General features: G+C 39.4%; 53 protein-coding genes, 1 other RNA gene and 1 riboswitch (1 of these 55 running past the window's edge). Of the genes, 35 read left to right on the top strand and 19 right to left on the bottom strand.

Annotation, left to right across the window (positions count from 1 at the left end):
* Positions 1 to 465 precede the first annotated feature (465 nt).
* From CD33_RS07285 to CD33_RS07295, 3 genes are read left to right on the top strand one after another with little or no spacing between them, the layout of a single operon-like run.
* Positions 466 to 2,007, top strand: a complete 1,542-nt coding sequence (locus CD33_RS07285; protein ID WP_258516686.1) for a spore germination protein — start codon at positions 466 to 468, stop codon at positions 2,005 to 2,007.
* Between the two features lie 2 nt (positions 2,008 to 2,009).
* Entirely contained in the window at positions 2,010 to 3,098 is a 1,089-nt protein-coding gene (locus tag CD33_RS07290) for a GerAB/ArcD/ProY family transporter (RefSeq protein ID WP_036199609.1), read from the top strand.
* The gene (locus tag CD33_RS07295; protein WP_052130088.1) at positions 3,095 to 4,159 is read left to right on the top strand and encodes a Ger(x)C family spore germination protein; all 1,065 of its coding nucleotides are present in this window, start codon (positions 3,095 to 3,097) and stop codon (positions 4,157 to 4,159) included. The genes CD33_RS07290 and CD33_RS07295 overlap by 4 nt, the downstream gene beginning before the upstream one ends.
* A gap of 451 nt (positions 4,160 to 4,610) precedes the next feature.
* On the opposite strand, the gene ssrS is transcribed toward CD33_RS07295, so the two are convergent.
* Positions 4,611 to 4,802: non-coding RNA, 6S RNA (ssrS, locus tag CD33_RS19795), on the bottom strand.
* A gap of 203 nt (positions 4,803 to 5,005) precedes the next feature.
* Positions 5,006 to 5,647, bottom strand: coding sequence for a YfbR-like 5'-deoxynucleotidase (locus CD33_RS07300; RefSeq protein WP_176400100.1), 642 nt, complete (start codon positions 5,645 to 5,647; stop codon positions 5,006 to 5,008).
* 265 nt (positions 5,648 to 5,912) lie between these two features.
* Here CD33_RS07300 and CD33_RS07305 point away from each other — a divergent pair, with 265 nt between their 5' ends.
* Positions 5,913 to 6,350, top strand: coding sequence for a hypothetical protein (locus CD33_RS07305; protein WP_036199612.1), 438 nt, complete (start codon positions 5,913 to 5,915; stop codon positions 6,348 to 6,350).
* Between the two features lie 106 nt (positions 6,351 to 6,456).
* Here the strand turns inward: CD33_RS07305 and CD33_RS07310 are convergent, their stop codons facing one another.
* Positions 6,457 to 6,642, bottom strand: a complete 186-nt coding sequence (locus tag CD33_RS07310) for a putative motility protein (RefSeq protein ID WP_036199614.1) — start codon at positions 6,640 to 6,642, stop codon at positions 6,457 to 6,459.
* A gap of 148 nt (positions 6,643 to 6,790) precedes the next feature.
* Here CD33_RS07310 and CD33_RS07315 point away from each other — a divergent pair, with 148 nt between their 5' ends.
* The 7 genes from CD33_RS07315 to CD33_RS07340 all read left to right on the top strand — a co-directional run bounded on the left by CD33_RS07315 (position 6,791) and on the right by CD33_RS07340 (position 12,567).
* A complete protein-coding gene (locus tag CD33_RS07315) occupies positions 6,791 to 7,357 on the top strand; it encodes a superoxide dismutase family protein (protein ID WP_036199615.1) in 567 nt (188 codons plus the stop codon).
* Positions 7,358 to 7,788: 431 nt separating this feature from the next.
* The gene (locus CD33_RS07320) at positions 7,789 to 8,334 is read left to right on the top strand and encodes a 5' nucleotidase, NT5C type (protein WP_036199617.1); all 546 of its coding nucleotides are present in this window, start codon (positions 7,789 to 7,791) and stop codon (positions 8,332 to 8,334) included.
* Positions 8,335 to 8,552: 218 nt separating this feature from the next.
* A complete protein-coding gene (locus CD33_RS20480) occupies positions 8,553 to 8,699 on the top strand; it encodes a hypothetical protein (RefSeq protein WP_176400101.1) in 147 nt (48 codons plus the stop codon).
* A 260-nt stretch (positions 8,700 to 8,959) separates the two neighbouring features.
* Positions 8,960 to 10,075 carry an amidohydrolase gene (locus CD33_RS07325; protein WP_036199619.1) on the top strand — a complete coding sequence of 372 codons (1,116 nt, stop codon included), beginning with the start codon at positions 8,960 to 8,962 and terminating at the stop codon, positions 10,073 to 10,075.
* Between the two features lie 34 nt (positions 10,076 to 10,109).
* On the top strand, positions 10,110 to 11,225 hold the full coding sequence (locus tag CD33_RS07330) for a mandelate racemase/muconate lactonizing enzyme family protein (protein ID WP_036199621.1): 1,116 nt from the start codon (positions 10,110 to 10,112) through the stop codon (positions 11,223 to 11,225).
* Positions 11,226 to 11,236: 11 nt separating this feature from the next.
* The gene (locus CD33_RS07335) at positions 11,237 to 11,926 is read left to right on the top strand and encodes an N-acetyltransferase (protein WP_036199622.1); all 690 of its coding nucleotides are present in this window, start codon (positions 11,237 to 11,239) and stop codon (positions 11,924 to 11,926) included.
* A 113-nt stretch (positions 11,927 to 12,039) separates the two neighbouring features.
* Complete coding sequence (locus CD33_RS07340; RefSeq protein ID WP_036199624.1) at positions 12,040 to 12,567, top strand: HPP family protein; 528 nt, start codon at positions 12,040 to 12,042, stop codon at positions 12,565 to 12,567.
* A gap of 148 nt (positions 12,568 to 12,715) precedes the next feature.
* Here CD33_RS07340 and CD33_RS07345 read toward each other — a convergent pair whose 3' ends face one another.
* The gene (locus CD33_RS07345; protein WP_036199626.1) at positions 12,716 to 13,426 is read right to left on the bottom strand and encodes a Fe-S oxidoreductase; all 711 of its coding nucleotides are present in this window, start codon (positions 13,424 to 13,426) and stop codon (positions 12,716 to 12,718) included.
* A 132-nt stretch (positions 13,427 to 13,558) separates the two neighbouring features.
* Between CD33_RS07345 and CD33_RS07350 the strand changes: the two genes are divergently transcribed.
* The gene (locus CD33_RS07350) at positions 13,559 to 13,984 is read left to right on the top strand and encodes a DUF4395 domain-containing protein (protein WP_036199628.1); all 426 of its coding nucleotides are present in this window, start codon (positions 13,559 to 13,561) and stop codon (positions 13,982 to 13,984) included.
* 189 nt (positions 13,985 to 14,173) lie between these two features.
* Here the strand turns inward: CD33_RS07350 and CD33_RS07355 are convergent, their stop codons facing one another.
* Together CD33_RS07355 and pepT are read right to left on the bottom strand one after the other, a co-directional pair.
* The gene (locus tag CD33_RS07355; protein WP_036199630.1) at positions 14,174 to 15,145 is read right to left on the bottom strand and encodes a DMT family transporter; all 972 of its coding nucleotides are present in this window, start codon (positions 15,143 to 15,145) and stop codon (positions 14,174 to 14,176) included.
* Between the two features lie 138 nt (positions 15,146 to 15,283).
* Entirely contained in the window at positions 15,284 to 16,513 is a 1,230-nt protein-coding gene (gene pepT / locus CD33_RS07360; protein ID WP_036199632.1) for a peptidase T, read from the bottom strand.
* 147 nt (positions 16,514 to 16,660) lie between these two features.
* Here pepT and CD33_RS07365 point away from each other — a divergent pair, with 147 nt between their 5' ends.
* Positions 16,661 to 18,346: a membrane protein gene (locus CD33_RS07365; RefSeq protein ID WP_036199634.1), complete on the top strand. Its 1,686-nt coding sequence runs from the start codon at positions 16,661 to 16,663 to the stop codon at positions 18,344 to 18,346.
* A gap of 428 nt (positions 18,347 to 18,774) precedes the next feature.
* On the opposite strand, the gene nfsA is transcribed toward CD33_RS07365, so the two are convergent.
* Entirely contained in the window at positions 18,775 to 19,509 is a 735-nt protein-coding gene (gene nfsA / locus CD33_RS07370) for an oxygen-insensitive NADPH nitroreductase (RefSeq protein ID WP_036199636.1), read from the bottom strand.
* Positions 19,510 to 19,637: 128 nt separating this feature from the next.
* A complete protein-coding gene (locus CD33_RS07375) occupies positions 19,638 to 20,270 on the bottom strand; it encodes a glycerol-3-phosphate acyltransferase (protein WP_036199638.1) in 633 nt (210 codons plus the stop codon).
* 153 nt (positions 20,271 to 20,423) lie between these two features.
* Positions 20,424 to 20,532: riboswitch (SAM riboswitch) on the top strand.
* Positions 20,533 to 20,645: 113 nt separating this feature from the next.
* Between CD33_RS07375 and CD33_RS07380 the strand changes: the two genes are divergently transcribed.
* The 3 genes from CD33_RS07380 to CD33_RS07390 all read left to right on the top strand — a co-directional run bounded on the left by CD33_RS07380 (position 20,646) and on the right by CD33_RS07390 (position 24,010).
* Positions 20,646 to 21,947, top strand: coding sequence for an O-acetylhomoserine aminocarboxypropyltransferase/cysteine synthase family protein (locus CD33_RS07380; protein ID WP_036199640.1), 1,302 nt, complete (start codon positions 20,646 to 20,648; stop codon positions 21,945 to 21,947).
* 245 nt (positions 21,948 to 22,192) lie between these two features.
* The gene (locus CD33_RS07385) at positions 22,193 to 22,582 is read left to right on the top strand and encodes a hypothetical protein (RefSeq protein ID WP_036199642.1); all 390 of its coding nucleotides are present in this window, start codon (positions 22,193 to 22,195) and stop codon (positions 22,580 to 22,582) included.
* 441 nt (positions 22,583 to 23,023) lie between these two features.
* Positions 23,024 to 24,010, top strand: coding sequence for a homoserine dehydrogenase (locus CD33_RS07390; RefSeq protein WP_036199644.1), 987 nt, complete (start codon positions 23,024 to 23,026; stop codon positions 24,008 to 24,010).
* Positions 24,011 to 24,073: 63 nt separating this feature from the next.
* Here the strand turns inward: CD33_RS07390 and CD33_RS07395 are convergent, their stop codons facing one another.
* From CD33_RS07395 to exaC, 3 genes are all read right to left on the bottom strand, one after another.
* Positions 24,074 to 24,304, bottom strand: a complete 231-nt coding sequence (locus CD33_RS07395) for an excisionase (protein WP_036199646.1) — start codon at positions 24,302 to 24,304, stop codon at positions 24,074 to 24,076.
* A gap of 149 nt (positions 24,305 to 24,453) precedes the next feature.
* Entirely contained in the window at positions 24,454 to 24,813 is a 360-nt protein-coding gene (locus CD33_RS07400; protein WP_036199648.1) for a DUF779 domain-containing protein, read from the bottom strand.
* Between the two features lie 20 nt (positions 24,814 to 24,833).
* Positions 24,834 to 26,354: an acetaldehyde dehydrogenase ExaC gene (exaC, locus tag CD33_RS07405; protein ID WP_036199649.1), complete on the bottom strand. Its 1,521-nt coding sequence runs from the start codon at positions 26,352 to 26,354 to the stop codon at positions 24,834 to 24,836.
* Positions 26,355 to 26,801: 447 nt separating this feature from the next.
* Here exaC and CD33_RS07410 point away from each other — a divergent pair, with 447 nt between their 5' ends.
* The 3 genes from CD33_RS07410 to CD33_RS07420 all read left to right on the top strand — a co-directional run bounded on the left by CD33_RS07410 (position 26,802) and on the right by CD33_RS07420 (position 29,488).
* The gene (locus tag CD33_RS07410; RefSeq protein ID WP_036199652.1) at positions 26,802 to 27,680 is read left to right on the top strand and encodes a DMT family transporter; all 879 of its coding nucleotides are present in this window, start codon (positions 26,802 to 26,804) and stop codon (positions 27,678 to 27,680) included.
* 420 nt (positions 27,681 to 28,100) lie between these two features.
* On the top strand, positions 28,101 to 28,505 hold the full coding sequence (locus tag CD33_RS07415; protein WP_036199654.1) for an RrF2 family transcriptional regulator: 405 nt from the start codon (positions 28,101 to 28,103) through the stop codon (positions 28,503 to 28,505).
* 74 nt (positions 28,506 to 28,579) lie between these two features.
* Positions 28,580 to 29,488, top strand: a complete 909-nt coding sequence (locus CD33_RS07420; protein ID WP_052130089.1) for an NAD(P)/FAD-dependent oxidoreductase — start codon at positions 28,580 to 28,582, stop codon at positions 29,486 to 29,488.
* Positions 29,489 to 29,632: 144 nt separating this feature from the next.
* Here the strand turns inward: CD33_RS07420 and CD33_RS07425 are convergent, their stop codons facing one another.
* Positions 29,633 to 29,818, bottom strand: coding sequence for a hypothetical protein (locus CD33_RS07425; RefSeq protein WP_036199656.1), 186 nt, complete (start codon positions 29,816 to 29,818; stop codon positions 29,633 to 29,635).
* 294 nt (positions 29,819 to 30,112) lie between these two features.
* Here CD33_RS07425 and CD33_RS07430 point away from each other — a divergent pair, with 294 nt between their 5' ends.
* The gene (locus CD33_RS07430) at positions 30,113 to 30,628 is read left to right on the top strand and encodes a nucleoside-diphosphate sugar epimerase (RefSeq protein ID WP_235863349.1); all 516 of its coding nucleotides are present in this window, start codon (positions 30,113 to 30,115) and stop codon (positions 30,626 to 30,628) included.
* Positions 30,629 to 31,061: 433 nt separating this feature from the next.
* Here the strand turns inward: CD33_RS07430 and CD33_RS07435 are convergent, their stop codons facing one another.
* Positions 31,062 to 31,256 carry a DUF6366 family protein gene (locus tag CD33_RS07435; RefSeq protein WP_036199660.1) on the bottom strand — a complete coding sequence of 65 codons (195 nt, stop codon included), beginning with the start codon at positions 31,254 to 31,256 and terminating at the stop codon, positions 31,062 to 31,064.
* Between the two features lie 368 nt (positions 31,257 to 31,624).
* Here CD33_RS07435 and CD33_RS07440 point away from each other — a divergent pair, with 368 nt between their 5' ends.
* Positions 31,625 to 32,248, top strand: a complete 624-nt coding sequence (locus CD33_RS07440) for a hypothetical protein (RefSeq protein WP_036199662.1) — start codon at positions 31,625 to 31,627, stop codon at positions 32,246 to 32,248.
* 159 nt (positions 32,249 to 32,407) lie between these two features.
* Here CD33_RS07440 and CD33_RS07445 read toward each other — a convergent pair whose 3' ends face one another.
* Positions 32,408 to 33,091 (bottom strand): tyrosine-type recombinase/integrase, encoded by a 684-nt coding sequence (locus CD33_RS07445; protein ID WP_036199664.1) that lies wholly within the window; start codon positions 33,089 to 33,091, stop codon positions 32,408 to 32,410.
* An 810-nt stretch (positions 33,092 to 33,901) separates the two neighbouring features.
* Between CD33_RS07445 and CD33_RS07450 the strand changes: the two genes are divergently transcribed.
* The 6 genes from CD33_RS07450 to CD33_RS07475 all read left to right on the top strand — a co-directional run bounded on the left by CD33_RS07450 (position 33,902) and on the right by CD33_RS07475 (position 39,890).
* Positions 33,902 to 34,603, top strand: coding sequence for a response regulator transcription factor (locus CD33_RS07450; RefSeq protein WP_036199666.1), 702 nt, complete (start codon positions 33,902 to 33,904; stop codon positions 34,601 to 34,603).
* On the top strand, positions 34,593 to 34,736 hold the full coding sequence (locus CD33_RS20160; RefSeq protein WP_156967304.1) for a hypothetical protein: 144 nt from the start codon (positions 34,593 to 34,595) through the stop codon (positions 34,734 to 34,736). The genes CD33_RS07450 and CD33_RS20160 overlap by 11 nt, the downstream gene beginning before the upstream one ends.
* An 18-nt stretch (positions 34,737 to 34,754) precedes the next feature.
* Positions 34,755 to 36,956, top strand: a complete 2,202-nt coding sequence (locus CD33_RS07455; RefSeq protein WP_052130090.1) for a sensor histidine kinase — start codon at positions 34,755 to 34,757, stop codon at positions 36,954 to 36,956.
* A 305-nt stretch (positions 36,957 to 37,261) separates the two neighbouring features.
* Positions 37,262 to 38,341, top strand: a complete 1,080-nt coding sequence (locus tag CD33_RS07465) for a metallophosphoesterase (RefSeq protein ID WP_036199670.1) — start codon at positions 37,262 to 37,264, stop codon at positions 38,339 to 38,341.
* 126 nt (positions 38,342 to 38,467) lie between these two features.
* Positions 38,468 to 39,295 (top strand): undecaprenyl-diphosphate phosphatase, encoded by an 828-nt coding sequence (locus tag CD33_RS07470; RefSeq protein WP_036199672.1) that lies wholly within the window; start codon positions 38,468 to 38,470, stop codon positions 39,293 to 39,295.
* Between the two features lie 157 nt (positions 39,296 to 39,452).
* A complete protein-coding gene (locus CD33_RS07475; protein ID WP_036199675.1) occupies positions 39,453 to 39,890 on the top strand; it encodes a cell wall hydrolase in 438 nt (145 codons plus the stop codon).
* Between the two features lie 312 nt (positions 39,891 to 40,202).
* Here the strand turns inward: CD33_RS07475 and CD33_RS07480 are convergent, their stop codons facing one another.
* Complete coding sequence (locus CD33_RS07480) at positions 40,203 to 41,003, bottom strand: TIGR00266 family protein (RefSeq protein ID WP_036199678.1); 801 nt, start codon at positions 41,001 to 41,003, stop codon at positions 40,203 to 40,205.
* A 184-nt stretch (positions 41,004 to 41,187) separates the two neighbouring features.
* Here CD33_RS07480 and CD33_RS07485 point away from each other — a divergent pair, with 184 nt between their 5' ends.
* From CD33_RS07485 to CD33_RS07495, 3 genes are all read left to right on the top strand, one after another.
* A complete protein-coding gene (locus CD33_RS07485; RefSeq protein ID WP_036199903.1) occupies positions 41,188 to 42,669 on the top strand; it encodes an aldehyde dehydrogenase family protein in 1,482 nt (493 codons plus the stop codon).
* A gap of 22 nt (positions 42,670 to 42,691) precedes the next feature.
* The gene (locus CD33_RS07490) at positions 42,692 to 43,861 is read left to right on the top strand and encodes a saccharopine dehydrogenase family protein (protein WP_036199681.1); all 1,170 of its coding nucleotides are present in this window, start codon (positions 42,692 to 42,694) and stop codon (positions 43,859 to 43,861) included.
* Between the two features lie 138 nt (positions 43,862 to 43,999).
* Positions 44,000 to 46,162, top strand: a complete 2,163-nt coding sequence (locus CD33_RS07495; RefSeq protein WP_036199684.1) for a beta-propeller domain-containing protein — start codon at positions 44,000 to 44,002, stop codon at positions 46,160 to 46,162.
* A gap of 71 nt (positions 46,163 to 46,233) precedes the next feature.
* Here CD33_RS07495 and CD33_RS20685 read toward each other — a convergent pair whose 3' ends face one another.
* Positions 46,234 to 47,676: a polysaccharide deacetylase family protein gene (locus CD33_RS20685; protein WP_036199687.1), complete on the bottom strand. Its 1,443-nt coding sequence runs from the start codon at positions 47,674 to 47,676 to the stop codon at positions 46,234 to 46,236.
* A gap of 133 nt (positions 47,677 to 47,809) precedes the next feature.
* Here CD33_RS20685 and CD33_RS07505 point away from each other — a divergent pair, with 133 nt between their 5' ends.
* A complete protein-coding gene (locus tag CD33_RS07505; protein WP_084591291.1) occupies positions 47,810 to 48,559 on the top strand; it encodes a threonine/serine exporter family protein in 750 nt (249 codons plus the stop codon).
* Between the two features lie 18 nt (positions 48,560 to 48,577).
* A complete protein-coding gene (locus tag CD33_RS07510) occupies positions 48,578 to 49,060 on the top strand; it encodes a threonine/serine exporter family protein (protein WP_036199904.1) in 483 nt (160 codons plus the stop codon).
* A 287-nt stretch (positions 49,061 to 49,347) separates the two neighbouring features.
* Here the strand turns inward: CD33_RS07510 and CD33_RS07520 are convergent, their stop codons facing one another.
* A complete protein-coding gene (locus CD33_RS07520) occupies positions 49,348 to 51,375 on the bottom strand; it encodes a sensor domain-containing protein (protein WP_036199695.1) in 2,028 nt (675 codons plus the stop codon).
* A gap of 445 nt (positions 51,376 to 51,820) precedes the next feature.
* Between CD33_RS07520 and CD33_RS07525 the strand changes: the two genes are divergently transcribed.
* The 3 genes from CD33_RS07525 (at position 51,821) to CD33_RS07535 (ending at position 56,361) form a co-directional block, all read left to right on the top strand.
* Positions 51,821 to 53,554, top strand: coding sequence for an ABC transporter ATP-binding protein (locus tag CD33_RS07525; RefSeq protein WP_036199698.1), 1,734 nt, complete (start codon positions 51,821 to 51,823; stop codon positions 53,552 to 53,554).
* Positions 53,554 to 55,380: an ABC transporter ATP-binding protein gene (locus tag CD33_RS07530; protein WP_036199701.1), complete on the top strand. Its 1,827-nt coding sequence runs from the start codon at positions 53,554 to 53,556 to the stop codon at positions 55,378 to 55,380. Before CD33_RS07525 ends, CD33_RS07530 begins: the two co-directional genes overlap by 1 nt.
* Positions 55,381 to 55,482: 102 nt before the next feature.
* On the top strand, positions 55,483 to 56,361 hold the full coding sequence (locus CD33_RS07535) for a GNAT family N-acetyltransferase (RefSeq protein WP_036199704.1): 879 nt from the start codon (positions 55,483 to 55,485) through the stop codon (positions 56,359 to 56,361).
* Between the two features lie 188 nt (positions 56,362 to 56,549).
* On the opposite strand, the gene CD33_RS07540 is transcribed toward CD33_RS07535, so the two are convergent.
* Complete coding sequence (locus CD33_RS07540) at positions 56,550 to 56,732, bottom strand: hypothetical protein (protein WP_036199707.1); 183 nt, start codon at positions 56,730 to 56,732, stop codon at positions 56,550 to 56,552.
* An 836-nt stretch (positions 56,733 to 57,568) separates the two neighbouring features.
* On the bottom strand, positions 57,569 to 57,671 hold the 3' end of the coding sequence (locus CD33_RS07545) for a hypothetical protein (RefSeq protein WP_036199710.1). The gene runs 209 nt beyond the window's last position; the window shows 103 of its 312 coding nt (coding positions 210-312); the start codon falls outside the window, past its right edge; the stop codon is at positions 57,569 to 57,571.

A 57,671-nucleotide genomic window follows, 5' to 3' on the forward strand; every position in this document is an offset into this window, starting at 1 on the left:
CGCCCTTTCACGGCGGTAACACGGGTTCGAATCCCGTACGGGTCATATCGAGAAAAGCCTTAAAGTTAGCACATAACTTTAAGGCTTTTTTTAGTTAACAAAGGGTACATTTAGTATCTACTTTGAAAGTCTATATAATTCTTTCACTGAAGATCCAATTGCTTTATCTGGAATTCAATCTTATCATGAGCAGAACCGGTAAATTGCGATTTTCATAGTTGAAACTTGAATTATGTAGTGAAAGATTTGAACTTCATATCCACTTTTAACTGCGTAAAAATAAGTCCATAAACTTCATAAGATACCAGAAACTAGGGATATTCTGGCTTTGTACAACTATTAGAGTTTCCATTCTAATAGTTTTTTTTATACAAAGGTTCGTCAATTATGGGTAATATTAATACTTTATACATAAATAGCACTCTCATGCGCAAACTAAAGTAAAAACGCCTGGAGTTGCTAATATTGAAGTTCTTTAAAGTGAAAAACCCTAAGGGAGAGCAGGAGAAAACCGAACCACGGTTAGAAGAGGAAACTTCGATTAAAAAAACACAAATAGGTAGAAGCTTGGAATCTAATTTAAATACCATCGAAATTCTTTATACAATACCAAAAAACTCCGATATCAAGATTCGAAAGTTTTCATATGGTGAAATGAAAAGAGAGGCATTTGTTGTTTATATAAGCTCCATTACAGATGGCCAAAAAATTGACGAGCATATTATTCGTCCTTTGCTTAATAATACGACCTCAACTGATGACGACGATGTTGATATTGAAAATGTAATTACTGCCGAGACGATCACGACTGTAAACGTTGTCGGGGAAGCGGTTAAAGGGGTCAATAGTGGAAATGCAGTAGTGTTCATTGAAGGAAAAGATTGTGCCTACATTATTTCTACTAGCAAGTTTGAAGGAAGGGGCATTGAAAAGGCCGAGAATGAAGTTGTTATTAAGGGCTCAAAGGAAGCTTTTAATGAAATGGCAAATTCAAATATTTCATTGCTGCGAAAGAGAATAAAAAATGAAAGCTTGATTGTTGAATCATCTATCATATCTAAGCGATCAAATAATGAAGTATATCTACTTTATATTAAGGATTTGGCTAACGAGGAAATTCTAAAAGATGTCAGAGAAAGAATAGGCTCATTGGATGTGGATGCGATACAAAATGCCGCCGTGTTGGAGCAATATATAGAGGAAAGGCAAAAGTCGCTATTACCGACCGTTTTATATACAGAGCGACCTGATCGAACTGCTTCTTTCTTGGAAAATGGATTTATCGTTTTAGTAATGGATAATTCTCCTGAAGCATTAATTGTTCCGGCAACATTCTGGTCATTTTTCCATAACGCCGAAGATCATTACCTTCGATTTGTTTTTGGCAATTTTATAAGAGCACTACGTCTTCTTGCCCTATTTATCACATTATTTATTTCAGCAATTTATATTTCTGTAACGAATTACCATGTAGAGATGGTGCCAGCAGATTTACTATTAGCAATCTCCGCGACCCGAGAGATAGTACCATTTCCCGCCATAGTTGAAATTTTGCTCATGGAAATTGCCTTTGAGTTAATAAGAGAAGCTGGTCTTCGTGTCCCCAGCCCAATTGGGCCAACTATTGGCATCGTAGGGGCATTGATATTGGGGCAAGCCGCCGTACAAGCGAACATTGTAAGTCCCCTTGTTGTCATTATCGTCGCTTTGGGGGGATTAAGTTCCTTTGCAATCGGAGATATTAGCATGAATTTTTCAATCCGCTTAATAAGGTTTCTTTTCATATTCTCAGCGGCTTTTTTCGGCTTTTACGGGATGACTGCATTGTTTACAGTTGGCATTGTCTATTTGGTGTCAATGAAATCATTTGGAGTACCCTATTTAGCACCCATGACGCCCACTTATGTTTCATCCAAAGATACTATCTTTAGAAGAATGCTTAAAAATGAAATCTTGAGACCAGGCTACTTGAAACCTAAAGATTTAGAAAAGAAATCAGGAGAGTAAGGATGTACAAATCAGAAGGCAAAATAGGGACCAAAGAGTTATTTTCCATTATTATTCTTGTGATAGGAACAAAATTAACGGATAATACACCACTAATCTTTTTTGATGATTTAAGTAACGGGGCATGGATGGCGATTCTATTCATCTTTCTATTTTCACTTTTGCCGATTTACTTTATGACAAGGGTTATGGCACTTTATCCAGAGATGAATCTAATAGAAGTAACAAATCATTTATTAGGAAAGCATTTAGGTCCATTTGTTTTATTTGGTTTGTGGCTTTTATTGACTTATTCCATTGTCTCCACATCGGCAGTTTATACAGATATTATTGGAACGATGTATTTTACGAAAACCCCCACAATGATTATTTATTTCCTATTGATGGGAGTATCTGTATATATAGCCAAAAAAGGTTTGGAGAATATTGGGTCCGCATCATGGATGACGATTACAAGCATTAAAATTTCCCTCTTGGTCGTGTTGATTCTTGCGTACTTTAAAGGAGAGACAGCGTTTCTTTTTCCCTTGTTTGGAGAGGGAGAATTGAGGATCATAAAGGAGAGTGCACTGACTACTTCAATATACGCCGAATTTTTATTCTTTGCTCTAATTGCCACAAATGTTAAAAATATATCCAGCTATAAAAAAGGAATATGGTTTGCGTTAGTAATAGTTACCGTTGAAATTACACTCGCTCTGATCGCATATGTTTTGTTGTTTGATTATAAGGGTGTGCATTTGTTGAATTACCCTTTTCATGAGACAATCCGTTTGATAGAACTTGGCTTTATTACAAATGTGGAGTCCATGTTTTTCCCTTTCTGGCTGATTGCAACATTTCTTCGATTTGCTTTTTTATTATATTTAGCTGCCTTTTTATTTGGGGGTATATTTAAAATTAAGAAGTTTGAATATATTATTCCAACGTTAGGTACCATAATTTTATTTTTGGGGTTAATCCCGGAGACGCCTGTTTTTAAGTTTACCTCTAATCGGGAAATATTTTTAAATATATCTACCCCGATTTTTATATTTCTACCTTTTCTATTATGGATATCCGCGAAAATAAAAGGGGATTATAAGAAATGATGAAAAATGAGATGTATCCTTTTCCCTTCCTAATTTTCTCTATGCTTTTGTTAAGTGGATGCTGGGACCAGACAAATATTGATAAAAGAGCTTATGTTGTGGCAATTGGCTTGGATAAAGCGGAAGAGGAGCAACAGTATAAAGTTACGTATCTAATTTCGAATCCTGAATTATCCAAGCAGCAAGCTGGCACAAACGAGCCCGGTAAAGAAACAATAACCTTCAATACCAATGATTTATTGACAGCAAAAAAAATCGCAAATACCGTAATAGCCAAGGAAATTTCCTACAATTTGCTCACGGTTTTGGTGGTGTCAGAAGAATTGGCGAAGGATAAATACTTTTTGCGGCTCATATATGATTCCATAAAAGCCAGAGATATAACACGCGATACGCCCCTAATTGTCTCTAAAGAAAATGCGAGCAAGTTTTTGAGTGACAATAATCCAAGATTAGAAACCAGAATTCATAAATATTTTGAACTGATTATGGAATCGGGGAGTGAATCGGGTTTTATTCCCAATTCAACGCTCCATTCATTTTTCAAAATTACAGAAGGAGATGCGGATCTATTTTTGGCAGCTTATGGTACGACAGAAGTAAGTGGTAAAGATAATAATAATAATAACGATATACTAAATGATGACTTCTTAGCAGGGGAATTCGAGGTAGAAGGAGAAACCAATAAAACACAGTTGATAGGCTCGGCCCTGTTTAAGGAAGGCAAAATGATTGCAAAATTAACAGCAAAAGAAACAAGAATCGCCGTCCTTTTAAATGATACGCTGGATATGGGTGAATTATTGACTACCTATCCTGATCCAGATAATGAGCAATACCGAATTGGCGTAAGGGTAATGAAAAAGGAAGACAACAAGGTCAATATGCAACTTACAGGGAATTTACCGTCCATTGATGTAGAAATCCCGATACGTGTAGATATTCTGGCAAATCATAGTATGAAAAATTATTCCAAGGATACAAAGGAAAGAGAAGAATTAAAAAAGTATCTCGAGGAACAGATGACCAAGGAGATTGAGGCTCTTGTCAAAAAGACCTAGGAAGAGTATAAAGGGGAGCCATTCGGATGGTCATTGGCAGCTAGAAAAAAGTTCAAAACGATCCCTGAATATGAGTCATTTGACTTTATGAAGACTTATCCAAATATGAGAGTGAAAGTAAAAGTTAGTATAGAGTTTGGAAACTTTGGCAGGCAAAGTGAGGTGCCTAGTATAGAAGAGATGAGGGATTAGCTTGAATCTATTTGTGTGGGCGCTCATAATCGGGGTTTTTCTCTATACGCTAGGATTTTCCCGGATATTGTGGAAAGAGAAAAATAAATTGGGTTCATTTGCTGTACTTCTTCTGGCCGTATGCATCATTATCGCACCATTCTTTTCCGTCCTAAGTTGATGGAATAAGAAAACGATAAGTTATATTTTTTCGAAAACTAATTAAAAATCCCCTACTATTCAAGTAGGGGATTTTTTAGCCTTGCGATACATTATGTATGGCAAAGCCGCCTTGCCGTAATAATTATAGAAAGTTTTAAACCACCACTCCTCAAAGTGGGTGTTCGCAAAAGATCTCCTGTATATCGTCATTCACCGTAGTGTGACGCTCGCCATTCCATCTTCTATATAAAACTCCCTTTTACAGTTCAAAGGTTAAAACTTAATATGTGTACGAACAACGCAGCTTTAATGATATATTATACGATTGTGGAGAGTTGTGCAAGTAAGTACTATCAAATAAAAAAGTCAAATATTTATCATGAGTATTTATAAGTTAAATGATGATTTTATCGTTTTATCGTCTGCACTAGGGATAGATAATCGCGAGTGGTATTAAAGGAGTAATTTTTTGATATAATAAAAAGCTTTCCGTTATTGGAAAACTTTGGGGTATCATTCGGATTTATTTAACACTTCATTCGTCAGTGCTGCGATATTGATTTGTGTTTCCTCGTGCATGACATCATTTAATATTTCGTTGCGGAAGTACCTGACACTCACCGTCAGCGGCATTTTCAAAAGTTTCTGGAGGGCCTGCTGATACATGATAACAAATTCTATATCTGTATTCCCGCGTTTTAACTCTGCAAAGGACTCATAAAATTGATCTAGCTTATCTGCGAATTCGAGAAGGCGACCTTCGATTGTTTCATCCTTCCCTTCTTTCATTCGCTCGAAGAAGACATCCTGAAAATCCTGTGGTATTTCCTGCTTAATAAATTGTTCCATCATTTTTTCTTCAACGTGGGCCAGCATTTGTTTCAACTCTACACTGGCGTGCTTTACCGGTGTTTTAATGTCACCAATGAATACTTCGGCAAAGTCATGGTTGATTGTTTTTTCATAAAGGGATTTCCAATTAATGGTTGCCCCATTCATTTCTTCAAGTGTGGCGAAAAACATGGCATACTGTGAAACCTTCCACGAATGAGCAGCAACATTATGCTCTTCAAACTTGAAGCGGCCTGGCGCACGGAAAATACGCTCCAGATCATTTAAACTTGTAAAAAATTTATGGATACCGATAAAAATCACTCCTTAGTTAGTCTATTAGCGTAGGTTTAATGACTATAATTGCATCATATAATTATTCATACCCCGATAGTGGGGAATTTCAATCATTTAATAAATAATTAATTTAGCATTTACAAAGAAAGAATAAGATAGGGTTAATTTATAAGGTATGCAATTATTAGAAAAAAAGTGCATGACTTTTAGAAATTTGTCATATTCCTCAAAAGTTGTACTATTCGCGTGATGGTATACTGAGCTTAACAAAAGTAAATGGAAGTGAAACAAGTTGTTCCATACATTATTTTTATACATTCATATTGTGAGCGCGGTCGGATCAATTGGACCATTATTTTCACTTATCCCGATAACAAAGAAAATGGAATTGGCGGATGAAGAGCATCTGGCTGGTTTGATCCAGTCGTTTCAATCTGCTATTACCGTTGTGAAACATGCAGGGCATGTGCTTGTTTTTTCAGGTATAGTTCTTATCATCATTAGCGGTTGGACGTGGACAACACCATGGATTATGTTGACAATCGCGATTATGATTGGTTCGATTGTATTTCTGGCGCGTGCCTTTAAGCCAACGTTAAAAACATATGGTACGCACAAATTCCATAAAGAACTTTTTATCAAAAAGCTCAAAAAAGCGACTTGGCAATATATACTCATACTGCTGGTTATGCTATGGCTTATGGTTGCTAAACCGGTTTTATGGCAGTAGAAGGGACTATGTTTAGCCTGATGCTTGATATTAAAAGAAGAAACGTGTAGATTAAGCGATTGTCGCCTTGATCTACACGTTTTTTGCCCATTATACTGATTCTGATTTATACAGAAACGTCAATTATCGATCCTTTATGTGGATGCTGGGCAGCGGGTTGTTGCTCTGGAAGCTGCTCCAGCATCTGAATGCTGCTGGCTGCACCCATGTTAAGCGATTTATTCATAATGCTCATTTGCACAGTTTGCTGCAATTGTGCCACTTGTGCAGACATGTAGGAACTCAATTCCATTCAATCATCCCTCCTTTTTTTCTATATCGGCTTAATTTAGTAGTAGATTAAAGTTTTCCAATAAAATAGACCAATTGGCATCTCCCGGTAAGGGTGGAATATTTCATCAGTAAAATGGCAATACTTTGGCCATAGGAGGGTTTGATAAATGTGGAAAAAGTTAATTGCATTAAGTAGTATGACTTTTCTGTTAAGTGGATGTGGTTTATTTGGGATGTTTGAAGAAGAGCAACAAATACCTGTAGCAGCTCCGGAGGCTTTGAAGGCATCCGCGAACATTATGGATACTGAAGGAAATGAGATCGGCCATATGGAGCTTACTGAAGGCACAGATGGTATCTTGATCTCCCTTGGGCTGACAAAGCTTTCTGAAGGTGAGCATGGTATTCATATACATGAAGTTGGAAAGTGTGAAAAGCCAACTTTCGAATCGGCAGGTGCCCATTTCAATCCGCTGGAAAAACAGCATGGATTCGATAATCCGAAAGGACCTCATCTGGGTGATTTGCCAAATATCGAACCGGAAGAAGATGGAACGGTTCAGTTGGAGTTTGTCGCGAAGAATATAACATTAGAACCTGGTATGGAAAATTCCGTATTGGATGGGGATGGCAGTGCAATCATCATTCATGAGGGACCTGATGACTACAAAACGGATCCTGCAGGAAACTCGGGAGCACGTATTGCATGCGGAGTTATCACATCAGCTAAATAATATGGGTTCTGCATGATTCCGGGTTTATTTAAGTATGGAAGTTGAGTAGTAAAGAGGTGTGCTGGGAATATCGTATCCGAATCATCGCTTATTCTCAACTTGTTTCAAAAAACAAAGGTAATAAACCAAAACAATATAAAGTTAAATACAGCTATAAACTAGTAGTTTAAGGAGCTTGCATATTAAGTTGTGCAGGCTCTTTTTCTACAAATAAAAGAATAAAAATGTTAAGGATTTATTTTTTTCGTAAATAGTTCGCATTGCAATTGTTTTTCGTGGCTACCTTTCTTACACTAAATAAAGGTGTGGCATTTGGGCTGTTTAGTAAGAAGTAAAAAACCACGCTAATCGGGATGGCATTGGCCAGATGGTTTGAAAACACAATGAAAGAATAGACTAGGGATTTAACACTAAACTTATGGAGGTTACAAATGAAAAGTATAGCAGTGGATATGGACCAGGTATTGGCAGATTTCTTGGGCAAAGCTTCTAAAGCTTGTGAGGAGCGTTTCAATATAGCAATTTCGAAAGAAGAATTTGATGTGGCAAAATTGGAAGCACAACACCCAGAGCTTGTTAAGAAATTCTTTTTAATGATTAATGAACCTGACTTCTTCCGGGACTTTGAATTATTGGATCCAGATGCAGTACCGGTCTTAAAAGAGTTGAGCGAACACTATGAAATTTACATTGCAACAGCAGCCATGGATGTGCCGGGTTGCTTTGCAGCAAAATACGAATGGCTTTTAGAACATTTTCCATTCTTGAATCCCGAGCACTTTATTTTCTGCGGAGATAAAAAGGTAGTGAAAGCGGATTTCCTCATTGATGATAATGTAAAACAGCTTCATTCCTTCACGGGGGAAGGTATACTATATTCGCAACCCTACAATGAGAAGTGCACTGATTTCAAACGAGTGCATAATTGGCAAGAAATTCGGAATTTGTTTTTACCGGTGAAAGAATCTTCAGTGTGATGGCGCAAAGAAGAATGATCGCTCAGAAATGTCCCTCTAGCAGGGGCTTTTTTGATTGTTGGAAGAAAGCAAAATTTCGACAATGGTGAATGAATTATCACAAATTGCGATAGTTTTAATACTTTTTTTGCATGGTTAACATAAATGTGTTGTATTGCACTAAGGAAGTGTGTATGATATAAAATATCAGAAAATTCTAAATAAGAGGTGTTTGAAAAATGACAAACCTATTATTATCGAAGTTTGAAACTTATTTATTAGATGAAGAACTTGAATTAGAAAAACAACAGGAAGAGCTTGAATTTGGATACACAGAACCTTCAATTTATGAAGAATACCCACCTGGCTTCTTTTCAGGTTTATAAGGCTGAACTGTTCTCTCTCTTCTATATGCTAGAAAATTATTCTCGTAAAATGATTCCTGAAATGCTTCTTCTACTTGTTGATAGGAAGATAATTAGATGCTCGAAAACGGTGACGGCAACCCCATGTGGGAGATTGCCGTTTTTCAATTTATAAACGGGAACACCATTTTTCTAAATTTTGCTTAATAGGCAGAAGCGGTTAATAAATAATGCATACTTATGTATAATAGAGAAAGAAATATTAATTCGAGGTGTGAAAAATGGGTCAAGTAAAAACTTACGAAGATGTGATTTATGGATGGTTTGATCATTTTCATGCTCATCCAGAAACCAGCTGGAAAGAAATAGAAACGACAAAAAAGATAGCGGCAATATTAGAAGAAATGAATATTAATTATAAATTTTTTTCAGACATCACAGGCCTCGTCGCTGAAATCGGTGAAGGCGATGAAGTCATTGCGGTACGTGCGGATATAGATGCTTTATGGCAAGAAGTAGATGGAACAATGCGAGCAAACCATTCCTGTGGCCATGATGCCAATATCTCGATGGTATTAGGGGCACTCCTCCAACTAAAGGACGAATCATTAAAAAAACGAGTGCGATTCATCTTCCAGCCCGCTGAGGAAACTGGCGGTGGAGCCATTGAAATGGTAAAGCATGGCGCAATCGATGATGTAACCTATTTGTTTGGCGTCCATTTGCGTCCAATTGAGGAATTGCCTCTAGGGAAAGTAACACCAGCAATTCATCACGGAGCAGCATTGTTCTTGAACGGGTCGATTACAGGCGTGGATGCACATGGTGCTAGACCACACCAAGGAAAAAATGCAATTGACGTCGTCTTGGCCATTCAGCAAATGCTTAAAAATATTTACATTAACCCATTTGATGTTTATAGTGCGAAATTAACCAAAATCATTGCTGATGGTGGAAGCACTAACATTATTCCTGGAAACGCGACATTTTCAATAGATGTCCGGGCACAAAAAAACGCTGTCTTAGAAGAGCTTCAAAACCGAATTGATGCAGGATTTGAGGCCATCGGAAAGATGTTCGGAGTGGAGTTGATATGGGACTGGTTGGACAAAACACCCGGCGCCGAAGTATCGGAAGAGGCGGCTCGGATTGCCAATGCATCCATCATCGAGGCATTGGGGACAGAACATTTAGAAAAACCTATCTTTACACCCGGGAGTGATGATTTTCATCACTATACGGTATTGAGACCGAACTTAAAAGCAGCAATGATCGGTATTGGAGCAGATTTAACACCTGGCCTCCACCACCCAAAAATGACCTTTGATAAAGGGGCATTAATTACAGGTGCAAAGGTGTTAACTACTACTTTGCGTAATGCGGCAAAGACTAAATAATAGACTAGTATAGGCTAAAAAGGAAGTAAGAATAATGAAAATTACGCAAGTTGAAATTTTTGCAGTAGATCTGCCATTAATTAAACCATTTATTATTAGTTATGCAACTTACCCAAACATTCAATCGATCATTGTAAAAGTGATGACCGACTGCGGATTGGTTGGCTGGGGGGAAAGTGTTCCGGATGAACATATTACGGGGGAAACTCCACATTCAACGTATGCAATGTTAAAAAATACATTGGCTCCTTTAATGATTGGACAAAACCCCATGGAATTTGAAAGAATCCATGAACTAATGGATAAAACTGTACACAGAGCGCCGGCAGCAAAAGCGGCTATTGATATCGCTTGTTTTGATGTAGCAGGGAAAAAGTTAGACGTTCCTGTTTATCAACTGTTAGGTGGACGCTACCATGAGAAATTCCCGGTAACACACGTTCTTAGTATCGGTGAGCCCGAAGACATGGCAAACGAAGCTGCTCAAAAAGTGACAGAAGGATATACATCTTTCAAAATGAAAGTGGGCCAGGATGTAATGGCTGATGTCAAACGCATCAAGGCGGTACGCGAACAGGTTGGTGAGGAAATCGCAATTCGGGTAGATGTCAACCAAGGATGGGGAAACAGTGCCAATACACTACAGGCAATCCGTCACCTAGAGTCTCTGGGGATTGATTGGTTGGAACAACCTGTTGAGCAGGACGACATCGATGCGATGGTTGAAATTAAATCAAAATCGACTATCCCACTCATGATCGATGAAGGTATACGAGATATGAACAATATGCGCGAGATTATTGCAAAACGGGCCGCGGATAAAGTGAACATTAAGCTAATGAAGTGTGGAGGAATCTATCCGGCTATGAAACTTGCGAATATGGCTGAAATGGCCGGGATTGAATGCCAAATCGGTTCAATGGTTGAGTCTTCCATCGGATCTGCTGCTGGTTTTCACGTTGCCTTTTCGAAAAAAATCATTAAAAGTGTGGAGCTGACTGGACCGGTCAAATTTTCAAAAGATCTCGGAGATTTGAAGGCAAGCTATCGTATACCAAACATCCAATTAACTGAACGCCCCGGGTTAGGTGTTACTGTAGATGAAGCCATACTTGCAGAGCTTACTCGACAGTCGGATTTAATAGAGTAGGTGGTGGGAGTTTGAGTGCAATATATAGAGGGATATTAGGGGATCGCCCATATGAAGTAAAGGTGCTGGATAGCAATGATCTATCTAAACTGCTTGCTTTACAAGAAATTGTTTATGATGCCTTGCCGAATAAGGATATTTTACAACCATTATCTGAAGACGAGTTTTTGTATATATTGGAAGGGCAAGGGCTGTTGATCGGGGCATTTATGGCAGGGGAGCTTATAGCTTTTCGGGCGGTTTTGGAACCTGAGCTTGATGCCGAACATTTAGGCTATGCAATTGGACTGGTAGAAGACTCGGATTTACAGCGTGTCCTTTACCAAGAAATCTCAACTGTGCATCCGGAATTTCGCGGGCATGGCCTGCAAAAGACATTAGCTGCTATTATTATGCAGCAAATTGATACAACAAAATACGACTATATTGCGGCAACCGTAATGCCATACAACATTGCCAGCCTAAAAGATAAGTTTTCACAAGGTTTCTATATTACCGATTTGAAATATGCGTATGGTGCGAAACTACGCTATGTTTTCGCTTTGGACTTACATAATGAACCGATGTTTAGTAAAGAGAAAATTACGCTTTCAATGGGTGATATCGAGGCTCAGCAAAACTTGTTAAAAAAAGGTTTTGTTGGGGTTTCAATGAAGCCGATCGAGGAAGAGTGGGTAATACAATACCAAAAGCGTGTATAGATGAAAGCGGGGCTATCTTTATGTCTTTTGGACAAGCAGGCAGGTAGCCTTTTCGTTAAAGAAAACTAGGAATCAAAGTTTACAAGTTTAGAGAGATTAGTGGAGATAAGCTAATGATAAATAACCAAGATATAAAACCGATGTTCCAGAAAATAAGAGGACATCATACATCCAATAATCGCACCACATTTTCAGATGCCGCCATTGCCTCGGTTGGGGTATTTATATGTATGTTCACCATATTTGAATTAACCAAATATACGGATTCATTATGGTTTATCGCATCATTTGGTGCCAGCAGCATGCTTGTGATGACCGCATGGAATGCTCCTGTAGGACAACCTCGTAATGTAATTGGGAGCCATTTGATTGCATCGTTTATCGCAATCGCTGTTTTGAATTTATTTGGTTCATCGCCCGTCATGATGAGCTTGGCTCTTTGCTGTACAATATTCTGTATGCTGATGACGGGAACATTTCATCCTCCAGCATGCGGCAACCCGATTATTATTATGATGGGTGGATACAGCTGGGAATTTATGTTCCAGCCAATATTGATTGGTGCAATTACGATAGTTGTTTTTGGGCTTGTTATTAATAATCTTCATCCAAAAAGAAAGTACCCTTTATATTGGTGGTAAAAAAACAGGCCATAGATTTCTAATGAGGTGGCCTGTTTTAAAATACCTCCATTATGACTTGCAAAGTATACGGAAAGTAAAAATGGAACTAGATAGATTCCATTTTTCTACTTACCCAGTCAAGAACTAATCTAGACAGCCGACAATTCTATTTTTTCGTTGGACAAAATTCGCATTGCATTAAGCCCGGAATGTCCTTGGAAAAACAGCAGCTTTTTCTAATCGGTTGATTTACAATTTGGGCGGGATTTTTTCCTCCAGTGTATTGATAGAACCAAGATTTGTTGGAGAACAGTTGCCATACCTTTGTACCTTCCAGGATTTCTAAATCTTCAAAGGCACGATCAGCAAGCAGCGGGTTTTCCAGCTGTTCGTAATAATTCCAAAGCATATAGCCGAAAAGGTTCTCCCATAAGGTAAGGGGAGAGATGGAAGTGGTTTTTCGTAATTGCTGAAAAACTTCATGGCATTGATATAGAAGCTTGCTGATTACATATTCCCGTTCACTGTCCTCCACATAACGATAATCATTTGGCGTAATAAACGTACCAAGTGTATTTACTCCAAACTCATTAATGATACTATAGCGAACATCTACTTTTTTGCCATCCCATATTTCATCATACATAGAAAGCATATAAAATTGCATCGCCATGAACATCCCATATCGTCTGCCGAAGTGGGATATAGCCGCTGCTTCCGTACTTGCCTGAGTAATCCCCATCATTAAAGTTCGAAAATCCGTTAAGTAGAAATCCTTGTGCAGATTTTCCAATGTAAACAATGGACGTTCGGGGTTTTCAATAAAAACGCCATATGAATTTAAAACACGCAGTTGGTCATAAGTGAGAGCAGGCATTTATTTCACCTTCATTTTTTACATTTACTATAACACTTTCTTGAAAATTGATGTAGATTATCGTTTTAACTATACAAAAATCATGCTTCATATTAAAATTAATAAAACTAATAAGAAAAGTAGGTTTTATAGATGGAACAAGTGCTTTCAATTCCTAGACCGTTAGTAAGAACAAACCAATGGTCAATCTTCTTATCTGTAGTATTGTCATGGATTACAGGAAACGTTTGGATTTTGATTATTCCTCTTATAGCGAATCTAATGGGAATATTATTTGACTATAATCCTATTATGAAGGTCGCAAGAGTGTTCCTCATACAAAAGGGGAAGAAATATATTCCTGAAGATGTGACACAGCAGAAATTTAATGCCTGTATTGCGATTGTTTGTTTATTTGGAGGACTTGTTAGTTTTCTTGCCGGTTGGACGATTGCTGGATATGTATTTACAATCATGGTTGCTGTCGCTTCATTTATAGCGATACTAGGTTTTTGTGTAGGTTGTTTTATCTTCTACCAAATAAAACAATTTCAATATCGGCGAAGTTTAAAAAAATAGTAAAGAATAGGAAATAAGTTTTCCGAAAATTAATGCAAATAGTTGACATTTTAATTGATAACGATTATCATTATCATATAAATAAAAAAGTCTTATGGCAAGACTATTGTGATAAGCTTTTCTCCATGATTCAAGCCGAAACGTTCTTCCCCCCTATTTAGAACGTTTTGGTATAGAAAAGGCCAAGCTTCAATGCTGAAGTTCGGCCTCTTTTTCTTTTGCTTGAGCGTTTTTTGAAAGGTGCATCGTATGATAACTATGCAGTAACATTCCAATAACGATGACACCAATACCAATCAGTGCAACTGACTCCGGCAGGGGAACGTTCAGTAAAATCATTTCACCGATAATTACAAATAAAACCTCCGTCGACTGCGTAGCCTCAACTGCGGCAAGTTTACCCTGATCATCCCGCACGCGATCTGTTGCGATGAAAAATAATACGGTTGCGATGACACCTGAGCTTACACCAACGATCAAGGATTGAAACACTTGAGTTGAAGAGGGAAGTCCTGCAGTAAACAATGCATAAACAGCCAAGAGTATCCATGCAGGTAAAGAGGCGATGGTCATCCCGAGAACACGTTGGTATGTATCCAATCTTCCATTACAAACTTCCATCATTTTGCGATTTCCTAATGGATAGGCAAAGGCGGCAATGATTACAGGCAAAATACCGAGTATCAACGTATCAAAAGGGACGGATTGTGCTTGGGGAACTTGGATCAGTAATATGCCAATCAAAATAACCGATGAAATCAGCAAAGAAATAACGGGAATTTTTTGGCGAATGCTTTTATCTCCAACAACAGTTATAAACAATGGAGCCAATAAAACACCCGCAACAATTGTGAATTGCCAAGTACCGGAAACAAGCCATCCCGGACCAAAGGAAGCTGCATATGTCAGCGGTGCATAAAAGAGAACAAACCCTACGAAACTCCAAAGCAACCATCTTGCTGGTTGAGATTTCATTTCATTAGCCAGTGGTTTCATACCCTTGCGAGACAGGACAATAACAAGAAGAAAAGGGAGCATAAAGAAGAAACGCAACGATGCACTCCATAACCAACTGCCACCATCTAGTTCCATTGAGTGGTTTAAGATAAAAGTTACGGCAAAAAACATGCTCGCGAGTATTCCTAAAGCAATTTCTTTCAATCTAATAACCTTCTTTCATACCAAATTTCACTTGGCACAAGTGTGATAAACTCTTGCTCTTAGGTGACTTAATATTCTGAATTCAATACCCCCAAAAAGTGCGAAGTAAGGATTATTTTCTTACTTCGCAGCAATTCATTACTTGCCTTGTGCTTCAAATAATTGGACGATTTCTAAAATAACTTTCGTAGCTTTCTCCATTGTTTCACCTGATACAAATTCAAATTTGCCATGCATGTTTTCCCCGCCGGCAAAAATATTAGGTGTAGGTAACCCCATGTACGATAGTTGGGAACCGTCAGTACCACCACGGACTGGTTCAACGATTGGAGAGATATCTAAATTTTCCATCGCCTTGTAAGCAATGTCAACGATTTCCTTTACCGGCTCTATTTTTTCACGCATGTTATAATACTGATCTTCGATTTCTACAGTAATCGCATTATCACCATATTTTTCTTTCACCATTTTTTCTACTTCAAGGAAATGCGCTTTTTTGGCTTCGAATTTTTCACGATCATGATCACGAATGATATAGGAAAGCTTTGCTTCCTCAATATGCCCATTAAAGCTCATTAAGTGTATAAAGCCTTCATAACCTTCTGTTTTTTCGGGCACGGCATCCGAGGGCATGGAATTCTGGAATTTGATCGCGAGTGTAATGGCGTTGACCATTTTCCCCTTTGCAGAACCTGGATGGACACTTGTTCCTCGCGTTGTCACTTTAACGCCTGCTGCATTGAAACTCTCATATTGCAGTTCCCCTAATGGACCACCATCCATTGTATAAGCGTAGTCGGCACCAAAAGCTTTTACATCGAACTTATGTGGGCCACGGCCAATTTCTTCATCTGGTGTGAAAGCTACACGAAGTTTTCCGTGCTTGATTTCCGGATGTTGAACTAAATACTCCATTGCTGTCACGATTTCAGCAATTCCGGCTTTATCGTCTGCACCTAAAAGGGTTGTGCCATCTGTTGTAATTAGCGTTTGCCCAACATAGTTTTTCAAGTTGGGGAAGTAGCTTGGAGACATGATCAGTTCATTATTCAACTGAATATCCCCTCCATCATAATTGTCGATGCGCTGAGGATTTACATTTTTCCCTGAAAAGTCAGGTGATGTATCTACGTGCGCCAAAAAACCGATTGTCGGAATTTCTTTATCCGTGTTTGCAGGCAAAGTAGCAAATAAATAGCCGTTTTCATCCAATGTAATTTCAGTTAGCCCGATTTCTTCGAGCTCGGCTTTTAGCACATTTAGTAAATCGAATTGCTTCTCTGTTGATGGGGTAGTTGAGCTTTCAGGATTTGATTCAGTATCGATTTTGGCATAGCGTATTAATCGTTCAATTACTTGTTCTTTCATCTATAAATCCTCCTTACAAATTAGTGTTTATATTGTATCACTTTGCTTCGTATTGCGGAATATTTTGGGAAACTTAATTTGGATAATATTTATGAAACTATCTGTCTGGTTATTCCGTAGAAAGATATAAGAGAAAGGGTGGTTCTAGTGACTCAAACTTTAATGATGGCCTTGATGGCCTCAGCCATTGCAACACTCCTCATTGTCCCTCTTACAAAGAAGGTGCCAAAAGGAGAACTTACGAATAAACAACTTTTGAACTCAATTATTTCGGTTCTTATTGCAAGTTTTATCATTGGATTTGCGATAATTTATATTACTAAAATTGACTTGCATTGGACGATTTTCGCATATGCATTACCGGTTGTAGCCTTACTTGGCGCGCTGCTCTCTAAAGGGGTGGAACAGACGTTTAAAGGATTTCTATTCTTGGCGAGTTTGCTCCTGCTCGCTTATATGCTGTGTGCACCATTCTTTAACGCGGACGAAAAATATGATTCCGCCCAAATGGAGGAAAAGGTGGAAATTGAACCGTTCGATGAAACACAAACACCGGCTAGTGTCCCTCCGCGTTTTGCACAAAACAAGATGAAAAAAGCCTTTGGTCAAGTTCCCAATACAAGCTACTATGAACTTGGGAGTTTGCAAATCCAAAAAGTGAATGGTGAGTATGTTTACATTGCACCGGTTGAATTTTCCGGATTATTCAAGTGGTTTAACGGAAAAACAACGCCCGGATATTTCACTATGAGTGCAACAGATTCAACAGACAACCCAAAATTTGTTGAAACGGAAATGACCTATGTCCCATCAGCCTTTTTCAATAAAAATTTGGAACGCCATATCCGTTTAGAGTATCCTACGTTGATCTTCTACGGTGATCCGCAGCTTGAGGTGGACGATGAAGGAAAACCATTCTATATTCGTTCATACGGCGAGTTTATATCGGCTCGGAATGGTTTTGATGTAAAAGGAATCGTGATGGTGGATGCAGGATCAGGAGATTCCGAAGTGCTTAAGCTGGAGGAAATTCCTGAATTTATCGACGGAGCGGTTTCTCCTGAATCGGTCAGTCTTCAAAATAGCTACTTTGGAAAGTATATACATGGATTTTGGAATAGCTTGTTTGGCAAAAAAGATGTGAAGATTCCTTCAGATGAAGGAACGGAGGCAAATGTTAGCCCAATCTTCAACGAAAATGGAGAAATGTATTACTTTACGGACTTTACAAGTCCCAAAGAAGGTGTCGATTCTATGCTGGGGTATTCATTAACAGATGCCCGTACAGGTGAATCAACCTACTATACTGGCAATCTTGAGGAATCGTATATGGACTCCCAAGGTGCGTTGGATATTATTGAAAAGAAATTTATTGAAAAAGAATGGCAAGGAGAAATGCCGATTCTTTATAACTTCTATGGAGAGGCAAGTTGGCTTGCACCGGTATTAGATTCGAATGGATTTTTGCAAAATTACTTTATCGTTTCGGCAGCCAATCCTGAGATATCGGCATATGGTACAACACCAAACGAAGCTCTGAAGCAATATAAAACAGCGTTAAATCGTGGCGGCGGAACGGTTGACGGTACATCGAACTCGGAGGAGGCCACAATTTCCGGAGATGTCGTGCGTGTCTACAAAGAGCGCGTCGGTGATTACACAGTCGTTTCATTCTTGCTGAATACCGGACAAAACTTTGTGGTCAGCTCACAAAATGCACCATTAGCAATTTATTTGCAAGAAGGAGATCGTGTAGCAATCACGTATTATGCAACGGAAGAGTTATTCCTGCCAATCAAGGAAATTAGGATTGAAGGCATAGTAAACCCATAAATAAAGGCGCAAACCAAGTTGTCGGATTGTTCTAAAGAGTGTAGACAAAGTTGATATTCGACTTTGTCTGCACTCTTTTTTAGGGTAATTCCTTAAATGAAGGATAATGCAGACTGTATTGAAAACGCTTGGCAGACAAGGGGGGCAGTCGAGTGAAGACCCGAGTAGAACTAAAGGTTCGTGAAGGGACGAACGAGACAACCATCGCAGGCTGAAAGCGTTTGTCAACAATCCGAGCCCAAACCAAGTTGGTGGTTTGGGTTTTTTGATGTGCAAAAAAGTAAAAGAGATAAGAGTGGCAGGTAGCCAAGTTTCCGTTCGAAGCATTCTATATCACAATCCCCAGAAATATTGCGTATCGCAATTCTTATAAGAAAAAAGTGATACTAAGCAATCTCTTCTTTGCTTTGGTATCACTAAGTTCAATATTATTTCCAATTAAACCCTTTTGCAGCCAGGAATTCCTTGATATGTGGTCTTCGTTGTTCAACTAGGAAATCTGCCATTTGCTTAGTCCAGTTGGCCATTTTCTGATTGGAGCTACGGCTTGCGTAGTATGCTTCCATCGTCGCATCATACTCATCAAGTAATGTATCGTATTTTTCCTCGTCATAACCATTTTCGTGCAAAACGGCTTCAACCGGAAGTCTCGGTTTTGTCTCATTGCGTTTTGTAGGAGTCCCAATCGTCATCGCAAATAGCGGGAACACGTACTCAGGCAAATTGAATAATTCGCTAATCTCGTCTGGATTGTTGCGGGCTCCGCCGATATAGCAAATCCCGTAGCCGGCATCTTCGGCAGCAATCACAAAGTTTTGTGCAAAAATGCCAACGTCCGCTACCCCGACAAGCACATTCTCTGCACTATCCGCAATAATGTCCACACCATGTTTTTGCCCTGCTACTTGGAGACGTTTAAAGTCGACACAGAAAAGAAAAGAGGCACCAGCTGTTGTAAATTGGAAGTCATTTTTCGAAAGCTCACCTAATTTTCGCTTTTTCTCTTCATCAGTTACCCAAATCACACTATAAGCTTGTACAAAGTGAGAGCTGGCAGCCATCTGTGCTGTTTGGATTAAATCCACAACTTTTTCTTTTGGAATGACTTCCCCTGTATATTTTCTTACAGAAGTGTGACTACGTAATAAATCTTTTGCTGACATTTCATTTCCTCCCCTAAAAGTGCATTATGAAAGCCTTACAGAGCTAAACGCTTCATAAGGCTATATTAGTATATTTTGTTATTTTTTCAAAGAAGAAGCGTTTCATAAAATAATTGCGACGCTGCGGATCATCCCTTTTTCTTGAAAGCAGATGTAACTTTCGGTTCGGTTCCAATGCGTATGCGATAGATATTTTCGAGATGAAGATAAAGTGCAATCAAGAATAACGCCAAGATAATAATAAACGGCCATATTGCCGGTTCTGTCAAAAGTGCAGTTGCCCCGAAAATAATATACAAAAAGGCTACACCGATCAGCAGATAATTCGTTAAAAGTGAAACAACCACAAAGACAATTACAGCAATCAATCCAAATTTCCAATCAAGTGCCATAAAAATACCGATTAGTGAAGCAGTGCCTTTTCCACCACGAAACTTCATATGAATCGGGAAGTTATGGCCAATGATGACGGAGGCGCCGATTAAGTATAATAAAAGGGAAGTCTGTTCAGCGGTAAAGGAGCTGAAATTTACTAAATAAAGACGTAGTAAAACGATAGCCACGGCCCCTTTACCAATATCAATCAAAGCAACGAGAACACCATATTTCCAGCCTAGGGACAAGGTGGCGTTGGATGCTCCTGCATTGCCATGGCCAACTTCCTTTAAATTCACACCCGACATAAGCCTGGCAATATTTGAACCGTGGATACAGCCAATCAAGTAACCTGCTAAAAGTATAAGAATAATGGCGGTAAGCAAAGTGAGAACTCCTTTCAAAAACACGCTTTTTACAATATACTCTATGATTATATAAGATGTTTCAAATATTATCGAAATATTTTAAAAATAAAGTTGACAGAGTTGATTACTATGAATTATAGTAAGTTTTAACGATGGAACATGAATCAAATACCTTTATCCAGAGAGGCGGAGGGACTAGGCCCTACGATGCCCAGCAACCGGCGTATTTACGCAAAGGTGCTAATTCCTACAGATTTTGATTAGATCTGAGAGATAAGGGGAGGAAAAATTGCAACTTTGCAGCCCTCTTCTTAGAAGAGGGCTTTTGTTTTTCCATAAGGTCCTCCTCACAAATCCGATCGGCCCATCGATTTTAATTTAGGAGGAAGAAACATGTCACAACAACGACCAGAAACACAATTGCTTCATGGCGGGCAAACACCTGATCCAGTGACAGGAGCAATCGCAGTACCTATTTACAGAACAACGGCGTATGCTTTCGAAAATACGGAGCATGCCCGGAAGCTTTTTGCACTCGAACAATCGGGTAATATTTATTCACGTATTATGAACCCGACAGTCGACGTTTTTGAGAAACGTGTTGCTTTGCTGGAAGGTGGGACGGCTGCTGTCGCCTTATCATCCGGTGCTGCGGCAATCGCTTTTTCTATCTTGAATATTGCTGGTACCGGGGATGAGATTGTTTCTGCAGGTTCGTTATATGGAGGTACGTATAACTTATTTGCAAATACTCTACCACGTTATGGCATTACAACTGTATTTGTAGATGAGAGCAATCCAGAGAACTTTGAAGCAGCTATTACGGATAAAACAAAAGCAATCTATGCAGAGACAGTTGGAAATCCGAGCTTAAACATTCTGGACATTGAACGAGTAGCGGAAATTGCTCATGCGCATGGACTTCCGTTAATTATTGATAATACTTTCCCATCCCCATACGGATCGAACCCAATTGAATTTGGAGCAGATGTCGTTGTACATTCCGCAACAAAATGGATCGGGGGGCATGGTACGACTATTGGAGGTATTGTGGTAGATGCCGGTAAATTCGATTGGACAAGTGGACGCTTCCCGGGCTTCACTGAACCGGATGAGTCATATCATGGTCTGCGTTATGGCATTGATGCACCAGGAGCTGCCTTTGCCACAAAATTGCGTGTCCAATTATTGCGTGATTTCGGTCCGACGCTAAGTGCAGACAGCGCATTTAATTTCCTGCAAGGTTTAGAAACGCTTCATTTGCGTTATACAAAACATGGGGAAAATGCACTGAAGGTTGCCGAATATCTTGACCACCACTCATTTGTGGAATATGTCAATTATCCAGGTAAAGAAAACTTCCCATCGCATTCATTAGCGAAAAAATACTTGAAAAATGGTTACGGCTCAATGCTTACATTCGGCATCAAAGGTGGCCGTGAAGCAGGAAGTAAAGTAATTGACAATGTTCATCTATTCTCCCATGTAGCGAATGTAGGAGATGCCAAATCACTCATTATCCATCCAGCTTCCACAACGCATCAACAGCTATCTCCGGAAGAGCTGAAAGTAGCGGGTGTATCCGAAGAGCTCATTCGCTTATCGGTAGGGCTAGAAGCTGTAGAGGATATTATAGCGGATTTGGATCAGGCGTTAACAAAAGCTATTGAAGCTGTCTCTCAGGCAAACGTATAATTTAAGGGCTTAATCGGTGAAAAAGACGTTTCATTCCATTCGTGAAACTAATTTTTCATCGGTTCTTCCAAGTGCCATTCATTCGGCTATTGATATATTTAATTCCGAGTAAATCTATTAGTTTTGTTGACGTATAAATGTCTGATTTGTATAATTATTAATATAAAGTAAATTTGTCGGAATTAAAATCCGCAATTGGAAGATTTAATTAGCTCGTTGCAAGGATGAAAAAGGAGTGTTGTTTGATGGGGAATATTTATAGTGCGCAAAATGTTGCGGCATATTTGATATATGAACTAAATGGGAAAAATTCATTTATTAATTCGTATTCACTTCAAGACCTATTAGCTGAGATAGATAAACTTTGGTATAAAAATTTTGGACATACAGCCTTTAAAGAGGAAACTGGATCCACTTCAGAAGGTGGCTATTATGTGAAGGAAGTTTTCGATGCATATAAGGAGTTCGAGAATCGGCATCTGTTTTTACCTGCCAAGGAGTGGCATTTGGAATATGGCCAATTTCAGCTTGTTCTTCGCCCATATGCAGTGCCTCTCTTTACAGCGATGGAACTGCTTCTCATTAATGATGTCTTAAGTGAATTTCACAAGTATGCGGCAAAAAGAGCGTCCTGATCATCTCCCATTTAACGATAGTCCCATATTCATTAAAGACTTTCTAACTGATTGGTAAAAAATATTATGATATAATAATCAATTAAGTATCTCGATTCTCAGAGATGCTTTTTTGATTTAGTATAAGGAAGATATAGGTAAAGGTACATTATTGGAAAAGGCTTGTAGAATATAGTATTTTATAAAATATTCGTGAACCTTTTGACCTTCTTAAAAAAACAATTGTCCACCTTAGGAAGAATGTTCTTGAGTTCCTTCCAGATTTAAGATAAAATTCTCTTAAGTTAAATTTTTCGAATTATTTGTTTTTATTCTGATAATTACTATTATCAGTTCGGCGTAGGATTGTAAGGAATCGTATAGCACCTTCCTTAATCATGAAGATTCGTAGATGCCTAAAAATATGTAGGGTTTAGAGTGAAGATGGAGGCGAGTATAGGAATGGCAACAATCAAGGCGGCCATCTTGGGTTTTGGCACGGTAGGTCAGGGAATATATCACATTTTGAACGAAAAACGCGAAGAGCTACGAGATAAACTAGGCCTGGAATTGGAAGTAGCAAAAATTTTAGTACGGGATACAACCAAAGAGCGTGTACCTGGTACGGCACATTTATTGACAGACAGCATTGATGATTGTCTTTCAGTAAAGGGAATCCAAGTGGTGTTTGAAGCGATTGTCAACGAGGAGCCGGCTTATGGCTACTTAAAGAAGGCTGTGGAAAATAAGTGCCATGTCATAACCGCCAACAAAGTGATGTTTGCAAAATGGGGTCTGGAGTTACAGGAATTGGCTAGACAAAATGGTGTGTTTGTTGGATATGAAGCCACTACTGCTGGTGGTGTACCGGTAATTAAGACCATGAAAAATATCCTTCTGGTAAATAATGTATCAAGAATTCAAGGTGTTTTAAATGGAACAACCAATTATATCTTAACAAAAATGCGTGCAGAAGGCTGGTCTTTTGAAGAAGCCTTAAAAGAGGCGCAAATTCTAGGATATGCAGAAGCTGATCCTTATAATGACATTTCGGGTCAAGATGCATTTAAGAAGCTGATGATCCTGTCATCCCTTGCGTTTGGGGATCAGCCGAACTGGGCGGATGTTGAAGTGGTTGGAATAGACAGCATTTCTGCCCAACAAGTTGAACAATCCATAAAAAATGGGCTACGTTATCGCCACGTGGCTGAAGTCGAAAAGCATCAGGATGGCACACTTTTCGCAAAAGTCGCTCCGATGCTGGTCGATAAAGAGCATCCACTCTATCCAATCGATGATGTATTCAATGCGGTTACGATGGAGACGAATTATATTGGTACACTCACACTGGTTGGTCCGGGAGCTGGAATGTATCCCACTGCAAGTGTCATGGTGGAGGATTATGCAGAAATAATCGGCAAACGTGCGGGTTTCGTCGTAACGATTTAAACATCTTGAGGCGTGAAAAGTGAATTCACGCTTCAAGATGTTTTTTTCGGTCATTACAAAAATTCAGTCCTCGTCCTTAATATCTGGATCTTCCGGGATCGGGGTGTTGCGCCAAATTTCAATTTCTTCTTTAATACGTTCCAATTGTTCATGATACGTATCAAATTGGGAACTGTTTACGAGGTACTCTGTTCCATCATGCACAGCCTTGATTCGGCCAGTGTAAATATAACGAAGTACTTGTTCCTCTGGCATTGAAATGTCCTTGGCAGTTTCGGCAACTGTTTTATACATGCATGGTGACCTCCATCTTTAGTTTTGTTCGCTCAAGACGTTTATGCTTGCTCATCATATTTATTATAAGTGATTATCGCAAAAATGCTACGAAACTAAACAAAACAGCCTAATTGAACTTGCATTCAATCAGGCTGCCGCTATTTTTATTACAACTGTTTTACTGCTGTATACTCTTCCTCGGTAAAAACCCTGGAACGTGTAATGAAGTGTTTGTCTTCAATGCTATCTAATGAGAATTCCGCCCCGCTGCCATCCAGTACATCGATAATCAGCTGTGTATGTTTCCAATATTCGTATTGGCTTCGATGCATATAAAAGGGGGCGTCACCGATTGAGCCAAGATAAATATCAGAATCCGCTATACGAAAGTCTCCCTCTCTGTAGCACATAGGAACAGAGCCATCACAGCACCCACCAGACTGATAAAACAGGATGGATTCATGTTTTTCTGTCAGCTGTTCTATGAATTGAAGTGCCTCTTCTGTCGCAACTACACGATCGATCATGGGTTTAATCTCCCTTCGATTTAGAAAAATCCTTGGGGTTTTCTATCGTAGCTGACTAATAAGCATTTTGTTTGTTGGTAGTGATCTAGCATCATGGCATGGTTCTCGCGTCCGATACCTGACATTTTGTATCCACCGAATGCAGCACCGGCTGGATATTTGTGATAAGTGTTTGTCCAAACGCGGCCTGCCTGGATTGCACGGCCGGCACGGTAAGCGATATCACCGCTGCGGGACCAAACACCTGCACCAAGACCATAAAGTGTATCGTTGGCAATTTCGATTGCTTCATCGAAATCTTTGAATGTCGTTACAGCAAGAACAGGACCAAAAATTTCTTCTTGGAAGATACGCATTTTGTTGTTTCCTTTGAATACTGTCGGTTTGATGTAGTTGCCATTTTCAAGGTCGCCGCCCAAGTGATTTTCTTCACCACCAAGCAGTAATTCTGCTCCTTCTTCCAGGCCAAGTTGGATATAGGATAGAATTTTTTCTTTTTGTTGAGTGGAAGCTTGTGCACCCATCATCACTTCCGTATCGAGTGGGTTCCCGACTTTAATGGCTTTGACGCGCTCCAGCGCACGTTCCATAAACTTATCGTAAATCGATTCTTGGATCAATGCGCGGGAAGGGCATGTACATACTTCGCCGTTGTTTAATGCAAACATGACCAAACCTTCGATTGCTTTATCGAGGAACTCGTCATCTTGATCCATAATATCTTCAAAGAATACGTTAGGAGATTTGCCGCCAAGCTCCAAAGTAACAGGGATTATGTTTTCTGTTGCATATTGCATAATTTGGCGTCCAACTGCAGTTGAGCCAGTAAATGCAATTTTTGCGATTCTTGGATTCGTAGCTAATGGTTTTCCAACTTCAATTCCGTAACCGTTTACAATATTTAATACACCTGCAGGCAATAGGTCTTGAATTAATTCCATTAGTACCATAATCGATACAGGAGTTTGTTCAGCCGGTTTTAAAACGATACAGTTTCCTGCAGCCAGGGCAGGTGCGATTTTCCATGCGGCCATAAGGATTGGGAAGTTCCAAGGGATAATTTGTCCTACAACTCCCAGTGGCTCTTGGAAATGGTATGCTACCGTATCGTTATCCAATTGAGTAGTGCGACCTTCCTGTGAACGAATTGTACTTGCAAAGTAACGGAAATGGTCGATAGCCAATGGAATATCCGCATTCAAAGTTTCGCGGACAGCTTTCCCATTTTCCCAAGTTTCTGCTACTGCAAGGTATTCCAAATTTTCCTCCAAGCGGTCAGCAATTTTATTTAAAAGAATGGCACGTTCTGTTGTCGATGATTTTCCCCAAGATTCTTTTGCAGCATGTGCGGCATCTAATGCTAATTCGATATCTTCAACTGTCGAACGGGCAGCTTTCGTAAAAACTTCACCAGTAACCGGTGTGCGGTTTTCGAAATATTGGCCTTTTACTGGTGCAACCCATTCGCCACCGATAAAGTTATCGTATTTTTCTTTAAAGCTAACAATTGCCCCTGCTGTATTAGGATTTGCATAGATCATTATGAATTCCCCCTTAGGAAGTATATACAGTGAAAACATATAAAATATTGAAAATATAGAAATGTTTGCGCTTACATTTGTGCTGAAAAAAATATGTTTAATAAAAAGTTGTAACTAGTTTTCTACTGCTATATTCATATAATGAACCTTTCGCTTGAAATTATCAAGCAATAAATCGTTTTTTGTCGAAAAGAAATATATTCCTATAGTACGAAAAAGGGTTATATCCAAGAGAATATTGCATTTTCTATATTTGCACTTCAGCAATTGAGCCTTTTATTCTTCTTTTTGCGATAATATTTTACTAGAAAGGTTAGTGCGCTCTCAAAGTTGTTTGGTATAATTTAACAAGAGTATTTTGGAGTATAACGAAATTAGATGTTTAATTAGTTAGCAAGTCAACAGTGAACTTGCAGTGGGTATTTACAAGCATAAGGGGTGTAGTGGATGAATTTAGTTGCATACATATTTGTTCTTCTGGCGGCAATGCTCTGGGGGACGGTTGGCACCACCCAAACGTTCTTGCAAGCAGATGTCTCTTCCATTGCTGTTGCGGCAGTACGGTCGGCAATTGGGGGAGGGGTGCTGTTCTTCGTTGCTCTTTCTATGGGCAAAATTAATTTTAAAACGTGGTCGTGGAAGTGGACAATTCTCGCAGCTTTAACGATTGCCTTGTTCCAATCCCTTTTTTTTACCTCCGTACGATTTACAGGTGTTGCACTAGGGACGGTCATAACAATCGGCAGCTCGCCTGTATTTTCAGGTTTGGTGGAGTGGGCCATTTGGAAACGGAAGCCGAACCGTGTTTGGGCCATTGCAACAGCTCTCGCCATTATTGGGTGCGTATTATTATTTGTAAATAAAGGGGAAACGTCTGTAAATCCGTTCGGAATTCTTTTGGCGCTTTGTGCGGGTCTCGTGTTCGCGTTATATACGAACTGCAGCAAGCAATTAACAGAGAAAGAAGAAACGCTTCCCGCTGTGGCCATGACTTTTACTTTATGTGCCTTGCTGCTTTTGCCGTTTTCGGGTGATGGGGTGATGTGGGCATTTGAAGGCCAAAATCTTCTCCCCATGATTTTTATGGGCTTGGCTGCGACGAGTATTGCTTATCTTTTATTCTTGGGGGGATTGGAAAGAATTCCTTCCTCCTCCGCGGTTACCCTTTCTTTGGCTGAGCCGTTAACGGCCGCCTTGCTCGGCGTCTTTTTGGTCGGCGAATATTTGAGCCCCACTTCATGGGTAGGGGTCGTGTTGTTATTGGGTGGAATTGTCGTGCTGACATTGGGGAGTCGAAAAGTAGGCGAGAATAATTCAATTAAATGACACTCTGATCAGGAACAGTTGAAGTTATTTCTATATTTGCTAGCCAATTGATTTAAAAGGGGTACTGAATGCCGGTACCCCGATTTGCATGAATAACTATAACAGTTATCCTCTTATTGCAATAGCTCGCCAGATTCTCAAAGACTCATTTAGTTAACGTTACTATCTTCGATTATCGTGCCGATTAAGGTTTAACTTACTGCGAAACAGCTCGACTATAAACTTTTTCTATCAACCTTTTCCTCAATTTTGTTAAATGCGTTCGGGAACAAATTTTGTATACTGCAGCATTGTTCATCAAATATCACTCAATCCTTACGCGAATCAAGAACCTGGCCTTTGTTGAATCGATGTAATGTTTGACATTTAAAACTTATACGGATATTATGGATATATTAAGTCTACAATAGAGGTAAGAGTATGAAGTTAACAAAAGCAACGAATTATGCACTCCACACTATGCTATTTTTGGCGGTGAATCCACCGAATGAGCATATTGGCGTGGCAAAATTAGCTGAACGCCAAGAAGTTTCGACGACATATCTATCGAAAATCCTAACAAAGTTAGTCAAGGCGGGGATGATTGAATCTGTCTCAGGTGCAAATGGCGGCTATAAGTTAAAACCGGGGTGGGAAGAAATTTCATTTCTTGATGTAATTAAAGCAATTGAAGGATTGACGCCGATTTTTGAATATTGTCATAGCCATAACCCTGATTGTTTAATTCAGAAAGCAATCGAATCTGCCGAGGAAAAGCTTTTGAATGAACTAAATCAAACGCGTATAGTTGATTTGGCTAACAAAATGAATGAGAAATCTGTATAAATCAGATTTCTTTCGTTCTAATCATAGATATTATAACTCTATAATATACATTAATTATAAGGAGGAATATTAAATTGGAAAATCTGTATGATTGTATAGTAATTGGTGGGGGTCCAGCCGGATTAAGTGCAACTTTATTATTAGGGAGATCGCGTAGAAAGGTGGCCATGTTTGATAACGGAACAAATCGAAACCGTGTAACGCAAGAATCGCATGGTTTTTTGACAAGAGATGGAATCAAACCGCAGGAATTTAAAAATATAGCAATCGATGAAGTGAAATCTTATCCTTCGGTTTCAATTTTGGATGAGACAGTTATTGGGATAAATAAAGATGTTCAGAAAAATTTATTTTTAGTCAATACATCGAACAATAAAACGTATATAACTGAAAAAATACTGTTGGCCACCGGTATACAAGAAGAATTCCCGATTTCACAAATTAGGCAATATTACGGTAAGAGTCTTTTCAACTGCCCATATTGCGATGGATGGGAGCTAAGAGACACGCCATTAGCTTTAATTGCAGAAAATCCAGAGCACCTTATTCACATGGCTAAATTAATTTTCAATTGGTCTAACGATTTAATCGCTTTTACGAATGGTCACCAGCTGCCCGAGAACATACGGGATAGTTTTGAAAGTAAAAAAATTAGGGTCTCTACAGAAGTGATTAAGCAACTACATGGAGAGAATGGCATGTTAGAAAGTATTGAACTGGAATCGGGTGAAATCATTAAGAGAACTGGAGGTTTCGTAGCTCCAAGTTTTTATCGTCCAAACAAATTTGCTGAACAACTAAATTGTGAAGTTGATGATATTGGCAAAATGATTACAGACGGTGATGGAAGAACAACGGTAAATGGGATATATATTGCAGGGGAAGCTGAAAAGGCGGGACCTTCTTCTCTGATACTTGCAGCAGCTGACGGCTTTCGGGCTGCCGCAAGCATCAACATGGATATAACATTGGAACGATTTTAAAGAAAAGCTGATGAGTTAGAGGTGCTTACTCATCAGCTTTTTCAAGATGGGTTTTATCTACCTAAAAGGCAAGTTTCCTAAAATACACATCTCACTTCATATAGATTGACCTTATATAATTAAGGGGATTTTTGCGCCCCCAAATTACCTTTCAACCTCTCTTTTTCTATCATGGTTTACCCAAAACCAAAAGGTTGTTACTGCAATAATGGGAATAAATGCTACTATCTTATCAAGGATGTCTGAGTTTTGCGTTAATAGTAGCCATAATAATATCCCAAAAGGAATAAATACAATAAGAAACTTTTGCATCCCGTTTTTTGTAGTCATCTTGTCTCCCCTATACTGTTAGTCTTTCCTCTATGTTAATTGTATAACGGTCGTTTATGACAGCCCCCACGATCGGTGCCATCAGTCATATAGCCTAGAATTTTTTCTATTTTAACATATTTTTTATCCAACTAAAGCTTGCGCAGTCTTACTTGAAAAATAAAACCTATGGAGTTCATTAGTGCAAAATTGGGGTATGAAATGTAGAAGAGCGGTTGCACAGGGGAGCATGACGAAATAACTTTTACTGCCCCTGTAATTTCTCTTTGTTGTCGATTTCAATCGTTGGAAGGAGTGTTTGGATTGGGTAAAAAGAAAGAAATCAAGAAATTAAAAGATCATGCCATTGCCGATCTTTGTTTAATTGAAAAGGAATTTCAACAAATTGTTAAAAATACTTCAAATAAATCAGGAACGTTCAAATGGGTGGAGCTACTAAGCGATTATGAATTGGAAGAATTCTATGGGCGGCGCAAAGATAGGAAATATGCAACGCTGACTGTTGAATTGTATGCACTCATTGAACAGCTATTAAAAGATATCTATAAAGTTATTTTTGAAAGTAAGTATAGAAATAAATCCGATGTCAATGTAATACTTGATCTTGAGGAGAAACTTGGTGAATTCTTAGGTTTCAAAAATAATACGAAAGTATTGGCAGATATCAGAAGTTATATCGTTCACGAAGAATTTTCTTTAAAGACTGCAAGGAAAAGTGAAAGAATAAATATTAAAAAGAAGAACAGAGTATTATTCAAGCAATTAATGAAAGATGTCGAGTTGTATATTGAAAATATAGAGCCGAAATAATAGCGAGCATGATTATGTGAGGATTGCTTTTTTAGATATTAATACCCCCGGTCACTTTTCAAGTAGCCGGGGGTATTAGTGCAACTAAATCGATATCTCAGTACTTCCATTTTTTCTCCTCCCATAAATAATACTAGTATCATATTTAAAATAGAGTAAAATGGAATAGTAATTTAATGGAAATTAGTGGATATGAAAGTTTTAAATAAATGTACATATAAATGACGATAATCTTAAGAATTTCATAAGCTTTATAACCTATAACAATAGCTATATATCAGCATTTAAAAGGGGTACAAATTGTTTGTACCCCAATTTGTACCCCAAAAATTACAGGTTTTTGTATCTGTAAAATATTGTTGATTATTATTAGACTTCTTGCTCCACAATTGCGCCCGATTTTTGAATGCCGGATGATTTTCTTTTAACTGTTTTAATTAAAGAAAGCTAAATAGATAATAATACCAACTATAATTAAAATAATGAGAATTCCTGTTCCTTTCCATCCTAAATCCCCTATTAAATCTTGTAATCCTCCACCGTGAATACTTCCTGCTGGGTTTCTTTTTAATTCTTCTTGTCTTAATCTTTCTCTTCTTGCTTCGGGGGTTTCTTTCTCTTTATTCAATCAATACACCTCCACTAATAGTTCTCCTAAAACCTTAACATAATTATCCATATTATATATTTATTAATTTCACAATAAATCTGAAACTGAATGAAACACCATATTAAATTGGTACTTTTTTCTTAGATACAGCTGTTTTTACTGATATTAATCAGAATTTTCATCATATTAGGCGGGATTATAATAAAGAGGTGATTATATGAGTTGGAAAGGTAAAAGATTTACAATTTTTTCAAGTTAATTAATGGATATATTGTATACAGTTTACTATTTTTGTCAGTTAGTTGGTAGTGTTTTTACATAAATGGTATTTTTTAGAATTATGTTATGCTAGTATTGTATACAACTTACTAGAAAGGGTGAATTAAATGAAAAATTTTATTAAAGTATTAAGTTTTCTATCTGTTTTCTTTGTTTTTGCGGTTCTATCTACAGAAAAAGGATTTGCAGCAAGCGATGACTCCCAGACAAGTGTAAGTGCAGTAAAAGTTACAATTACTAACGATTTAACTGGAGAACAAACAGTTATAACTCCGGAAGAAGTTTCAAGTGAATCAAATGGAGATACATTGATCAAAGGTTATGAAGTGTTAATTCCATTAGAAGAAGAAAAGTCTTCTGGCTTAATTCAACCTATGGATAGTGGTGGCGGTACTAAAACTAGCAATGGTGTAAAAGCTGAATTATATGTAGACTATACTGTAAATGCAGCAAAAGAAGAAATTAAATTAAATCGAGTATGGGGTAAATGGACTCCAACTGCATCTTATTATTATTTATCTAACAGAACTGTTGATGCACATTCCGGTTCTATTTGGGGTAGTGTTTTATCTAAAACTCCAACATCAAACAGTTTCGACTATACAACTGGATTCGGATATAACTACTTTGCCGGTGGTCAAGCATCACCAAGAGCATGGAGTAGTGCTAAGGTTCATATTAGTGGAATGACAGCAACTTCAACTATCAATTTAGAGATTACTTATCCTTAATAACAATTATTTAACAAAAAAAGAGTAGCCAATTGCTACTCTTTTCTTATTTTCCCTTTACTATATTATATTAATTGATATCAATCAGTTCATTAATAACTCTAACAGCTTCTTGCTCTTTCTGGCGCAATGAATGGGCGTATACTTTCAGAACCATCTCTACGGAATCTCCAATGAGTTTCGCCACTGTTGTACAGGAATTCCCTTTGCAATCAATAAAGAAGCATATGTGTGGCGTAATGCATGTGGTGTGACACGTTTAATAACTCCCTTTTCAAAAACTCTTTCCATTAGTTGGTTTGGAAACATACGCGCAATTGGTCCTGTCGTTGAGGCGTTTATAAGTATGTGATCGTCTTCATTTAACTTCGCACCATTAATTAACTTTTTCTGTGCTGCCCATATTTTATATTTTTTCAGATGTTTTAAAAGGGAAGTACTAACATCGATTGTCCTTTCACTGTTATCTGTTTTTGTTGAACGTTCGCCAAGATGATCTCGCGTACGTTTAATCGATATTATTTCATTTGGAAAATCAACGTCATTCCAACGCAAAGCCATTGCTTCACCTTTACGCATACCAGTGCTCGCTAAAAGTAATATTAAAGTGAAATGCGTTTCAGATTCGTTTTCTTTTACATAATTAAGTAAATTAGCAATCTCAGACTCATTTAAAATATCCTCTTCACTTACTTCGTGACGTTTCGATTTAAACTGTGGAAGATTAATCTTTGATATTTTGTTTCGTATAAGGATTTCATCTTCTACTGCTGCATGAATTGCACCGTTCAGTACCGAGTGTATGGTACGGACAGTAGAGACAGAGTATCTCATAGTAAGCATGTCAATAAATTCCTGATATTAAGACTTAGTTAATGTTAATCTTTGTAGCTTTACTTGACCTAATTTAGGAATAATTTGACCCTCGATTGAATTTTGATATTGTTCTTTGTACTTATTTTCCATTTCGGCTCATTTCGTTGGTACCAGGTGGTAATCCGATGAATAGTGAGATTACTATTATCTACTTGTTGAAGGTTGCCCTTTAAAATGTATGCTTTCATTCCAGTCAATGCTAGTTCAGCATCTCGTTAAGATTCGCAATTTTGTTTCGTTTCATTATCTTTCTTGGAAGGAGTTAATTATTGTCTAGCCACACGATTCACCTCATTTTCAACGAAGATGTATTTTTAGCAATACGTGAATTAATTAGTGTGAGTTACAATGCAAATATTCTTCGCTTATTGATCCAATCGCACCTAACATAAAAAATTACTTCGGTAACGATGAACCACCAACTTATAGAATGGTTTCTTCATATGTAAATATTACCCGTAATAATGCGAAACCATGGGAAGTCATTAAGTTTTATTAAAATAGGTCGAGATGGATGGTCCTAATAACTGACCCAACAGAACCCAACTAAAAAATTAGCAAACCCCAATTTACCTACATTGAATAAATACTAGTATCGTATTGAAAATAATGTAAAATTGAATATGTAGTAAGAAAATGTACTGTTTATAAGGGTTCATTAATTTGAAATACACATAAATAAACCATAATCTTAAGAATTTCTTCAGATTTATACAGACTATAATTTAAGATTCAAGGTTTATGATAGGAACATAAGAAAAAGTTGAGGTGAGGGCAGTGGAGAAATTAACAGTGCTCGTTACAGATGATGATAAAGACATTCGTGATGGGATAGAAATTTATTTGAGAAATGAAGGCTATAATGTGCTGAAAGCCGCAGATGGAGTCGAGGCATTAACGTTATTGGAACAAAATGAAGTTCATTTAATCATTTTGGACATCATGATGCCGACGATGGATGGAATCACGGCCACATTCAAAATTCGCACAGCCCGCAACATCCCCATCATCATGTTAAGTGCGAAAGCGGAAGATACCGACAAAATTCATGGACTTTCAGTGGGAGCCGACGATTATATTACAAAACCATTCCACCCCCTTGAATTGCTCGCCCGAGTAAAATCACAACTGAGACGCTATGTGCAGCTAGGGACCTACAGCGGGAATCCGCAAAAACAATCCAAGGTGGAAGTAAATGGATTGTCGATTGATCTGGATGCCAAAGAAGTGCGCTTGGATGGGGAAATCGTAAAACTAACCCCCATCGAGTACAAAATTACGGAACTATTGCTAAAAAATGCAGGGCGTGTTTTTTCGATTAATGAAATTTACGAACTAGTTTGGAATGAAGAGGCATATAACGCGGAGAATGTGGTGGCAGTGCACATTCGGAAAATTCGTGAAAAAATCGAAACCGACCCGAAGAATCCTAGGTACTTAAAGGTTGTGTGGGGAATTGGATATAAAATTGAAAAGTAGGATCGAGACAAGCCTAACAACGCTTAGCCTCATCGCCAGTGTTGTCGGTATGTTCTTTATCGTGACGAAAACGTGGCAGTTCATAAATGAACATATCGATGAAACGGTATTATTGATAGAGAAATTATTTTAGAAGGGGGTAAGCCAAACCGTGAAAATAAAAGGTAAATTACTCCTCATGCTTTTTCTTATAACTTGGTCAGCTTTTGCTGTCATTACATTTGTCAATCATTCACACAATTACTTATTTAAATCCTACTTTGATGCGGACTACTTTCAGTCATCCAGGGAGAGTTACGTCGAACAGCTAGGGAAGTACGTACTAGCCCCGTTTGACGCGGAAGCAGCAAAAAAACAAATCGGTGTATCACAAGAAGAGATTGAAAATTACCGAAATTACTTTGGAGGTCTAACTGAGCAAGTCGAAAACATCCGTGCGCAATATAGCGAACAAATCATGCAAGCGGAAGGTGCCCAAGATGCATCACTAAAGGATATGCTTGTAGCAGAGCGTGATGCAAAAATAGCGGATATCAAGAAAAACTTTGAAAGTGACGAATATGTCGAAGAGAAAATTATAAAACTGAAAGAAAATGTCATTGATGAATACGCATCGGAACAAGCGAGCTTGCGACAAGATTTTCTGAACGAATTTACTTACTTCAACTATCATTTCGTCAATGTTGAAACAGGAGAAGTACTGGACTCTGGTCCGCAAGATAAAAATAATGTGTTCAGGGAACAATTTGGTGACGATAACCCATTTTTGACGGTCAACAAGGCAGTTTACATTGATGGTTACTCGAATGAATATATGAGCGGGCCGCTTTATATTGATGGAGAAGTCGAGAAATTTGAGGGCTCCATAACCCTCCCGAAATCGATGGTAAAAAGTGATTCAAACTTTGCTTCGGAATACCATTCTTTCAAAATGGCCAAGATCATCTTCTTCATCGTATGGATTACGGGGATCATGACCATCGCGGCATTATTTACTGTTGCCAAGCCTTCAAAAGAGCACTTTAAAGGTTTGGAAAAAGCTCAATATGCTTTCCTAAGAATGCCGGTAGATGTCCGTATATTGCTTATCGTCATTGCAGCATTTGTGTGGGTGGCATTAATCAGCAGCACCTCCAACACGATCGGGAATCTATTTTATTTTAGACACAATATATTGAGTGCTGTCTTCGAAATGATCATGAATCTTTTCTTTATGTATCTGGCGGTATCGGCCAGCATAATTGGGGCCATTTGGATTTTTGAATCTGTTAATTCAGAAGAAAAAGTGAAACAACAAATAAGACATGCAATGCTCTACCGTTTATCGGAAGGGATGCAAGATTTGTTCCTGAACCGATCCGTCGGGTTGCAGGCAATCGGGATTTTAGGGGTTTCGTTCCTGGCGGGCATTGGATTCGTCGGGGCTGGCTATGGCGGGGGAGAATTAGTAATCATTTATATTTTGCTCTTTTTCTTTATCGCTTTACCGGCTGTCTTGGTCTTCCTTCGCCATATGGGGTACCTCAATCGCATTATGAAACAAACGCAAGAGATGGCGGCGGGACGTTTAACGTCTGAAATTAAAGTGAAAGGAAGATCAATCTTTGCAAAGCATGCTGCAAATTTGAATTCCTTGCGTGAAGGTGTACGAAATTCGATGTCCGAACAAGCCAAAAGCGAAAGGCTGAAAACAGAGCTCATTACGAACGTCAGCCACGACTTAAGAACACCGTTAACGTCAATAATCACGTATACGGACTTGTTGAAAAATCCGAACTTGTCAGACGAAGAGCGTAAACAGTATATAGATGTGCTGGATAAGAAGTCGGCGCGCTTAAAAACTCTGATAGAAGATTTGTTCGAAGTATCCAAAATGGCAAGCGGCAATATTGAAATTACGAGGCAACATCTTGACCTGACTTTATTAATGAAACAATTAATAGGTGAACATGAAGAGGAATTTGCCAAATCGAATTTTGACTTGCGTGTATCAATGCCTAAACAGCCCCTATTTGCCTATGTAGATGGACAGAAAATGTGGCGTGTGATTGATAATCTGCTTGTGAATGCAATGAAATATTCACTGGAAGGAACAAGGATTTATTTGACTTTAAAGCAGACGGGTTCTGCAGCGGAAATCACGGTAAAAAATGTATCAAAATATGAACTTACCGAAAATGTCGAAGAACTGACTGAGCGCTTTAAACGGGCGGATGCTTCCCGCCATACGGATGGGTCCGGTTTAGGGCTTGCCATTGCGCAATCCATCGTCGATTTACACAATGGCCGATTAACCATCGAGGTAGATGGCGATTTATTTAAAGTAACCGTATTAGTTCCAATTGAGTATTGATATAGCGAACAATCCTGAGGAGAAAAACGTAGATCGTTTTTCTCCCTTTTTTTATTATTCGAAGAGGTGGAGGGTCTGGGATTTTCATGTGAAAAGTGCTGCATGGGGTGGATAGGGCGGAATGCTACTGGGGCGTCTTGAATTTTCGCCAAGAAAAAGAACGCTCCATCTATCCGGGTTCGCTTCATCTTCATTCTTCTGAAAACAAAAAATCCCCCGACTCCAAATTCCACAAAACCGCTGGAAATGAACAAACAATTCCAAAATGGTATACTTTTTTATATTGAATATGGGGGGATATGCATATGGGGAGGATTCTGGGCATAACAATAGCGCTCATTCTATATAGTGCGATTACGGCTTATTTAGGAATGAATTTGAAAAAGTGGCTTGAAGCAATTCATTTGTTCCGTTGGCCGATCGTTTATTGGAGTATCTTGTTTTTAATTTCATTCAGTTTTCTTATTGGAAGAATGCACGATATTCTCGGACCTTTATCGGTTGTGGGGAATTATTGGATGTTCTTTTTTGAGTACGGCCTTATATTATGTATCATCGCCAATCTCTTTATCACTTTTACGCCTTATAAAAATGTGACTGTTGTCGGCTCTGTTGTCGTGGGGCTTTTGGTCGCTCTATTTGCGTGGGGTACATACAATGCGTATTCACCGGTAGTTCGAAATTTGGAGATTTCCATCGATAAGCCAGGTGAGCCAATGAGATTGGTGGTGGCCTCGGATTTTCATCTGGGAGTTCTTTCGCATAAAAACCATTTGCAAAAATTTGTGGATTTATCCAATGAGGCCAATCCGGACGCAGTACTATTAGTAGGGGATATTGTGGATGATGATCCTGTCTGGTTTGTGGATGAGGGGATGGATCAAGTGATGAATCAGCTGAAAGCAACATATGGTGTTTATGGAGTGCTTGGAAATCATGAATACTATGGAGGGAAAATCCCGCAATTTATCGACGAAATGAAGGGTTCCAATGTCCAAATCTTAATGGATGAAACCATATTGGTTGGAAATCGTTTTTATCTAACGGGCCAGGAAGACGCAACAAACGATAAACGAAAGAAAATACAAGAATTGAAGCCGGAAAATGCGGTTATGCCATGGGTTGTCATGAACCATACCCCGTACGATTTGCATGAGCCGCAGGATGCGGGCGTTGACCTTCATTTATCGGGGCATACGCATTTAGGGCAATTATGGCCGAATAATTTTATTACGAACCAGATTTTCGAATTGGATTATGGCCATATGAAAAAAGGGGACATGCATGCCCTTGTATCCTCGGGGTTTGGTTTTTGGGGGCCGCCGATGCGAATCGGAAGCCGTTCGGAATTGTGGGTAGTGGATATCACATTCAAAGAGAGTTAGTCGCAGTTGCAGCCAGGGACGTATGGACAACAAAAAGTGCATCATGTATTGTAAATTAAGTAAATTAAATAGTTACGTAGAATTGCGTAATGGATGGAAAAAAATGATGAGGAGTTAAAACAACGTATGGAATTTTTTGATTTAATGAAAGCCATTATCCTCGGATTTGTTGAGGGGATGACGGAATTCGCGCCCGTTTCGTCTACGGGGCATATGATTATTGTCGATGACTTATGGCTCAATACTAAGGAGTTTTTAGGGAGTGGGTCGGCAAATACCTTTAAAATTGTCATTCAACTAGGTTCCATTTTGGCCGTTGTATTCGTCATGTGGAAACGGATGCTTAGTTTGGTCGGCTTATATAAAATTAAAGGACAAACAGCCTCCCGTAAATTTAACTTGGGACATGTTATTGCCGGTATTATCCCAGCCGGAGTATTGGGCGTATTATTTGAAGACTTTATCGACGAAAATCTTTTCTCCACTAATACGGTAATCATTGGTTTGATTATCGGGGCGATCTGGATGATTATTGCCGATCGGTTTGGAGAAAGAAAAACGATGATCACCTCATTGGACGACATTTCCTATGGTAAAGCGTTCAAAATCGGGTTAATTCAATGTTTATCTCTATGGCCAGGTTTCTCCCGATCCGGTGCTACCATTTCAGGAGGGGTAATGCTTGGGCTGGACCATAAAACAGCTGCCGACTTTACCTTCATTATGGCGGTTCCGATTATGGCGGGGGCAAGTGGTTTATCGTTGATAAAAAACTGGAGCGACCTAGAACCGAGCCATACAGGTTTTTATATCCTTGGCTTTATTAGTGCCTTCGTGTTTGCCTTAATTGCGATTAAATTCTTCTTAAGACTTATTTCAAAGGTCAAACTTGTACCATTTGCAATTTACCGTATTGTTCTGGCGGTTGTGTTAATCGTAGTTTTATATTTATAGTAATGCGTTCGTCTCAAAAGAAGGTAATTCTTTTGGGACGTTTTTTATTTTGTGTTGAATGATTTGTTATCATTCGGTTTGTCGATTCAGCTTATTCATCTTTTAAATTATGACATCATCTTACACTTTTCTTCATACTATAGTTTGGGGTGAGAAAATGGCGAGAGTAAAATTCAGAGATAAGGACGTTGACTTAATTGCAAGGATGATGAGGGCGGAAGCAGAAGGTGAAGGCAATCAAGGGATGCTCTATGTGGGCAATGTCATTGTGAACCGGCTTGCCGCCAATTGTTTGGACTTCAGGGATTTACGATCGATTGAGGATGTCATCTTTCAGGTGCAGGGCGGAAATTATTCTTTTGAAGCGGTGCAAAAGGGAAATTTATTTTATAACCGGGCCAGGGAAAACGAACAAAGATTAGCGAGACAAGTTTTGAATTATTGGAGGCAACAACCGGGAAAATACGCGCTTTGGTATTTTAATCCTTATGCACCATGTCCAGATACTTGGTACAGTCAACCGTTTGCCGGTCAATTTAAAAATCATTGCTATTATGAACCGGCTGCTGGTACTTGCCCAGGAGTTTATACGTAAATCGGCAAAAAGTACATTTTCTCCGATTAACTGAACTAGAACATATTATCGCCAAAGGGGGACTTCCTGATAAAAGGAGTTCCTTTTTTAATTAGTGGAGATGCATTTACTTCAGGTACCGGATGGGCCATCTGTGATATCAATGGGGTGGTGAATTAGGGAGGACTCTGTAGTTTTGCGCGAAGGGTGTTGTCGAATACTTGGACACTGTGTCTACAGCTTGGAAGGCATCTACGCTAAAAAGTTGCAGCAGGTCTATAATAAAAATGTGAAGGTCTCCCGCAATAGGAGACCTCCACATTTGGATAACAATTACTTATTGAACATATTAAACAAGCCGCCGATTCCGCCTTCACCGGCACTTTGCCCCCCTCCGCCTTGAGAAACAGGTGCAGCGGCAAATACCCGGCTAGCTAGACGGCTAAATGGTAATGATTGAACCCAAACAGTACCTGGACCGCGCAAAGAAGCTAGGAAAATACCTTCTCCGCCGAATAGTGCAGTTTTCACGCCGCCAACAGGCTGAATGTCATAATCCACATCCGAAGTCATGGCGACAAGACAGCCAGTATCGACCAGGATCTTTTGTCCGGGTTGCAGGCCAATTCTTTTGATTGCTCCACTTGCATGGATGAACGCCATGCCGTCACCTTCAAGCTTTTGCATGATGAAGCCTTCCCCACCGAAGAAACCAACCCCGATTTTACGTTGGAACTCGATCCCGATTGAGACTCCCTTTGCCGCAGCTAAGAAAGCATCTTTCTGACAAATGATTTTGCCGTTGTAGACACTTAAATCCATCGGGATGATTTTACCGGGATATGGAGAAGCAAAATAAACATGTCTTTTCCCTTGGCCGACATTTGTGAATGTAGTCATGAATAAACTTTCACCAGTCAGCATGCGTTTCCCGGCACCCATTAATTTCCCCATTAAGCCGCCACCGCCGCCGTTACTTGAACCATCCCCAAAAATTGTTTCCATTTTAATTGCTTCATCCATCATCATTAAGCTACCTGCTTCAGCAATGGCTGTTTCGTTCGGGTCCAACTCCACTTCAACGTATTGCATATCATCGCCGTACAATTTGTAATCTATTTCATGATTGTTCATTATTCATATCCTCCTAGTTTTTATAATAAATATATACCATCTAAGGTTACGTTTTCCTTCTTTAAAAAGTTTCATCTAATAAATTTTACTTTGCATTAATAATCTATAAAGAGGTTTTATGAAGAAAATGGAGAATAAAGAACAATATAATGGTCTATTCGAGCTAGATTGTGAGGAGGATGTTATGGAACTTCAAAACTTTATCGGTGGTAAATGGACATCTAATGAGGAACTTGAAACAATTCCTGTTGTGAATCCGGCAAACAACGAACAACTTGCAACTGTGCCGCTTTCAACAAAACAACAAGTGGCTAAAGCCGTAGCTGCCGCAAAAAAGGCTCAGAGATCTTGGGCGCGTATACCGGCACCAAAACGAGCGGATTATTTATATGAAATTGGACACAAATTGAAAGAAAAGAAGGAATATCTTGCCCAAGTTTTAACAAAGGAAATGGGGAAGGTAATCGAAGAGGCACGTGGAGAGGTTCAAGAAGGTATCGATATGGCGTTTTATATGGCTGGTGAAGGGAGACGGTTGTTTGGTGAAACAACACCTTCCGAGCTTGCGGATAAATTCGCCATGAGTGTTCGGGCACCGATTGGAGTGGTTGGGCTTATTACACCATGGAATTTTCCAATTGCCATTGCGACGTGGAAATCCTTCCCTGCACTTGTGGCTGGAAATACCTTTGTCTGGAAACCGGCGACCGAAACCCCGATGATGGCCTATGAAATGGCAAAAATATTCGAAGAAGTAGGCTTGCCTGACGGAGTGGCCAATGTTGTTTTTGGGGCTGGTTCTACTGTAGGGACTGAATTAATAGAGCATCCGGATGTAAAAGTGATCTCCTTTACCGGGTCGACTGAAACAGGCAGCAAAATAGCTGAATTAGGTGGCAGACACTTGAAGAAAGTCTCGCTTGAAATGGGCGGAAAAAACGCTGTGATCGTCATGGAAGATGCGGACTTGCAATTAGCCGTTGAAGGCATCGTCTGGAGTGCTTTTGGGACTGCAGGTCAACGTTGTACGGCATGCAGTCGGGTTATCGTGCATAAAGATGTGAAAAACAAACTGCAGCAAATGCTTGTTGAAGAGATTCGTAAGTTAACGATCGGCGATGGCCTTGATGAGGATAATAAAATAGGGCCGGTAATTAATGGGGCTGCCCTGGAGAAAATCAATCACTATGTTCAAGTCGGAAAACAAGAAGGAGCTACACTACTCATTGGGGGAAAATCGTTAACATCGCCGCCGTATAATAAGGGTTTTTACTTTGAGCCAACCGTTTTTACAAATGTGAAAAATGATATGATCATTGCCCAGGAGGAGATTTTTGGTCCTGTCCTAAGCATCATCGAAGTGGCTGATTTGGAAGAAGCCATTGAAGTGAACAACAGTGTGAAATTCGGCTTGTCGAGTTCCATTTTCTCACGAGACGTCAATAAAATATTCAAGGCCCAAAGAGATTTGGATACGGGCATCGTATATGTCAATGCAGGCACTACAGGAGCGGAAATCCATTTGCCTTTTGGTGGTACAAAAGGGACCGGGAATGGACACCGCGACTCAGGTCAAGCGGCTTTGGACGTCTATACAGAGTGGAAAAGTATATACGTGGACTATAGCGGGAAACTTCAACGGGCGCAAATTGACACTGGAAACTAAACAGCGAAAGGGGATGTGTATGATGAAAGTGGTAGTTTTAGGCGCTGGCTTGATGGGGAAAGAGGTTGCGCGGGATTTAAATTCCAGTGAAAAGGTAGAAAAGGTGTATTTAGCGGATATAGATACAGATGCTGCTCAAAAATTTGTTGATTCCCTGGAGTCCGACAAGATCGAAGTGGTTGCATTAAACGCAAGAAATGAAGATGAGCTGCGGACGGTCATGGTCAAAGGCGACGTTTGTGTCAATGCACTATTTTATGAGTTTAATAAAATTGTCGCGAAAACGGCAATTGAAGTGGGGGTTCATTCGGTAGATCTGGGCGGGCATATCGGGGAAGTGACGGAACACTTGCTAACATTGCATGATGAGGCAAAAGCAAAGAACGTTACGTTAATACCCGATTTAGGTGTGGCGCCAGGAATGATCAACATTTTGGCGGGATATGGAGTTTCGAAATTGGACTCAGTTGAATCCATTAAACTTTATGTCGGCGGTATCCCAACGAAACCGGAACCACCGCTGAATTATACGTTGGTCTTTTCACTTGATGGTGTATTTGACCATTATACGGAGCCGGCCAAGGTAATTCAGGGAGGTAAACTAACAGAAGTGCCGTCGCTGGCTGGAGTCGAGCCAATTTATTTTGATCATTATGGTGTCCTGGAGGCTTTTTATACTTCAGGAGGCACTTCAACACTTATCAATACATTCCCGAATGTTAAAACTTTGGAGTACAAAACGATCCGTTATAAAGGGCATGCAGACCAATTCAAGCTTCTTAGGGATTTAGGATTTTTAAGTAAAGACAACATCGTGGAAGTTGATGGAAAGCAATTGCTCGTACGGGATGTTATACGCGAAGCTTTAAAGAAAAAGCTAGATTTAGGGGATAAAGAAGATGCGGTATTATTACGCGTGATCGTATCCGGTGAAAAATCGGGGGAGCAAGTAACGTACGAATACGAATTGAATATTAAACGGGATGCCGAGACAACGATGACGGCAATGGCCCGTGCTACGGCTTGCACCATTGCCGCAGTCGCCATCATGGTGGGCAGTGGCGTTATACAGGATCGTGGCGTTTTCCCGCCGGAATCCATTGTACCAGGTGATGAGTATATCGAAAAAATGGCAAGACGTGGAGTCATGATCAAAGAAACTTCCCACAGATCAACAATCGTCAAATGGTAAAGCAAAAATAATCCAAGTGTGTGAAGAACTTAACATTCTTCACACATTTTTATTTTGAAATTAATTACAAATATTTGAAACGAAAATCAAGATTGAAAGTCTAATCGATTAAAGAGGCAAACTAAAGGAGTGAATCAATTGAAACGAAGATTTTTTGCAGGCGGAGTCCTGTTAGTGGCGATTGCGATGGCCACAGGTGTAATCTTTTTCTTTTTCGGTCAAAAGCTTGAAGTGACCAGTGCATCGACGGTCATGGAAAAGCAGCCATATCATGTCCACTTTTCGGAAATGATTGATGAGGATAGTGTGAAGGATCAAGCAATTTATGTAACCGCTGAAAATGGGGAACGAGTGAAAGCCGTCATTACACTGCAAGAAAACAAACAATCTCTTGCTATTGAGGATTTGTTGCCAGGTTCATACGTCTTGCATGTTGAAGAAACAGCGTTTAAACAAAAATCCATTCATGCCAAAAAGCAAATGATTGAGTTTAAAGTTGTTGAGAAAATGGAGGACATTACGTCGGTTCAAGATTTACAAGACTATTTCCAAACCATTTTAAACAGAGAAGCAAAAAATCGCCATCTATCCACAACAACTGTTGAGGAAAGTTCGGATATGTCGAACTCAAGCGGATCATCCGATAAGGCAAGTGGGGATGGCGGGTCATCCTTTTCATCGACAAATAACCAGGTAGAGGACATCGAAGAAGGGGACACTGTTGTTACGGATGGTCGTTTTATTTATTCCATAGTTGACAATCAAATTATGATAACAGATGTAACGAAGCCACAATTAAAGATTGCCGGCAACATCAAATTAGATTCAGACAGCTATCCAACCCAGTTGATGATTCACAACGATATGCTGATCGTCATTACAGATCAATATATCGAAGCGGAAAAAGAAGGCTATGTCGGCGGGTTCAGTATGACCAAAGCTGCCTTTTACAATGTGAAGGATGCGAAAAATCCGCGCTTGATACGTGAAATTGGGCAGGACGGCTACATGAATGGCATCCGTAAATTCGATAATACACTTTATATCGTGACAAATAAAACACCGGACTACTGGCTATTATCGGAGAACGAGGAAGTTGAGCTTCGGCCATATATGTACGATAGTGCAAAGAGCGAAGAGCTGGAGCCGATGGCGATTGATAAATTAACGATTCTTCCAGGATCAAGTGAACCGAATTATACAATTATTTCTGCGATAGACTTGAAGAATTTCGAAAATAAAAAGGTTGAAACGAAAGGTTTCTTGGGAGGAAGTTCCGCGCTTTATATGTCAAAGGATGCATTATATCTGACAGCGGTAAATTACTTGCCTGTAACATTTGAAGGCAGCGGAACATCAAAAATCGCGGCGGATAGGGCAATTATGCCTGTAGGTGCCGGAAATACGGATATTTATAAGTTCGCCATTGATGGTGTAAATGTAGAGTTTAAAGCAACGACATCTTTCGCCGGGACGGTGCTGAACCAATTTTCGATGGATGAACATGAAGGTTATTTCCGTGTGGCAGCGACAGAAGGGAATCTATTCGGAAATTCGCAAGAGAGTTCCAAAAATCACTTATTCATCTATAACGAAAATTTAGAAAAAGTAGGAGAAGTAACGGATCTGGCGAAGGGCGAGAAAATCTATTCCGCCCGGTTTATGGGCGATAAAGCCTATATTGTAACCTTTAAGCAGGTAGACCCTTTATTTGTCATTGATCTGGAGAATCCGGAGCAGCCAAAAGTATTGGGCGAATTGAAAATCCCGGGCTTTAGTAACTATCTCCATCCTTTGGACGAAAATCATTTAATAGGCATTGGATATGCCACTGAAAACCGGGTAGATGGTGTTTCAAAGACGCCGTTTACAACAACTGCAGGAATTAAGATATCCCTATTCGATATTACAGACTATACTAAACCAAAAGAACAGGACTCTGTTGTAATTGGCGGTCGAGGTACGCATTCGGAGGTGGAATATAATCATAAGGCATTGTTCATAAATGAACAGTATAATTATTATGGTTTCCCTGTAAGTATATATGAGGCGAAAGGCGAGTATGACGTCGAGTATAAAGGTTCCGGGGCACTTGTGTATGAAATCACGGCTGAAAATGGGATAAGATTAAAAGGCAATCTTGTAAAAGATGCAACAGAAGGTGAAGAATATGAGGACTGGGAATCGGTTATTTCGCGATTGATGTATATTGATAATACACTCTACACGGTTTCCAGGGAAGATATTCGAAGTTACGACTTGCAAACTTTCAATAAAACTGGCAGTGTGCGATTCCCATAAAAGGGAAGGCGATGAAATGGTTGATACATTTCATCGCCTTTTTTGTTGCAGTTCGATCAATAAACAGTCGGTTACTTTTGGGAGTTTAAGATTTCACTTACCGTTACACATTCATAGCCCTGCTTTTGCAAATAGATTAAGACGCTCTCCAAACCATCCGCTGTCGATTGATGGATATCGTGCATTAGAATAATATCGTTATTTTTAATACTCTTTTGAATCATTGGCAATAGTTTGCTAGAGTCGCGATACTTCCAATCCAAAGTATCGATTGTCCACAAGACGACTGGCATTTCCATTAAATCTGTCACCTGTTTATTTTTTGCTCCATAAGGCGGGCGGAAAACGGTAGGGTAATGTCCGGTTGCTTTATAGATTATATTGTTCGTGGAATCGACTTCCGATAATATGTTTTCCGGTTTCAGCTTTGTCAAATTTGCATGTTTCCATGTATGGTTTCCGATTTCATGTCCTCTCGACAAGACATCATTCGCAACAGTGGCGTTTTCTTGAACCTGTTTCCCGACCATGAAAAAGGTTGCTTTGGCATGATATTTATCCAACGTATTTAATATTTCGCTTGTAATGGATTTGTGTGGTCCATCATCAAAGGTTAAAGCAACGCGCTTCCCTGGTTTTTCCTTTTGCCCAGGTGAAAGAATCGTAATCTCGCTTTTTGTTTGTGTTTGAAATTCGGGTGCTAAAATAGGATTAATAAACGTCAATGGAATAGAGAGTGAGGGGGACCCGATCGCATTGTTCGAAAATTCGCCTTTATTATAGTAAAGAACCAATGAATCATTTTCGATGGCGAAGCGGTTATAGCGCTCCCAATAAGGATATGAAGCTTGTTTCCATTTTGCTAGATTAATATTATCTTTATAGCCTTTTTGTCCCAGCATTTTTTGATATACGTATTTTGAAAGCTTTTCGAGATTTTTTACATCTTGATTAAATAAATACCATGGTACAATCTTCTGTCCCGTCTTTTCATTGAAGACCACCGTATTGAAGGTCTCGTAAGTATTTTTCCCGTCCAAAGTCTCTTTTTTCGTAAAGATGATAGAATAATAGGTTTGTTTGTATTTACTAATCTTTACTTGAATTTTCAGATTGCTTTTTGCGAGAGGGTTATGTTGTTTCTTCTGCTCTGCTGCCGATAAATATTGCTGCTTAGTCGTTTCTATGTATTGTGTAATTTCCTTGTTCAGCTTTTCGTATTTTGTTACTGGAAGCATGATGGAATATGGGGGTGTTGAGTCATCGGAAGTTTCTTTAAAAAGTTGGATCCCCTCGAAATCAGAAGGTACTTCGATGGCTGACTCAATTGCACGCTTTTCTTCTATTTCGCCTTGGGAAACTGGTTTTTTCGTTTGTTCAGTGCGACTGCTGGCAGAAACGGTCGTCTCCTGGTATTTCGAGTCGCCGGTTATAAAGATAAACATTCCGATCAGCACAGTTAACGTGAAAATGGAACTAAGCAATAAAACATCCAACCAAGGTTGACGTTTCATGTTACTACTCCTCTCTTTTCAAAAGTTCTTGACAAAACTACCTAGTTCATTAAAAATAAGCAAAATATGTATTGAGTTATGTGAATCTGTTCGATAATATGAGCAAGGAGAAAAAAGGAGTGACGAAAAAGTGATGAATAAAGAACAACAATATGAATTAGCACTCGATTGCTTGTTATTAGCTGGCCGGATGATGATGGAAAGCGGTGCTGAAACTTATCGTGTTGAAGATACTATGCTCCGTATGGCTCGCTCACAAAATATCGAAGATGCACAAAGTTATGTCACTCCAACAGGTATAATCCTATCTTTGGGAAAAAGCCAAGTAACCAAAATCACTTCGATTACATCAAGAATTACGGACCTGCATAAGATTGCTAAAGTGAATAACGTTTCTCGTAAGCTTTCAGTTCAAATGATAACATTAGAAGAAGCTTATGACGAGTTAAGAATGATACAAAAAACAAATTATTTTTTGCCTGTTCACATACAGGCGTTGGCCGCCTCGATTGCCAGCAGTTGCTTTTTGGTTTTATTTAATGGGTATTGGTCGGATATGCCTGCTGCCTTTGTCGCCGGAGGGGTAGGATTTATTGTGATGCTCATTTTTCAGAAATTGACAAGGGTGAAATTTTTCTCTGAATTTTTGGCCGCGTCGGTAGTAGGGTTACTTGCTTCTCTTGCAGTCCATTTTGGCCTTGGAAGTGAAATGGATAAAATAATAGTAGGGGCAGTAATGCCGCTCGTTCCGGGGCTATTAATAACGAATGCTGTTCGGGATTTGATGGCCGGCCACTTTACAGCAGGTATTGCAAAAGGGACTGAAGCATTTTTAACTGCATTTGCAATCGGTTCAGGTATTGCAGTCATAGTTGCGTTTTAGGGGGAGTGGCGAATGGATATGGAGTTAATCATACAATTGATCTTTAGTTTTATCTTTACTGCCTGCTTCGGAGTCATCTTTAACGCGCCAACCAAAGCAATCCCTTATTGCGGCTTCGTTGGGGCGATTGGCTGGATTATCTATTATACTCTTATACGATATGATGTAACGGAGGTTCAATCTTCCTTTATCGGGGCTTTTGTCGTTGCGATAGTGGCTCAAGTTTTTGCCCGCCGCTTTAAAATGCCCATCATTATTTTTAATGTATCGGGGATTATCCCGCTCGTTCCGGGTGGTATTGCTTATAATACTATGCGCAATATAGTGGAACTAGACTATACGATGGGGATTCAAAATGGCATGAGGGCCTTCATGATCTCGGGTGCCATTGCAATGGGACTCGTCTTTGCGGAAGTGATTATACAATTGATGATGAGGATGTTTAAAATAGGCAGGACGTCCATGCAATCTTTTGCCCGTGCTAAAAGGCGGCAAAAGTAAGATGGTAGATGGCCCGGTTGTTGAAAGAATGACTGGGGACCACTTTAACAACTTGGACAGAAGTGGAAAAATGGAAAAATCTATATTAAGAAATTGATACTATATATTGATTGGAGTGGAGGGGCGACTCCTGGGGGAACAGAACGAGGGAGAGACGCTCGTGTCGAGCCGAGCCATTGGATGCGCGTCCTTCGCAACGGAAATCAATTTAAGCTACATCAAGAAAACACCATTTTCCTTCTCATGGAAAGGAAAATGGTGTTTTCGGCTTATGTCCCAGCCTCTTTTTAATTGACCGAACTGACCATAAGTTTCGTGATCACATCTTCAGCAACCGGTTTACTGATCAAATAGCCCTGGATTGCATCGCAGCCATACTCTTGCAGGAGTTGCTGCTGTTCCTTCGTTTCCACACCTTCCGCTAAGACGGTTAAGTTCATGGATTTACCGAACTGAACCATTCCGTGAATCAAACGTTGTGCTTTTTCGGATTGAAGAAGTGATTGAATAAACGTCTGGTCTATTTTCAACGTTTCGATAGGCAATAGCTGCATGTAACGGAAAGATGCGTAGCCTGTCCCAAAGTCATCCAGGATAAAGACGATACCTTCTTCTTCGAGCTGGCGCATTTGTTTAATAATCGAAGTTTCCGCCTCCGCTTCCAGTGCAAACTTCTCCGTAATTTCGATTTGTATTAATTTAGCCGGACATTGTGTGTTTTCCAAAGTCGTTAAAATTGATTTTGCCATGTTCTTGTCACGGAATTCACGAACGGATAGGTTAATTGTAACTTTAAGGTCCAAACCTTCTTTATGCCATTTCACGGCTTGCTTGCATGCCTCTTCAATAACAAAAGTTCCGATATTATTGATTAACCCAGTTTCCTCGGCGATTGGTATTAACTCTTCTGGTTTCACCACACCGATTTGGTCGTCTTCCCAGCGGACGAGGGCTTCTACAGCCAAGATTTTACCAGTGTGAATATCGACTTGCGGCTGGTAGAATACTTTTAAATTTTGTTGATCTAGCGCAAGCAATAGGCGTTTTTCAATAATTGATTTACGGTTGATGGCTTTATGTGTTGCATTGGATAATGAAACAATATTATCGCCACCTGCTTCGCGAACATTCGCAATGGTTGCGATGGATGCCTTCATTAAATGCGGGAAAGTCGATTGATCCTGTGGTGAGCGGGTGATGCCCCCGCTGATTGAAATTGGAACAGCAACATTCCCTGCATAGATCGGATTCTGTTTTAAATATGTCAAGAAACCTTGAGTAAACCATTCGCCAAGCGGTGTAATGACCACGAATTCATGTTCGTTCACTCTTGCCATTTCACTATCCTGGAAATAGATCTTCAACCGCTTAGTAAATTCGGTGATTAAGTTATCTTCCATCTTGCTGCTATGCAGTTCTTTAATCGTATAAAATTTATCGATGCTAATATAAACGAAGGAAAAATGGCGTCTTTCCTCAATCATTTCATTCACAACCTGCTCTAATCGGTGTGAGTTCATTAACCCGGTTTCGGGATCGATGTAGGCGATCTTCTCAAGCTGGTGCTTCATTTTTCTTTCATTGGTCGTATCTTTTTCGAACAGAACAAATTCATAGTCCTGGGTTGTCGGCGAATAGGTAGGGATGGCAGTTAAATACACCCAATAAGGCAAACCATCCTTGGTGATTTTTTCTACTTCCCCTTCCCAGATGTGGCCCGAGTTTATCGTTTTCCAAATGGAATCCGTCACTTTCTTGCTGTTTTCATTATCGGGAAACAGCTGCCAAAATGTTTTTCCTAACACACGCTTCGGCGTCCAATGGCTGATTGATAGGAAGTTTGGATTGCAATTGGTAATCAGTCCCTCTGCATCTACTGTTACCACCATATAGGAAGAGTACAATCCATTGATTAGGTCCTGTAGCTTTTTCGTAGAGTCGTCCATGCGAGCATAGGATTCATCAAGAATACAAGTAACTAGTATGGAAGGTTCATTATTGTAGGTGATAGGCGATGTGAAAATAGTTGTTTCAATCAATGTATCTGCTTTTGTTAATAGCCGAACATTTTCAAAGCGCAATGGCTCTTTGCTGGCAAGTATATTTTCATAGGCATCTGTTGATAGGGAAGACAGCAAACCGTTTTTGATATCGGCCGTTTTATTTAAAAAGTCCTCCACTCCATAACCAAAATAACTTTTGCTTAAATCGTTCCAAATTAGCACTTCGTTCGATTGATTTAGTACAAAAGTAGGGAAAGGGGACATATTCACCATTTTCTCGTCCATCACCATTTTCACGTTCTCTTGGCTCATTCGTTGCTCACTCCTAAATAGTCGTAAATTCATACTATATATTATAAAGATTATATGGAAAATAGTCACTATTAAAATGCCGAGAATTTATCATTTATCATCTATAAGGGTAAAAAGTAATGTAATTTCACAAAAGAGATTGTAGATACTATATTCTTAGATAAGAGGGACTATCTGATAGAAAGTGATAAGATGCCAGGTTGAGCATTTGCCCTTGGGTCCAACTACTATTGGTATACTGAAGTATCTAAAATTCTCTCAATTTTTTTAGGAACAAGGTAACTTGCGACTTTTGAGGGTTGGCAACAAATGGGTCTTTGATTTATGCTTAAAATATATATTACGGATTCCGAAAGAATATGAATAAGCTACATTGTGATCAACGTTCGAACAAATATAGGCACCGGGAATAATTGTTCATAATGGAATGTGGGGGATGAATGATTTGAAAACTATTTTTGCTTATGTAAAGCCATATAAATGGCCGGCTTTAATCGCATTCTGTCTGATGCTTACCGAGTTGGTCGTCGAGCTTATTCAACCGTTGATCATCGCCAAGATTATTGATGATGGAATAGTTGCGAAGGATATCGGAACAATCGGTTACTGGGGTTTGATCTTGTTGCTTCTCGCTTTCTCCGCCTTTACAAGCGGGGTGATCAATTCCTTCTTTTCGTCCCATGTAGCCCAAAGCTTTGCTTTTGACCTGCGAAATGCTTTATTTAGTAAAATCCAATCCTTTTCAATGGCCACGTACTTACGGTTTCCGAGCTCGGGGTTGATTACCAGGTTAACTAGTGATGTGCAGCAGGTGCAATCCGTATTATTCATGAGCTTGCGTATTATGATCCGCGCACCGCTGTCGGCTGTGGGAAGTTTGGTCATGGCATTTTTCGTTAATCCGAAAATGGCGATGTTTCTATTAATAGGCACGCCGATATTAATCTTTTTCCTGAACGTCAGTGTAAAAAAAGGGGTGCATCTATTCAGCGAGGTGCAAAGAAGGCTCGATCGAGTAAACCGCGTCCTTCAGGAAAATCTCCAGGCGATTCGATTAGTAAAAGCCTATATGCGCGGAAAACATGAATCAAACCGTTTCAAAGAAGTTTCGAGCAGTTTGCAGGACGACACAATGAAGGCACTCCGGGTAATGGAAACGATTCAACCGGTGCTGTTATTTGTCATGAATATCAGTTTGCTGGGAGCTTTATGGTTCGGGTCTATTGATGTCCGAAATGGCGAGGCGCAGGTAGGGGAACTTGTTGCGGTCGTGAACTATGCTTTACGGATGACGGGCTCCTTTTCGATGTTCGCATTTATTATCAATGCTTTATCCCGTGCGAAAGCCTCCTCGGAGCGCATGGAAGAAATTTTGTTGATCGAGAAGGGGACGGAGACATATCCAGCTTCCACTCGCGCCTTGGACGTAAAGCCTACTCATAATGAAGCACTCCGTTTTGAACATGTCACTTTCCAATACCCCAATACGAAAAAGACGGTTCTCCAGGATATTTCATTCACTGTGGAAAAAGGGGAAAAGCTTGCGATAATGGGGGCAACCGGTTCAGGAAAGTCGACATTGCTCAACTTACTCCCGAGATTTTACGACCCTACAGAAGGGGCGATCATCATAAATGGAAGAAACATTGAGGATTGGCCATTGGAAGAGCTTAGAGAATATATTGGCTATGTTCCGCAAAGCTCCATGTTATTTACGGGATCTATACATGAAAATATAAGCTGGGGGAAACAAGAAGCTTCTATGGAGGAAGTGACGACGGCAGCAATGAATGCCCAAATCCATCATACCGTCGTGAATTTCCCGAGTGGCTATGAAACGAGGGTAGGGCAAAAAGGGGTCAACCTTTCTGGAGGGCAAAAACAGCGCCTATCCATCGCCCGTGCTTTAATACGTAATGCCTCCATCCTTATTCTTGATGATAGTACGAGTGCACTGGATGTAAAAACTGAGACTGCCTTCTGGGATGCCATTGAAGGGGAGGAAGCAACGATGCTTGTTGTAACCCAAAAGATTCGAACTGCAAAAGGGGCCGATCGCATACTATTATTGGATGAAGGACGGGTAATCGGCTACGGAACGCATGAAGAGCTTCTCGGTACAAATGCGCGTTATCTTCAAATTGTCATGTCACAACAAGAGCAAGAAGGTGAAGCGTGATGAAATTCATACGAAAACCGTTTGGCTATGAACCTATCCTGACCAAGGAAGATGTAAAAGGGCCCTTTCAAAAGAAAAAAGGACCAAGGGCAAACAATTGGAAAAACACTTTATTGCGCATTTGGAAAATTGTAGATGAAAAAAGGGCCTTGTTAATTGCTGTCCTATTATTGGTTGTCGTCAGTTCGGTGATGGCTCTGTTGGGCCCTTTCCTGATCGGCCATATGATTGATGAATATGTGTTGAAACAGCAATTCGACGGCATGCTCCCTCTCATTGCCGGTTTAGTTTTTATCTATGTGTTGCTGGCGTTGTCACTATTTTTCCAGAACTATTGGATGATTGGGATTGCACAGGGCGCAGTTTACCGAATGCGTACAAGGGTGTTCCACCATCTTTTGCACTTGCCGATTTCCTATTTCGATAAGCGGCAGCATGGAGAGCTGATGAGTAGGGCAACAAATGATATCGAGACGGTCAGTGCCACTTTAAATACCTCCTTTATCCAAGTTTTCTCAAGTATTTTGACGTTGACGGGCACGGTTATCGTCATGCTGAGCTTAAGTCCTTTCCTGACTTTGCTGACGATGTTGATCATTCCTTTCATGTTTTTTGCAACCCGTTGGATCACCAAAAGAACAGGCAAGCTGTTTAAGGAACAGCAAGCCGCAATCGGGGTATTGAATGGAATGATTGAAGAAACCATTTCCGGTCAGCGGGTTGTAAAAGCATTTTCCCAGGAAGAGCGAATGAAGGAAGAATTTCGCGCAAAGAGTGCCAGGTACAGAAGAACCGGATTTTGGGCCCTAACTTATTCGGGTTTTATTCCGAAAGTAATGAACCTTCTAAACAATATCAGCTTTGCCATTATCGCTGGGGTTGGTGGGTTGCTGGCGTTTAATGGCCATGTTTCCATAGGGACCATCGTGATCTTCACTGAATACTCGCGTCAATTTACACGGCCTTTAAATGATTTGGCCAACCAAATGAATACCGTTTTATCCGCGATTGCGGGGGCGGAACGTGTTTTTGCAATTATGGACGAAAAGCAGGAGGAAGATAGTGGAGTTGTAGATGCCCAGCATAAACTATCGGGGAAAGTGGAATTCCGTGATGTTTCGTTTAAATATGAATCGGCCGAAGATGCTTATACGTTAAAAAATATCAGTTTCCATGTGTTGCCTGGTCAAACAGCAGCTCTGGTAGGGGCAACGGGAGCAGGGAAGACGACTATCATGCAATTGATCGCCAGATTTTACGATGTGGAAAATGGAGAAGTGCTATTTGATGGAATGAATGTGAAGGATATTAAGAGACAGACACTAAGAAGCCAAATGGCCTTCGTTTTGCAAGATTCCTTCCTTTTTGAGGCAAGTGTCTATGAAAATATCCGATATGGCAGACTGGATGCCTCAAATGAAGAAGTGGTGGAGGCTTGCAAAAGGGCGAATGCGCATGATTTCATCATGAAGCTTCCACATGGGTACGACACGATTCTAACGGCTGATGGAAGCGAAATTTCACAGGGTCAAAAGCAGCTTCTCTCGATTGCCAGAGCCTTTGTCGCAGATCCGGTCATTTTGTTGCTGGATGAAGCAACGAGCAGTATTGATACCGTGACAGAGGTGAAAATCCAGCAAGCCCTGGAAGAACTGATGAGGGGAAGAACAAGCTTTGTGATTGCCCATCGTCTAAATACGATTCGCAGTGCAGATATTGTATTTGTCTTGCAGCAAGGGGAGGTAATGGAGTCAGGAAGTCAGAAGGAACTAATGGAGCACAATGGTATTTATGCTAATATGCTTAGCCAATCTGGCATTAAATGAGTTTACTAGGTAATTACATGTAATTGCCCAAAGCACCTTGCGGCTGTATGGAGGTTCATCTAAAATGGAAAGCATAAGTTTAAGAATCGGAGAAATTTATAAATGAATCTTTCAATTATTACGCAGTCGTTTCCAATTGATACGGAAACTTATAGTGAAATAAAAGAATTATGCGAATCTGCATTGGTAGTAGATAACTATAACTACAGTTCAGTTTTGAGTTTGCAAGAATCCTCTAGGCTTGATGTGAAAGGATTTTTTGTCCTAGCCTATGATGATGAACACAATGAATTGGTTGGTGTTGCGAGTGCGATTGACCAAATAGGGCTAAATACGTATGAATGGGCTATCCTTGTGTCCCCGATGTACCGTGATATAGGGTTGGATGAGGCAATACTGAAGGTGATTGGTGATGGGCTGCATCAACGAGGGGCTGAGGGTGAATTGGCCTTGGTCATAGAGAATGATATTGCCCGCCGGATATTTGTGGAAAAGTACGGATATTCGTATAGTTTTTCTGAAGCAACCTTAGAAGCGATGCCCCAAATAATAGAATCGGTTGAATCGGTTCACATCCGCCCTTATCTGGAGGTTACCGATCAAGAGGCTTTGATTGAAATCCTCAGCAATGCTTTTGGTGATCTACGGGAGGAGTCCATCGAGCTGATCCATTTCAATACGATGACCGAAGGCAGAATACTGTGGGTGGCTGAACTGGAAGGTGAGATTGTCGGTACTGTCACTTCTTCGAAAGAAGGAAATGCTCAACTGATTTCCGCTCTCGCTGTACATCCAGACAAGCAAGGTCGAGGTGTCGGAACAGCTCTGCTGAAATGGGTAAAAGATTTTGCGATGCGAGAAGGCAGCACGAATGTCTTGCTCGATGTGGAAGTGGAAAATGAACGTGCCCTAGCTGTTTATGAGAAAGCCGGTTTTATCAAATCAATGCAAGTAGACTATTTCGTTTACACAGGTGAGTAATCAGGAAACCCACAAATCAAATTGTGATTTGTGGGTGTTTTTGTGGGAAGTGTTGAAAGAAACGCGCTCAGTTGTGGAATATTAGATACGTGATTATTACCTTTAATTGTGAGTAAAAGCACTCTTTTATTTTTAAAACCTTAGAGATACAGATACGATATTAGCAATAATCTTTATTCTTATTATCTCTAATAAATCTCTTTATGGTTATTACCTAACAAAATAGTACTAAAAAATGGAAACCAAAAACCAAATAAAATAAAAGCAACACCATTATGTCCTAAGGAAAATAAAACAAACGGCGCAACTAATAGTAATATCGATAAAACAAGTACAAAAATTTGAAATTTCCCCTTTTTCTCACCATTCATAAGTTTTACCACCTATCCAATCGAAGGATTTAAGTTTTCTAAATATTATAATATGTTTCATATCACCATTTACTTAGAAGTTGCTCAATAATTTGACCCTTTAAAGGAAAAAGACGCGTTCCTAAATAAACGCGTCCGAAAATTGAATAACGAATGAATATTCATTACTTTAATTTGGTATCTAATTTTCTTTCAAGTAACTCTACTCGTAATTCCTTTATTAACTCTACATCACTGTTCTTTTTTGACTTTAGCGTAGTTTTATAGAGTTGATTAAAAGCCCAATACGCGATTGAAAGGTTTATTCCCAGTAATAATAAAACAATTATAATAACAATAAAAGTGTAAAAATAATACGTCAACTCCTTTGCCTATTCCATTAACCTACCATTTAACATATTAACAATTATTTCAAATCCATATGAGTTTCACAATAAGTTATTCAAGATAATTGCCCTATAATTGAAAAACGCGATCCTCTTATTAAAGAATCGCGCCCGATTGTTGAAGTTCGTTTTTCAACTAAAGCCCCTGTAATTGATGTATAGGAACGATAAAAAAATGCAGTTTTACAGTTTTAATAAATTATCTCTATATACAGGTTTTTATTCAGATAACACACCTCTGAAAAACTTAAAAAGTCTTATTGCTGCTATGGTTATATACTTTTGCATAAAAAGCTGTATGAGCAATAGTCCTCGCAAAAAGGCACGAACGTTGATTTAAGAACATTCGTGCCTTTTTGGTGTGTTCCCTAACTTTGATTTGGGAACATTATTTTATATGTGTTTGTATAATTTAAACTAAAGCATTCCATTAGTTTAAAAAGCTAATTATTATATGTTATCTTTTGGTTCATTTAATAATAGCTTTTTACTTTGTCGATTTATTAAAAGAATTATTCCAGCTTGTATAGTCATCGATAAAACAAGAAGGATT

Source organism: Ureibacillus sinduriensis BLB-1 = JCM 15800 (assembly GCF_000772955.1).
GTDB classification, from domain to species: domain Bacteria; phylum Bacillota; class Bacilli; order Bacillales_A; family Planococcaceae; genus Ureibacillus; species Ureibacillus sinduriensis.

What these genes read in the sequence shown, in the direction of transcription:
- CD33_RS07290 (WP_036199609.1), top strand. Translation starts at nt 2,010, where the DNA reads ATGTACAAATCAGAAGGCAAAATAGGGACCAAAGAGTTATTTTCCATT.
- CD33_RS07295 (WP_052130088.1), top strand. Translation starts at nt 3,095, where the DNA reads ATGATGAAAAATGAGATGTATCCTTTTCCCTTCCTAATTTTCTCTATG.
- CD33_RS07310 (WP_036199614.1), bottom strand. Translation starts at nt 6,642, where the DNA reads ATGGAATTGAGTTCCTACATGTCTGCACAAGTGGCACAATTGCAGCAA.
- CD33_RS07315 (WP_036199615.1), top strand. Translation starts at nt 6,791, where the DNA reads ATGTGGAAAAAGTTAATTGCATTAAGTAGTATGACTTTTCTGTTAAGT.
- CD33_RS07320 (WP_036199617.1), top strand. Translation starts at nt 7,789, where the DNA reads ATGAAAAGTATAGCAGTGGATATGGACCAGGTATTGGCAGATTTCTTG.
- CD33_RS20480 (WP_176400101.1), top strand. Translation starts at nt 8,553, where the DNA reads ATGACAAACCTATTATTATCGAAGTTTGAAACTTATTTATTAGATGAA.
- CD33_RS07325 (WP_036199619.1), top strand. Translation starts at nt 8,960, where the DNA reads ATGGGTCAAGTAAAAACTTACGAAGATGTGATTTATGGATGGTTTGAT.
- CD33_RS07330 (WP_036199621.1), top strand. Translation starts at nt 10,110, where the DNA reads ATGAAAATTACGCAAGTTGAAATTTTTGCAGTAGATCTGCCATTAATT.
- CD33_RS07340 (WP_036199624.1), top strand. Translation starts at nt 12,040, where the DNA reads ATGATAAATAACCAAGATATAAAACCGATGTTCCAGAAAATAAGAGGA.
- CD33_RS07345 (WP_036199626.1), bottom strand. Translation starts at nt 13,426, where the DNA reads ATGCCTGCTCTCACTTATGACCAACTGCGTGTTTTAAATTCATATGGC.
- CD33_RS07350 (WP_036199628.1), top strand. Translation starts at nt 13,559, where the DNA reads ATGGAACAAGTGCTTTCAATTCCTAGACCGTTAGTAAGAACAAACCAA.
- pepT (WP_036199632.1), bottom strand. Translation starts at nt 16,513, where the DNA reads ATGAAAGAACAAGTAATTGAACGATTAATACGCTATGCCAAAATCGAT.
- nfsA (WP_036199636.1), bottom strand. Translation starts at nt 19,509, where the DNA reads ATGTCAGCAAAAGATTTATTACGTAGTCACACTTCTGTAAGAAAATAT.
- CD33_RS07380 (WP_036199640.1), top strand. Translation starts at nt 20,646, where the DNA reads ATGTCACAACAACGACCAGAAACACAATTGCTTCATGGCGGGCAAACA.
- CD33_RS07385 (WP_036199642.1), top strand. Translation starts at nt 22,193, where the DNA reads ATGGGGAATATTTATAGTGCGCAAAATGTTGCGGCATATTTGATATAT.
- CD33_RS07390 (WP_036199644.1), top strand. Translation starts at nt 23,024, where the DNA reads ATGGCAACAATCAAGGCGGCCATCTTGGGTTTTGGCACGGTAGGTCAG.
- CD33_RS07395 (WP_036199646.1), bottom strand. Translation starts at nt 24,304, where the DNA reads ATGTATAAAACAGTTGCCGAAACTGCCAAGGACATTTCAATGCCAGAG.
- CD33_RS07400 (WP_036199648.1), bottom strand. Translation starts at nt 24,813, where the DNA reads ATGATCGATCGTGTAGTTGCGACAGAAGAGGCACTTCAATTCATAGAA.
- exaC (WP_036199649.1), bottom strand. Translation starts at nt 26,354, where the DNA reads ATGATCTATGCAAATCCTAATACAGCAGGGGCAATTGTTAGCTTTAAA.
- CD33_RS07410 (WP_036199652.1), top strand. Translation starts at nt 26,802, where the DNA reads ATGAATTTAGTTGCATACATATTTGTTCTTCTGGCGGCAATGCTCTGG.
- CD33_RS07415 (WP_036199654.1), top strand. Translation starts at nt 28,101, where the DNA reads ATGAAGTTAACAAAAGCAACGAATTATGCACTCCACACTATGCTATTT.
- CD33_RS07425 (WP_036199656.1), bottom strand. Translation starts at nt 29,818, where the DNA reads ATGACTACAAAAAACGGGATGCAAAAGTTTCTTATTGTATTTATTCCT.
- CD33_RS07440 (WP_036199662.1), top strand. Translation starts at nt 31,625, where the DNA reads ATGAAAAATTTTATTAAAGTATTAAGTTTTCTATCTGTTTTCTTTGTT.
- CD33_RS07445 (WP_036199664.1), bottom strand. Translation starts at nt 33,091, where the DNA reads ATGCTTACTATGAGATACTCTGTCTCTACTGTCCGTACCATACACTCG.
- CD33_RS07465 (WP_036199670.1), top strand. Translation starts at nt 37,262, where the DNA reads ATGGGGAGGATTCTGGGCATAACAATAGCGCTCATTCTATATAGTGCG.
- CD33_RS07470 (WP_036199672.1), top strand. Translation starts at nt 38,468, where the DNA reads ATGGAATTTTTTGATTTAATGAAAGCCATTATCCTCGGATTTGTTGAG.
- CD33_RS07475 (WP_036199675.1), top strand. Translation starts at nt 39,453, where the DNA reads ATGGCGAGAGTAAAATTCAGAGATAAGGACGTTGACTTAATTGCAAGG.
- CD33_RS07480 (WP_036199678.1), bottom strand. Translation starts at nt 41,003, where the DNA reads ATGAACAATCATGAAATAGATTACAAATTGTACGGCGATGATATGCAA.
- CD33_RS07485 (WP_036199903.1), top strand. Translation starts at nt 41,188, where the DNA reads ATGGAACTTCAAAACTTTATCGGTGGTAAATGGACATCTAATGAGGAA.
- CD33_RS07490 (WP_036199681.1), top strand. Translation starts at nt 42,692, where the DNA reads ATGAAAGTGGTAGTTTTAGGCGCTGGCTTGATGGGGAAAGAGGTTGCG.
- CD33_RS20685 (WP_036199687.1), bottom strand. Translation starts at nt 47,676, where the DNA reads ATGAAACGTCAACCTTGGTTGGATGTTTTATTGCTTAGTTCCATTTTC.
- CD33_RS07505 (WP_084591291.1), top strand. Translation starts at nt 47,810, where the DNA reads ATGAATAAAGAACAACAATATGAATTAGCACTCGATTGCTTGTTATTA.
- CD33_RS07510 (WP_036199904.1), top strand. Translation starts at nt 48,578, where the DNA reads ATGGAGTTAATCATACAATTGATCTTTAGTTTTATCTTTACTGCCTGC.
- CD33_RS07520 (WP_036199695.1), bottom strand. Translation starts at nt 51,375, where the DNA reads ATGAGCCAAGAGAACGTGAAAATGGTGATGGACGAGAAAATGGTGAAT.
- CD33_RS07530 (WP_036199701.1), top strand. Translation starts at nt 53,554, where the DNA reads ATGAAATTCATACGAAAACCGTTTGGCTATGAACCTATCCTGACCAAG.
- CD33_RS07535 (WP_036199704.1), top strand. Translation starts at nt 55,483, where the DNA reads ATGAATCTTTCAATTATTACGCAGTCGTTTCCAATTGATACGGAAACT.
- CD33_RS07540 (WP_036199707.1), bottom strand. Translation starts at nt 56,732, where the DNA reads ATGAATGGTGAGAAAAAGGGGAAATTTCAAATTTTTGTACTTGTTTTA.